This window comes from Roseateles sp. AC306, assembly GCF_979253795.1.
In genome coordinates this window covers 1-56,089 of record NZ_CEEDEB010000007.1, presented here as the reverse complement: position 1 = coordinate 56,089, position 56,089 = coordinate 1, and the positions used below count along the sequence as shown (strand labels likewise).

At 67.7% G+C, this 56,089-nt stretch carries 52 protein-coding genes (1 of these 52 cut by a window edge); 33 read left to right on the top strand and 19 right to left on the bottom strand.

Annotation, left to right across the window (positions count from 1 at the left end; genetic code table 11):
• Nucleotides 1–1,265, top strand: partial view of a phosphoribosylformylglycinamidine synthase gene (purL, locus tag AC0IZJ_RS15360; protein WP_471851300.1) — the end only. 2,689 nt of this gene lie to the left of the window's left edge; the window shows 1,265 of its 3,954 coding nt (coding positions 2,690–3,954); its start codon lies beyond the left edge, outside the window; its stop codon occupies nt 1,263–1,265.
• A gap of 8 nt (nt 1,266–1,273) precedes the next feature.
• Here purL and AC0IZJ_RS15355 read toward each other — a convergent pair whose 3' ends face one another.
• The 3 genes from AC0IZJ_RS15355 to AC0IZJ_RS15345 form a co-directional block, all read right to left on the bottom strand.
• Nucleotides 1,274–2,284: a hypothetical protein gene (locus AC0IZJ_RS15355; protein WP_471851298.1), complete on the bottom strand. Its 1,011-nt coding sequence runs from the start codon at nt 2,282–2,284 to the stop codon at nt 1,274–1,276.
• Nucleotides 2,285–2,436: 152 nt separating this feature from the next.
• On the bottom strand, nt 2,437–3,108 hold the full coding sequence (locus tag AC0IZJ_RS15350) for a glutathione S-transferase family protein (protein WP_471851296.1): 672 nt from the start codon (nt 3,106–3,108) through the stop codon (nt 2,437–2,439).
• Between the two features lie 64 nt (nt 3,109–3,172).
• Nucleotides 3,173–4,495, bottom strand: a complete 1,323-nt coding sequence (locus AC0IZJ_RS15345) for an MFS transporter (protein WP_471851294.1) — start codon at nt 4,493–4,495, stop codon at nt 3,173–3,175.
• Between the two features lie 120 nt (nt 4,496–4,615).
• Between AC0IZJ_RS15345 and cyoA the strand changes: the two genes are divergently transcribed.
• The 8 genes from cyoA (at nt 4,616) to AC0IZJ_RS15305 (ending at nt 13,840) form a co-directional block, all read left to right on the top strand.
• Nucleotides 4,616–5,692: a ubiquinol oxidase subunit II gene (gene cyoA / locus AC0IZJ_RS15340; protein WP_471851292.1), complete on the top strand. Its 1,077-nt coding sequence runs from the start codon at nt 4,616–4,618 to the stop codon at nt 5,690–5,692.
• A 12-nt stretch (nt 5,693–5,704) separates the two neighbouring features.
• Entirely contained in the window at nt 5,705–7,741 is a 2,037-nt protein-coding gene (gene cyoB, locus AC0IZJ_RS15335) for a cytochrome o ubiquinol oxidase subunit I (RefSeq protein WP_471851290.1), read from the top strand.
• 15 nt (nt 7,742–7,756) lie between these two features.
• Complete coding sequence (cyoC, locus tag AC0IZJ_RS15330) at nt 7,757–8,380, top strand: cytochrome o ubiquinol oxidase subunit III (RefSeq protein WP_471851288.1); 624 nt, start codon at nt 7,757–7,759, stop codon at nt 8,378–8,380.
• Nucleotides 8,380–8,775 (top strand): cytochrome o ubiquinol oxidase subunit IV, encoded by a 396-nt coding sequence (gene cyoD, locus AC0IZJ_RS15325; RefSeq protein WP_471851287.1) that lies wholly within the window; start codon nt 8,380–8,382, stop codon nt 8,773–8,775. Before cyoC ends, cyoD begins: the two co-directional genes overlap by 1 nt.
• Nucleotides 8,776–8,781: 6 nt before the next feature.
• Nucleotides 8,782–9,489 (top strand): SURF1 family protein, encoded by a 708-nt coding sequence (locus AC0IZJ_RS15320; protein WP_471851284.1) that lies wholly within the window; start codon nt 8,782–8,784, stop codon nt 9,487–9,489.
• Nucleotides 9,486–10,814, top strand: coding sequence for an ATP-binding protein (locus AC0IZJ_RS15315; RefSeq protein ID WP_471851282.1), 1,329 nt, complete (start codon nt 9,486–9,488; stop codon nt 10,812–10,814). Before AC0IZJ_RS15320 ends, AC0IZJ_RS15315 begins: the two co-directional genes overlap by 4 nt.
• Nucleotides 10,807–11,361, top strand: a complete 555-nt coding sequence (locus tag AC0IZJ_RS15310) for a response regulator transcription factor (RefSeq protein ID WP_471851280.1) — start codon at nt 10,807–10,809, stop codon at nt 11,359–11,361. Before AC0IZJ_RS15315 ends, AC0IZJ_RS15310 begins: the two co-directional genes overlap by 8 nt.
• Nucleotides 11,362–11,653: 292 nt before the next feature.
• Nucleotides 11,654–13,840 (top strand): carboxy terminal-processing peptidase, encoded by a 2,187-nt coding sequence (locus AC0IZJ_RS15305; RefSeq protein WP_471851278.1) that lies wholly within the window; start codon nt 11,654–11,656, stop codon nt 13,838–13,840.
• Between the two features lie 167 nt (nt 13,841–14,007).
• On the opposite strand, the gene AC0IZJ_RS15300 is transcribed toward AC0IZJ_RS15305, so the two are convergent.
• From AC0IZJ_RS15300 to AC0IZJ_RS15285, 4 genes are all read right to left on the bottom strand, one after another.
• Nucleotides 14,008–14,988: an LLM class flavin-dependent oxidoreductase gene (locus tag AC0IZJ_RS15300; RefSeq protein ID WP_471851791.1), complete on the bottom strand. Its 981-nt coding sequence runs from the start codon at nt 14,986–14,988 to the stop codon at nt 14,008–14,010.
• A 41-nt stretch (nt 14,989–15,029) separates the two neighbouring features.
• The gene (locus AC0IZJ_RS15295) at nt 15,030–15,875 is read right to left on the bottom strand and encodes an alpha/beta hydrolase (RefSeq protein WP_471851276.1); all 846 of its coding nucleotides are present in this window, start codon (nt 15,873–15,875) and stop codon (nt 15,030–15,032) included.
• 69 nt (nt 15,876–15,944) lie between these two features.
• Nucleotides 15,945–16,514 (bottom strand): GNAT family N-acetyltransferase, encoded by a 570-nt coding sequence (locus AC0IZJ_RS15290; RefSeq protein ID WP_471851274.1) that lies wholly within the window; start codon nt 16,512–16,514, stop codon nt 15,945–15,947.
• Nucleotides 16,511–16,759 (bottom strand): DUF2917 domain-containing protein, encoded by a 249-nt coding sequence (locus AC0IZJ_RS15285; RefSeq protein WP_471851272.1) that lies wholly within the window; start codon nt 16,757–16,759, stop codon nt 16,511–16,513. Before AC0IZJ_RS15285 ends, AC0IZJ_RS15290 begins: the two co-directional genes overlap by 4 nt.
• A 106-nt stretch (nt 16,760–16,865) precedes the next feature.
• Here AC0IZJ_RS15285 and gcvA point away from each other — a divergent pair, with 106 nt between their 5' ends.
• Nucleotides 16,866–17,789 carry a transcriptional regulator GcvA gene (gene gcvA / locus AC0IZJ_RS15280; RefSeq protein ID WP_471851270.1) on the top strand — a complete coding sequence of 308 codons (924 nt, stop codon included), beginning with the start codon at nt 16,866–16,868 and terminating at the stop codon, nt 17,787–17,789.
• Here the strand turns inward: gcvA and AC0IZJ_RS15275 are convergent.
• The 4 genes from AC0IZJ_RS15275 to AC0IZJ_RS15260 all read right to left on the bottom strand — a co-directional run bounded on the left by AC0IZJ_RS15275 (nt 17,786) and on the right by AC0IZJ_RS15260 (nt 21,431).
• Nucleotides 17,786–18,808 (bottom strand): cupin-like domain-containing protein, encoded by a 1,023-nt coding sequence (locus AC0IZJ_RS15275; protein WP_471851268.1) that lies wholly within the window; start codon nt 18,806–18,808, stop codon nt 17,786–17,788. The two genes, gcvA and AC0IZJ_RS15275, sit on opposite strands and share 4 nt — an antisense overlap.
• Before the next feature lie 45 nt (nt 18,809–18,853).
• Nucleotides 18,854–19,567, bottom strand: coding sequence for a YebC/PmpR family DNA-binding transcriptional regulator (locus AC0IZJ_RS15270; protein ID WP_471851266.1), 714 nt, complete (start codon nt 19,565–19,567; stop codon nt 18,854–18,856).
• Between the two features lie 100 nt (nt 19,568–19,667).
• On the bottom strand, nt 19,668–20,315 hold the full coding sequence (locus tag AC0IZJ_RS15265; RefSeq protein ID WP_471851264.1) for a hypothetical protein: 648 nt from the start codon (nt 20,313–20,315) through the stop codon (nt 19,668–19,670).
• A 36-nt stretch (nt 20,316–20,351) separates the two neighbouring features.
• Nucleotides 20,352–21,431: a S1C family serine protease gene (locus AC0IZJ_RS15260; protein ID WP_471851262.1), complete on the bottom strand. Its 1,080-nt coding sequence runs from the start codon at nt 21,429–21,431 to the stop codon at nt 20,352–20,354.
• A gap of 24 nt (nt 21,432–21,455) precedes the next feature.
• On the opposite strand from AC0IZJ_RS15260, the gene AC0IZJ_RS15255 reads away from it, so the two are divergent.
• The 5 genes from AC0IZJ_RS15255 to upp are packed head-to-tail and all read left to right on the top strand — an operon-like array spanning nt 21,456 to nt 25,046.
• A complete protein-coding gene (locus AC0IZJ_RS15255; protein WP_471851260.1) occupies nt 21,456–22,106 on the top strand; it encodes a hypothetical protein in 651 nt (216 codons plus the stop codon).
• Between the two features lie 4 nt (nt 22,107–22,110).
• The gene (locus tag AC0IZJ_RS15250) at nt 22,111–22,827 is read left to right on the top strand and encodes an acetyltransferase domain-containing protein (protein WP_471851258.1); all 717 of its coding nucleotides are present in this window, start codon (nt 22,111–22,113) and stop codon (nt 22,825–22,827) included.
• A 21-nt stretch (nt 22,828–22,848) separates the two neighbouring features.
• Nucleotides 22,849–23,631: a polysaccharide deacetylase family protein gene (locus AC0IZJ_RS15245; protein WP_471851789.1), complete on the top strand. Its 783-nt coding sequence runs from the start codon at nt 22,849–22,851 to the stop codon at nt 23,629–23,631.
• A gap of 10 nt (nt 23,632–23,641) precedes the next feature.
• Nucleotides 23,642–24,379, top strand: a complete 738-nt coding sequence (gene rlmB / locus AC0IZJ_RS15240; RefSeq protein ID WP_471851256.1) for a 23S rRNA (guanosine(2251)-2'-O)-methyltransferase RlmB — start codon at nt 23,642–23,644, stop codon at nt 24,377–24,379.
• A gap of 34 nt (nt 24,380–24,413) precedes the next feature.
• Nucleotides 24,414–25,046 (top strand): uracil phosphoribosyltransferase, encoded by a 633-nt coding sequence (gene upp, locus AC0IZJ_RS15235; protein WP_471851254.1) that lies wholly within the window; start codon nt 24,414–24,416, stop codon nt 25,044–25,046.
• 4 nt (nt 25,047–25,050) lie between these two features.
• Here the strand turns inward: upp and AC0IZJ_RS15230 are convergent, their stop codons facing one another.
• Entirely contained in the window at nt 25,051–26,244 is a 1,194-nt protein-coding gene (locus AC0IZJ_RS15230) for an aminotransferase class III-fold pyridoxal phosphate-dependent enzyme (protein WP_471851252.1), read from the bottom strand.
• A 93-nt stretch (nt 26,245–26,337) separates the two neighbouring features.
• On the opposite strand from AC0IZJ_RS15230, the gene AC0IZJ_RS15225 reads away from it, so the two are divergent.
• Nucleotides 26,338–27,315, top strand: a complete 978-nt coding sequence (locus tag AC0IZJ_RS15225) for a GlxA family transcriptional regulator (RefSeq protein ID WP_471851250.1) — start codon at nt 26,338–26,340, stop codon at nt 27,313–27,315.
• Between the two features lie 121 nt (nt 27,316–27,436).
• Nucleotides 27,437–27,901 (top strand): hypothetical protein, encoded by a 465-nt coding sequence (locus AC0IZJ_RS15220; RefSeq protein ID WP_471851248.1) that lies wholly within the window; start codon nt 27,437–27,439, stop codon nt 27,899–27,901.
• Here the strand turns inward: AC0IZJ_RS15220 and AC0IZJ_RS15215 are convergent.
• From AC0IZJ_RS15215 to AC0IZJ_RS15205, 3 genes are read right to left on the bottom strand one after another with little or no spacing between them, the layout of a single operon-like run.
• A complete protein-coding gene (locus tag AC0IZJ_RS15215) occupies nt 27,898–28,440 on the bottom strand; it encodes a chromate transporter (protein WP_471851246.1) in 543 nt (180 codons plus the stop codon). The genes AC0IZJ_RS15220 and AC0IZJ_RS15215 overlap by 4 nt on opposite strands.
• Nucleotides 28,437–28,985 carry a chromate transporter gene (locus tag AC0IZJ_RS15210; protein WP_471851244.1) on the bottom strand — a complete coding sequence of 183 codons (549 nt, stop codon included), beginning with the start codon at nt 28,983–28,985 and terminating at the stop codon, nt 28,437–28,439. The genes AC0IZJ_RS15215 and AC0IZJ_RS15210 overlap by 4 nt, the downstream gene beginning before the upstream one ends.
• Nucleotides 28,982–29,989 carry a D-2-hydroxyacid dehydrogenase family protein gene (locus AC0IZJ_RS15205; protein ID WP_471851243.1) on the bottom strand — a complete coding sequence of 336 codons (1,008 nt, stop codon included), beginning with the start codon at nt 29,987–29,989 and terminating at the stop codon, nt 28,982–28,984. Before AC0IZJ_RS15205 ends, AC0IZJ_RS15210 begins: the two co-directional genes overlap by 4 nt.
• 80 nt (nt 29,990–30,069) lie before the next feature.
• Here AC0IZJ_RS15205 and AC0IZJ_RS15200 point away from each other — a divergent pair, with 80 nt between their 5' ends.
• From AC0IZJ_RS15200 to AC0IZJ_RS15175, 6 genes are all read left to right on the top strand, one after another.
• Nucleotides 30,070–30,579, top strand: coding sequence for a DUF1993 domain-containing protein (locus tag AC0IZJ_RS15200; protein WP_471851241.1), 510 nt, complete (start codon nt 30,070–30,072; stop codon nt 30,577–30,579).
• Nucleotides 30,580–30,704: 125 nt separating this feature from the next.
• Nucleotides 30,705–32,555 carry an O-linked N-acetylglucosamine transferase, SPINDLY family protein gene (locus AC0IZJ_RS15195; protein WP_471851239.1) on the top strand — a complete coding sequence of 617 codons (1,851 nt, stop codon included), beginning with the start codon at nt 30,705–30,707 and terminating at the stop codon, nt 32,553–32,555.
• A gap of 14 nt (nt 32,556–32,569) precedes the next feature.
• Nucleotides 32,570–34,951, top strand: coding sequence for a type I secretion system permease/ATPase (locus tag AC0IZJ_RS15190; protein WP_471851237.1), 2,382 nt, complete (start codon nt 32,570–32,572; stop codon nt 34,949–34,951).
• On the top strand, nt 34,948–36,156 hold the full coding sequence (locus AC0IZJ_RS15185) for an HlyD family type I secretion periplasmic adaptor subunit (RefSeq protein WP_471851235.1): 1,209 nt from the start codon (nt 34,948–34,950) through the stop codon (nt 36,154–36,156). Before AC0IZJ_RS15190 ends, AC0IZJ_RS15185 begins: the two co-directional genes overlap by 4 nt.
• 94 nt (nt 36,157–36,250) lie before the next feature.
• On the top strand, nt 36,251–37,669 hold the full coding sequence (locus AC0IZJ_RS15180) for a TolC family protein (RefSeq protein WP_471851233.1): 1,419 nt from the start codon (nt 36,251–36,253) through the stop codon (nt 37,667–37,669).
• A gap of 26 nt (nt 37,670–37,695) precedes the next feature.
• Nucleotides 37,696–38,643 carry a class I SAM-dependent methyltransferase gene (locus AC0IZJ_RS15175; RefSeq protein ID WP_471851230.1) on the top strand — a complete coding sequence of 316 codons (948 nt, stop codon included), beginning with the start codon at nt 37,696–37,698 and terminating at the stop codon, nt 38,641–38,643.
• Nucleotides 38,644–38,794: 151 nt separating this feature from the next.
• On the opposite strand, the gene AC0IZJ_RS15170 is transcribed toward AC0IZJ_RS15175, so the two are convergent.
• A complete protein-coding gene (locus AC0IZJ_RS15170; RefSeq protein WP_471851228.1) occupies nt 38,795–39,433 on the bottom strand; it encodes an acyltransferase in 639 nt (212 codons plus the stop codon).
• Nucleotides 39,434–39,524: 91 nt separating this feature from the next.
• Here AC0IZJ_RS15170 and AC0IZJ_RS15165 point away from each other — a divergent pair, with 91 nt between their 5' ends.
• The 8 genes from AC0IZJ_RS15165 (at nt 39,525) to AC0IZJ_RS15130 (ending at nt 47,004) form a co-directional block, all read left to right on the top strand.
• Nucleotides 39,525–40,709: an SDR family oxidoreductase gene (locus AC0IZJ_RS15165; protein ID WP_471851226.1), complete on the top strand. Its 1,185-nt coding sequence runs from the start codon at nt 39,525–39,527 to the stop codon at nt 40,707–40,709.
• Nucleotides 40,706–42,469 (top strand): HAD-IIIC family phosphatase, encoded by a 1,764-nt coding sequence (locus AC0IZJ_RS15160; protein WP_471851223.1) that lies wholly within the window; start codon nt 40,706–40,708, stop codon nt 42,467–42,469. The genes AC0IZJ_RS15165 and AC0IZJ_RS15160 overlap by 4 nt, the downstream gene beginning before the upstream one ends.
• Before the next feature lie 2 nt (nt 42,470–42,471).
• Nucleotides 42,472–42,717, top strand: coding sequence for an acyl carrier protein (locus AC0IZJ_RS15155; RefSeq protein ID WP_471851221.1), 246 nt, complete (start codon nt 42,472–42,474; stop codon nt 42,715–42,717).
• Between the two features lie 157 nt (nt 42,718–42,874).
• The gene (locus AC0IZJ_RS15150) at nt 42,875–43,810 is read left to right on the top strand and encodes a WxcM-like domain-containing protein (protein ID WP_471851218.1); all 936 of its coding nucleotides are present in this window, start codon (nt 42,875–42,877) and stop codon (nt 43,808–43,810) included.
• 2 nt (nt 43,811–43,812) lie between these two features.
• Entirely contained in the window at nt 43,813–44,910 is a 1,098-nt protein-coding gene (locus tag AC0IZJ_RS15145) for a DegT/DnrJ/EryC1/StrS family aminotransferase (RefSeq protein ID WP_471851787.1), read from the top strand.
• Nucleotides 44,911–44,915: 5 nt separating this feature from the next.
• A complete protein-coding gene (locus AC0IZJ_RS15140) occupies nt 44,916–45,878 on the top strand; it encodes a glycosyltransferase family A protein (protein WP_471851216.1) in 963 nt (320 codons plus the stop codon).
• Nucleotides 45,875–46,333, top strand: a complete 459-nt coding sequence (locus tag AC0IZJ_RS15135; protein ID WP_471851213.1) for an acyltransferase — start codon at nt 45,875–45,877, stop codon at nt 46,331–46,333. The genes AC0IZJ_RS15140 and AC0IZJ_RS15135 overlap by 4 nt, the downstream gene beginning before the upstream one ends.
• Nucleotides 46,330–47,004 carry a hypothetical protein gene (locus AC0IZJ_RS15130; RefSeq protein ID WP_471851211.1) on the top strand — a complete coding sequence of 225 codons (675 nt, stop codon included), beginning with the start codon at nt 46,330–46,332 and terminating at the stop codon, nt 47,002–47,004. The genes AC0IZJ_RS15135 and AC0IZJ_RS15130 overlap by 4 nt, the downstream gene beginning before the upstream one ends.
• A gap of 26 nt (nt 47,005–47,030) precedes the next feature.
• Here the strand turns inward: AC0IZJ_RS15130 and AC0IZJ_RS15125 are convergent, their stop codons facing one another.
• Together AC0IZJ_RS15125 and AC0IZJ_RS15120 are read right to left on the bottom strand one after the other, a co-directional pair.
• Nucleotides 47,031–49,445: a diguanylate cyclase domain-containing protein gene (locus AC0IZJ_RS15125; RefSeq protein WP_471851209.1), complete on the bottom strand. Its 2,415-nt coding sequence runs from the start codon at nt 49,443–49,445 to the stop codon at nt 47,031–47,033.
• A 163-nt stretch (nt 49,446–49,608) separates the two neighbouring features.
• Complete coding sequence (locus AC0IZJ_RS15120; protein WP_471851206.1) at nt 49,609–50,412, bottom strand: glycosyltransferase family 2 protein; 804 nt, start codon at nt 50,410–50,412, stop codon at nt 49,609–49,611.
• Nucleotides 50,413–50,517: 105 nt separating this feature from the next.
• Between AC0IZJ_RS15120 and AC0IZJ_RS15115 the strand changes: the two genes are divergently transcribed.
• Nucleotides 50,518–51,240 (top strand): glycosyltransferase family 32 protein, encoded by a 723-nt coding sequence (locus AC0IZJ_RS15115; RefSeq protein WP_471851204.1) that lies wholly within the window; start codon nt 50,518–50,520, stop codon nt 51,238–51,240.
• The gene (locus tag AC0IZJ_RS15110; protein WP_471851202.1) at nt 51,158–52,021 is read left to right on the top strand and encodes an FkbM family methyltransferase; all 864 of its coding nucleotides are present in this window, start codon (nt 51,158–51,160) and stop codon (nt 52,019–52,021) included. Before AC0IZJ_RS15115 ends, AC0IZJ_RS15110 begins: the two co-directional genes overlap by 83 nt.
• A 165-nt stretch (nt 52,022–52,186) precedes the next feature.
• Here AC0IZJ_RS15110 and AC0IZJ_RS15105 read toward each other — a convergent pair.
• Nucleotides 52,187–56,089: beta strand repeat-containing protein (locus AC0IZJ_RS15105; protein WP_471851200.1), on the bottom strand; the 3,903-nt coding region annotated here is incomplete at its 5' end.

Below are 56,089 nucleotides of genomic sequence, written 5' to 3'. Positions count from 1 at the left end.
GCGAAATGGCCTTTGCCGGCCAGACCGGTCTGAGCCTGAACGTGGACATGCTGGTCACCGAAGGCGACGGCATCAGCGACAGCCGCGCCGATACGGGCGACTCCAAGAATTGGGCTGCGCAGGTGAGCGGCCGGCGCGAGGAACTGACGCTGCGCGCGCTGTTCAACGAAGAGCTGGGTGCGCTGATCCAGGTGCGCGCGGCGGACCGCGATGCCGTCATGCAGGTGCTGCGCGCACATGGCCTGTCCAGGCATTCGCATGTCGTCGCCAAGCCGAACGCGGCGCGGCAGATGGAGGTCTGGCGCGATGCGAGAAAGGTCTTCACTGCCGACCTGACGACGTTGCAGCAGACCTGGGACGAAGTGAGCTGGCGGATCGCGCAGCTGCGCGACAACCCGGCCGGCGCCAACGCGGAGCACGCGGCCGCTGGCAAGGCGGACGACCCCGGCCTGCATGTCCACCTGACGTTCACGCCCGAGGCGCCCTTCATCAGCACGGGTGCTCGCCCCAAGGTCGCCATCCTGCGCGAGCAGGGCGTCAACTCGCACGTCGAGATGGCCTACGCGATGGCGCAGGGCGGCTTCGACAGCTTCGACGTGCACATGAGCGACCTGCAATCCGGCGCGGTCAAGCTGGACGGCTTCGCGGCCTTCGTCGCCTGCGGCGGCTTCAGCTACGGCGACACCCTGGGTGCCGGTGAAGGCTGGGCGCGCAGCATCATGTTCAACCCCGTGCTGGCCGAGCAGTTCCGCGCCTTCTTCGCGCGCCAGGACACGATGGCCCTGGGCGTCTGCAACGGCTGCCAGATGCTGGCCGCGCTTGCGCCCATCATCCCCGGCGCCGACGCCTGGCCGCGCTTCACGCGAAACCAGAGCGAGCAGTTCGAGGCGCGGCTGTCCCTCGTTGAGGTTCTGGAGTCGCCCAGCGTGTTCTTCCAGGGCATGGCCGGCAGCCGCCTGCCCATCGCCGTCGCGCATGGCGAGGGTTTTGCCAACTTCGCGCGCCAGGGCGACGCGGCCAAGGTCATCCAGGCGATGCGCTTTGTCGACAACCACGGCCAGCCGACCGAGGCCTACCCGTTCAACCCGAACGGCAGCCCGGGCGGCCTGACCTCGGTGACGACGCCGGACGGCCGCTTCACGGCGCTGATGCCCCACCCGGAGCGCGTGTTCCGCAATGTGCAGATGAGCTGGACCAGCGGCGACCGCGCGCTGCACAGCCCGTGGCTGCGCATGTTCCAGAACGCGAGAAAGGCGCTGGACTAGGCGCTCGGCTAAGCCACAGGCGGCGCCGGCCTTACCCGGCGCCGCAGCCACGGCAGCGCAGCGAGGCCGCACAGCCAAAGCAGGCCGGTGGCCGGTTCCGGCACCACCTGCACCGGCCAGTCGTGGCCGGAAGCAAAGCCGATCTGCGCGCCGGGCTGGACGAGGATGCGCTCGAGCGTCACCGTGTTGAAGGCATCGGTCTCGGCGCCGTCCACCTGGCCCCAGGTGTTCAGGTTGGCGACGAACGTGAACGGTGGCATGGGCCCGGGGCGCTCGGGATCGATGTCTGGAATGAGCAGGAAGGTGTAGTTGATCGCCAGCGTGACATCGCCGCTGGTGTTGTCTGCGTCATTGCCCAGGACCTGTACCGTCTGCGCGCCGCCGACGTCCTGGCATTCGAGCGCACCGGCGCAGTTCACGTAGGACAGCCCGTTGATCAGGCGCACGTTCTCTGCACCGAAGGATTCAAGGCCGATGGTGAAGGCGAAGCGCCCCCGGTCGTTCCACTTCGCGTGCAGCGAGAACTGCATCGTCACCGGCGTCGGCGTCGTCCCCGTGTAGATCAGGTCCTCCATCCATTCGGCCGTGGCTTCGCCGTAGAAGCTGCGCGTGCCGAGGGGATCGCTGGGCATGCCGTAGTCCTGTGGGCCGTCCGTCCGCCAGCTTCGCGCCTTGAGCACGCCGTAGTCGGCAAAGGCCTGTGCGGCCGCCAGCGTCGGCAGCGTTGCGCGCTTGTACCAGGTGTCGACGACGATGGGCATGCCCGACACGGTGCAGCCCACCCCGCCCGGCGTGGCGGCGATGCAGCCCATGTGGCTGATCGAGGAGCCGTCCGGCAGCTGGGTGACGGTGCCGAACCCTGTGTTGACAAGACCCGTGGGGTCGGTCGGCACGAACGAGCCGGTGCTGTAGGCGACGACACTGTGGCCGGGGTCGGCGGCCGCGCCCAGGCTGGCCAGGCCAAGTGCCGCGATGGCCAGCCGGTGCGCAGCGCCGCGACGGAGTGCAGAAGCGTTCATGACGAGTTCCTCGCGGCAATGTGAATCGCGCGAGTGAGATCTGGTCGGCTGCGCCGCCAAGCCTGCCGTCGCGCGCCACAGGCTCCGATTCATCCTAGGCCACCGGCCGCCCGCCGGCACCCCCTACAAGCGCGTGGCCAGCCGACCCGCGCTCAGGCGAGGAAGCGCGCCGGCAGGGCTTGCCGATGCGGGTAGTACTGGAACCACGGCTGCGCCTGCACGATCGCCTGCCAGACCGACGGCCGGGCCAGCAGGCGCTCGAAGTAGGCGCTCAGCGTGGTGTGACCGGCCGAGAACGGCCGCACGGTCGCCGCGTAGAACAGCGCCGGTGCCGCGGCACAGTCGGCCATGCTGAAGTCGTCGCCCGTCGCCCAGGCGTGGTCGCCCCGGCGGCTTTCGATCATGTCGTAGGCCATGCCGAGGGCGTCGACGGCAGCCGACATCGCCATGGCATCCCGATCCGCTTCGGGGCGGAGCAGCTGGGCGATGTAGCGCTGCATCGGGTCCATGACGTAGCAGTCGAACAGCCGGTCCCACAGTCGCACCTGGAGCTGCGCGTCGAAGTCATCGGGCAGCAGGCGCAGGCGGCCGGGGTGGTGGCGGTCCAGGTATTCGATCTGTACGGCTGTTTCCGGCACGACGCGTTCGCCATCGACAAGCAGCGGGATCTTGCCCGTCGGCCACAGCGCCGCATAAGCCGCGCGCTCGCCCGGGTCGCCCAGGTTGACCAGCTTCTTCTCATAAGGCGTGCCGTTTTCGGCTAGCGCGATCAGCAGCTTCCAGCAGTGGGAAGAGAGCGGGTGGTAGTGCAGCGTCAGTGGCATGGCTCTTTCTCTATGCGACAAAGCAAAAGCGGGCCGAAGCCCGCTCTCTGCCTCAGGGCACTCTTCAGTCCTGCACCACCGCAGCTGCCCGCAACCGCTTGTTCACCCGCAGCGCCACCAGCGTGCAGACGACGCCGGACAGCAGGTAGACGCTGAGAGACATCAAGCCGAAGCGCGAGGACAGGTAGAGCGCGATGACGGGCGCGAAGGCCGCGCCCAGCAGCCAGGCCATGTCCGCCGTCAGCGCCGCGCCGGTGTAGCGGAAGTGGGGCAGGAAGTTGGACGTCACCGAGCCAGCCGACTGGCCGTAGGACAGGCCCAGCAGCACGAAGCCGATCAGGATGAACGCGGCCTGGCCGGGCTTGCCGCCGCCCAGCATCAGCGGCGCGAACAGCGCGAACACGCCGATGGCGATGGCGAGCGTGCCCAGGAAGTTGCGCCGGCCGACCTTGTCGGCAATCAAGCCGGACATCGGCATGGCGGCGGCCGCAAAGGCGGCGCCCAGCAACTCCATCTTCATGAAACCATCGATGCCCTGCTCGTCTGACAAGGCGACCCAGGAGAGCGGAAACACCGTCACCAGGTGGAAGAGGGCATAGCTGGCCAGGGCCACGAAGGCGCCTATGACGATGTGGTGGCCCTGCGCGGGCAGCAGCTCGTGCAGATAGGCGGGATCCAGCTCATGCTCTTCCATGCGCTTCTCGTACTCGTGCGTGACCACGAGACGCAGGCGGGCGAACAGCGCGACAACGTTGATCGCGAAGGCCGTGAAGAAGGGGAAGCGCCAGCCCCACGACAGGAAGTCCTTGCTGTCGAGGCTGCTGAACACGTAGAGGAACACGCCCGAGGCGATGAAGAAGCCCAGCGGTGCGCCGAGCTGCCCCAGCATGGCGTACCAGCCGCGGCGGTCCGGCGGTGCGTTCAGCGCCAGCAGCGAGGGCAGGCCGTCCCAGGAACCGCCCAGTGCCAGGCCTTGGCCGACACGACACAGCGCCAGCAGCACGATGGCCGTGCTGCCAGCCTCGGCAAAGCCGGGCAGCAGGCCCATGGCGACGGTGGAGCAGCCGAGCAGGAAAAGTGCGGTGGTCAGCTTGGCGGAGCGGCCGAAGCGGCGCTGGATCTCCATGCCGATCAGCGTGCCGACCGGGCGGACGACGAACGCCAGCGCGAAGACGAGGAACGCGTAGAGCGTGCCGGTCAGGCGGTCCGCGAACGGGAAGAACACCTGTGGGAAGACCAGCACCGAGGCGATGCCGAAAACGAAGAAATCGAAGTATTCCGATGCTCGCCCAATGATCACGCCGACCGCGATGTCGCCGGGTGCGAGGTCCTCGTCCGTGCGCGTGGTCAGCGGGCCGGATTGGGGGGTGGTGAAGGTACTGCTCATTGCCATTTCGGGCCTGTCTCCGCTTTTGCCTAGGACAAAATGTCCACTCGTTGATTTGCCTCAATCAACTTACATTCCTTCGCAGCGTGCAAGATCGTTAACCCTTGCGCGTCACCCAGGATGTACCCCATCAAGTCTGCCTTTTCCCGCGCCCTGGTCTTGTCAGCCAGCTTCGCTTTGTCTGGCTGTGACTGGATCGTGATGAAGCCGCACGGCGACATTGCGAACCAGCAGGCCCAGCTCATTGTCACGTCGACGCTGCTGATGCTGCTGATCATCGTGCCGGTGATCGCCCTGACGCTGCTGTTTGCATACCGTTACCGCCAGTCCAACACCGAGGCGACGTATGCGCCGGACTGGGACCATTCCACTCGCCTGGAACTGGTGATCTGGGGTGCGCCGCTGCTGATCATCATCGCGCTGGGCGCGATCACCTGGATCAGCACCCACAAGCTCGATCCTTTCCGCCCGCTGGACCGCATTTCGGAAGACAAGCCGCTGGTGGCCGACGTGAAACCCATGGAGGTCTACGCCGTGTCCATGGACTGGAAGTGGCTGTTCATCTACCCCGAGCAGGGCATCGCCACCATCAACGAGCTGGCCGCGCCGGTGGACAGGCCGATCCACTTCCGCTTCACTTCGACGACGGTGATGAACACCTTCTACGTGCCGGCGCTCGCCGGCATGATCTACACGATGCCGGGCATGGAGACGCAGCTGCACGCGGTCATCAACAAGGCCGGCGTGTACGACGGCCTCTCGGCCCACTACAGCGGCGCCGGCTTCTCGGACATGCGCTTCAAGTTCCACGGCCTCAGCAACGAAGACTTCGCGCGCTGGGTCGAGGGCAACAAGGCCGGTGGCAACACGCTGACGCGCGCCGGCTACCTGAAGCTCGAGCAACCCAGCGCCAAAGAGCCGATTCAGCGTTTCGCCAGCGTCGAGCCCGGCCTGTGGAGCGCCATCGTCGACCGCTGCGTCGACGGCAAGAAGATGTGCGCCAGCCAGATGATGGCCATCGACGCCGCCGGCGGCGCCGGGAAGGGTGGCGTGGCCAGCACCATGCGCAGCAGCTGGCGCGATGCCGAGGGCAACCAGCGTGAGCGCTTCGTCGTCGCCGCGCTGTGCACGCCGACCAATCCGCTGGGCCTGCCCATCGAGATCGAAGCCAGCGCTGGCAGCGCCATCAAGAACTAAGAGCAGCAGACCATGTCCAACGCCGTTGTCGCCCAGCACCAGGCTGCTGACCAGCTCCACCCCATCCTCGGCCGCCTGGGCTGGGACTCGCTGCCCCTGCACGAGCCCATCCTCATCGCCACCTTCATCGCCGTGGTGCTCGGCGGCGCGCTGGTGTTTGCGCTGGTCACCAAGTTCAAGCTCTGGGGCCATCTGTGGCGTGACTGGATCACCAGCATCGACCACAAGAAGATCGGGATCATGTACATGATCCTGGGCATCGTCATGCTGCTGCGCGGCTTCGCCGATGCGCTGATGATGCGCGCCCACCAGGCCATGGCCTTCAGCGAGAACGCCGGCTTCCTGCCGCCGCACCACTACGACCAGGTCTTCACGGCGCACGGCGTCATCATGATCTTCTTCGTCGCGATGCCCTTCGTGACCGGGTTCATGAACTACGTCGTGCCGTTGCAGATCGGCGCGCGCGACGTGGCCTTCCCCTTCTTGAACAACTTCAGCTTCTGGATGACCGCTGGTGGCGCCGTGCTGGTCATGATCTCGCTGTTCGTCGGCGAGTTCGCCAAGACCGGCTGGCTGGCCTACCCGCCGCTGTCGGGCATCCTGGCAAGCCCGGATGTCGGGGTGGACTACTACCTCTGGTCATTGCAGATCGCGGGGGTGGGCACGACGCTGTCGGGCATCAACCTGATCGCCACCATCATCAAGATGCGCGCGCCGGGCATGACGATGATGAAGATGCCCGTCTTCACGTGGACGTCGCTGTGCACCAACGTGCTGATCGTCGCCACCTTCCCCGTGCTGGCCGCCACGCTGGCGCTACTGACGGCCGACCGCTACCTCGGCACCAACTTCTTCACCAACGACCTCGGCGGCAACGCCATGCTCTACGTGAACCTGATCTGGATCTGGGGCCACCCCGAGGTCTACATCCTGGTGCTGCCCGTGTTCGGCATCTTCTCGGAAGTGGTGTCCACCTTCAGCCGCAAGAAGCTGTTCGGCTACGCCTCCATGGTCTATGCCACGGTGGTCATCACCATCCTGTCCTACCTCGTCTGGCTGCACCACTTCTTCACGATGGGGTCGGGGGCGAGCGTGAACAGCTTCTTCGGCATCACGACGATGATCATCTCGATCCCGACGGGCGCCAAGATCTTCAACTGGCTGTTCACGATGTACCGCGGCCGCATCAAGTTCGAGGTGCCGATGCTGTGGACGGTGGGCTTCATGATCACCTTCACCATCGGCGGCATGACCGGTGTGCTGCTGGCGGTGCCGGCGGCGGACTTCGTGCTGCACAACAGCCTTTTCCTGATCGCCCACTTCCACAACGTCATCATCGGGGGCGTCGTGTTCGGCGCCTTCGCCGGCATCAATTACTGGTTCCCCAAGGCCTTCGGCTTCCGCCTCGACGCGTTCTGGGGCAAGGTCTCGTTCTGGTGCTGGTTCATCGGCTTCTGGGTCGCGTTCGCGCCGCTGTATGTGCTGGGCCTGATGGGCGTCACGCGCCGCGTCAGCCACTTCGATGATCCGTCGCTGCAGATCTGGTTCGTCGTTGCAGCGGTCGGTGCGGGCATCGTGGCGCTGGGCATCGCGGCTTTCCTGATCCAGATCGGCGTCAGCATCCTGCGCCGCAAGGAACTGCGCGACACGACCGGCGACATCTGGGGCGGCCGCACGCTGGAGTGGTCCACCGCCTCGCCGCCGCCGGACTACAACTTCGCCTTCACGCCGGTCGCCCACGAGATGGATGCCTGGTACGACATGAAGCACCGCGGCGCCGAGCGTCCGGTCAAGGGCTTCGTCGCCATCCACATGCCGAAGAACACCGGCGCCGGCTTCGTCATCGCCATGCTGGCCACCGTGATGGGCTTTGCGCTGATCTGGCATATGTACTGGATTGCCGCGCTTGGCCTGGTGGCCACTGTCGTCGCGGCCATCGTGCACACCTTCAACTACGACCGTGACTTCCACATCCCGGCCGACGTCGTGGCCCGCAGCGAGGACGAGCGCACCCGCGCGCTGGCCGCTGCCGCCACCTCCGCCGCCTGATCGGGAAACGCTGAAATGTCTGCAACCATTGCCACCCACGTGAACGGCGCGCCGGTCTACTACGACCACAGCGGCGAGCACCATCCGCCGAACAGCACCATGCTGGGCTTCTGGCTCTACCTGATGAGCGACTGCCTCATCTTCGCGGTGCTGTTCGCTGTCTACGCCGTGCTGGGCCGCTCGTATGCGGCCGGCCCGTCGGGCGCCGACCTGTTCGACCTGCCGCTGGTGGCCGCCAACACGGCGCTGCTGCTGTTCTCGTCCATCACCTACGGCTTCGCGATGATCGCGATGCAGGCGCGCAACAAGCGCCATGTGCTCGCCTGGCTGGCGGTCACGGGCCTGCTCGGCCTGGGCTTCCTGGGCATCGAGCTCTACGAGTTCCACCACCTCATCCACGAGGGTGCCGGCCCGGGCCGCAGCGCCTTCCTGTCCAGCTTCTTCACGCTGGTGGGCACGCACGGCCTGCACGTCACCTTCGGCTGCATCTGGCTCGTCACGCTGATGTTCCAGGTCAACAAGCTGGGCCTCACGCCGCCCAACCGCCGCCGCCTGATGTGCCTGTCGATGTTCTGGCACTTCCTGGACGTCGTCTGGATCGGCGTCTTCACCTTCGTCTATCTGATGGGAGTGCTGTGATGGCGGCCGACCACGCTCACGATTCACACGGTCATGACGACCACCTCGACGGCGAGGCCGACTTCCACGTCAGCTACAAGGGCTACGCCACCGGCTTCATCCTGTCCGTCATCCTCACGGCCATCCCGTTCTGGCTCGTCATGGCCAAGGTGCTGCCCAGCCCGAAGATGACCGGCTTCGTCATCCTCGGCTTCGCCGCCGTGCAGATGGTGGTGCACATGATCTATTTCCTGCACATGAACGCCAAGGTCGAGCAGGGCTGGTCGCTGCTGGCCCTGATCTTCACGGCGGCGCTGGTCGTCATCATGCTGGCCGGCTCGGTCTGGGTCATGTTCCACATGAACGCCAACATGATGCCGACGCCCGACCCCGCCGCGATGCGCAACATGCCCTGACTGGGTATGGGCCGCGCCGCACGGATCGCCCTGATCGTCGCTGCGGCGCTGGCGAGCGTTGCTTTCCTCGCGCTGGCTGCCTGGCAGGTGCAGCGGCTGGGCTGGAAGCAGGACCTGATCGCCCGTGTCGAGCGGCAGGTCCACGCGGAACCGGTCGCGCCGCCGCCGGCTTCTGCCGTGGTCTCGAAAGCCGACGAATACCGCCGTGTCCGCCTGCACGGCCGGTTCGAGCCACGCCAAGTGCTCGTGCAGGCCGTGACCGAACTGGGCGGCGGCCACTGGGTGCTGGCGCCGCTGCGGCTGGACGATGGCAGCGTCATCCTCGTCAACCGCGGCTTCGTGCCGCCCGAGCAGCGCGCGCCCGAGCTGCATGCCGCGCCGAACGGTCCGGTCGCGCTGACAGGCCTGCTGCGCCTGACCGAAACCGGCGGCGGCCCGCTGCGCAGCAACGTGCCGGCCGAGGGCCGTTGGTACTCACGTGACGTGGCCGGCATCGCCGCGCAACTGGGGGTGGCCGACAAGGCCGCGGCGTACTTCGTCGACGAGTCGGCCGACCCCGCCCAGCCACAGCGTTATCCGCGCCCCGGCTTGACGGTCATCCGTTTCGCCAACAATCACGCCGTCTACGCCGCCACCTGGCTGGCGCTCGCGGCCATGGCCGCCGCCGCGGCCGGCTATCTGGTGCGCGAGGAGCGCCGGCGACTTCAGCCTTGAGCACCCAGCCACTGACCGCCGCCGAACCCGTTGCCGTAGCGCCCGAGCGCCGCGCCGGCCGCGCCAACCTGCGCCAGCTCATCGAGCTGCGCTGGCTGGCCGTTGGCGGCCAGCTCGCCACGGTGCTCGTCGTGCATGCCGGTCTCGGCATTGCGCTGCCCTGGGCCGAGATGCTCACGCTGCTGGGCGTGCTCGTCGCGTTCAACCTGTTCAGCCTCTGGCGCAACCGGCTCGCGCAGCCGGTGTCGCAGATCGAGCTCTGCATCGCCTTGCTCGTCGATGTGAGCGTGCTGACCGGCCAGCTCTACCTCGCCGGCGGCAGCGACAACCCCTTCATCTACCTCTACCTGCTGCAGGTCGCCGTGGCCTCGGTGCTGTTGCGGCCGGCCTACCTCGGCGCCATCGTGCTGAGCACGCTGACCGGCTTCGTCGCACTGACGCAGTGGCACCGCCCGCTGCTGCTGGACGCCACGTCGCCGACGACGCTGTCGCCCAGCTACCTGGGCGGCCTGCTGCTGTGCTTCCTGCTCAACGTCGGGCTGCTGAGCGTCTTCATCGTTCGCATCAACCGCAACCTGCGCCAGCGCGACGCCGAGCTGGCCGAGCTGCAGCAGCGCGCCGCCGAAGAGGTGCACATCGTGCGCATGGGCCTGCTCGCCAGCGGTGCCGCGCACGAACTGGGCACGCCGCTGGCCACGCTCAGCGTCATCCTCGGCGACTGGGCCCACATGGCGCCCTTCGCCGGCGAGCCCGAGCTGCGCGAGGAGATCGAGGAGATGCAGCGCCAGGTGTTGCGCTGCAAGGCCATCGTCACCGGCATCCTGATGTCGGCCGGCGAGATGCGCGGCGAGGCGCCCCAGCTGACGCCGCTGCAGGCCTTCATCGACGGCCTGGCCAGCCAGTGGCGCTCCGCCCACCCCCACGCCGGACTGGCGTTGCAGAGCCAGGACCTGCCGGACATCGACATCATTTCGGACAGCGCGTTGCAGCAGGTCGTGGCCAACCTGCTGGACAACGCCGCCGAGGCCGCGCCGGGCAGGCCGCTGACGCTGGTGGCGGCCTGTACCGGTGAGGGCATGCTCTCCTTGAGCGTGCTCGACGAAGGCCCCGGCTTCGATGCCGAGCGCCTCAAGCATTTCGGCGAGCCCTACCAGAGCAGCAAGGGCCAGCCCGGCCGCGGCATGGGCCTGTTCCTGTCGGTCAACGTGGCGCGCACGCTCGGCGGCCGGCTCGAGGCGCGCAACCGTGACGAGGGCGGGGCGGCCGTCACGCTGACGCTGCCGCTCGCCTCGCTGCTCCCCCGACAATTGCGCAGCCATGCCTGAAGACGACCGCCTGCTGCTCATCGTCGAAGACGACGACAGCTTTGCCCGCACGCTGACCCGCTCCTTCGAGCGCCGGGGCTGGCGCGTGCTGCGCGCCACGGGCCTTGACGACATGAAGGCGCTGCTCGACGGCCTGCCTGAGGACGAGGAACTGGGCCATGCCGTTGTCGACCTCAAACTCGCCGGCGGGGCCTCGGGCCTGACCTGCGTGCAGGTGCTGCACGGCTGGGACCCGGAAGTACTGATCGTCGTGCTGACGGGCTACGCGAGCATCGCCACGGCGGTGGAGGCCATCAAGCTAGGCGCCTGCCACTACCTCGCCAAGCCGGCCAACACCGATGACATCGAGGCTGCCTTCGCGCGCAGGCAGGGCGATGCCGACGTGGAGGTGACCGAGCGCCAGACGGCGTCCATCAAGACGCTGGAATGGGAGCGCATCCACGAGGTGCTGGCCGAGACCGACTTCAACATCAGCGAGACCGCGCGCCGCCTGGGCATGCACCGGCGCACGCTGGCGCGCAAGCTGGAGAAGCAGCGCATCAAGTGAGCGGTGGCGTCAGCCGGGCAGCCGCCTTGAAGGCTCTGGTCGCTCTGATGTATCTGCGACCGTCCTGGTATTGCCTGTTCGCCGGCATGGGCCGCTTCCCGGCGGAGCTGTGCTCAGCGCCGCAGGCCGTCACGGCCGCCCGGGCGCGGCTGAACCAGCGGGCCCCGGGCCCTGATCGCCCATCGCCATCACTTGACCGCCGCGTGAGGTCACGCCGGACCTGCCCCAGGCATTCACACCAGACATGGCACCATCCAGACGTGTAGATGGGCGTGCAGAACCGCATGAAGGAATGAGAGTGAGACACAAGATGTTGGGGTTGGTGCTGGCCGTTGCGGCCGCAATGCCGCTTGCGACCGCTGATACGGAGCTGGCTTATCCGCCGCTGCTCGAGCCCGGCGCGCAGGACGCCAAGGCGGCCCGCCTGTCGGCGGACCTGCTGTCGCGCTACCACTACAAGGCCCTGCCGCTGGACGACGCCCTGTCGAGCCAGGTGTTCGACCAGTACCTGAAGCTCCTCGATCCCGAGAAGCTGTACTTCCTGCGGTCCGACGTCGACCGCCTGGCGGCCGACCGCACCCGGCTCGACGATGCCATCCTGAAGGAAGACCTGCGCACCCCGTTCGCGATCTTCAACCTCTACGAACGCCGCGCTGCCGAGCGCATGGCTTTCGCGCGCAGCCTGCTGGCCAGGGGCTTCGACTTCGAGCGCAACGAGACGCTGATGATTGACCGCACGGACCAGCCCTGGCCGGCGACCGAGGCCGAGGGGCTGGAGCTCTGGCGCAAGCGCGTCAAGAACGACTGGCTGCGCCTCAGGCTCGCCGGCCGGGACGACGCGGCTATCCGCAAGCTGCTGGACAAGCGCTACGACAACAACGCCAAACGGCTGGCCAAGATCAACAGCGCGGATGCCTTCCAGGCCTTCATGAACGCCTACACCACGGCGATCGAGCCGCACACCAGCTACCTGGGGCCGCGCGCCGCCGAGAACTTCGACATCGCGATGCGCCTGTCGCTGGTGGGCATCGGCGCCGTCCTGACCGAGAACGACGGTCACATCGCCGTCCGCGAACTGGTGGCAGGCGGGCCGGCCATGGTGTCGGGCCAGCTCCAGGTGGGCGATCGCATCGTCGGCGTCGGCCAGGGGCCGTCAAGCCCGATGGAGGATGTGGTCGGCTGGCGCCTGGACGACGTGGTGGCCCTGATCCGCGGCAAGGCGGCGTCGACGGTGCGGCTTGACATCCTGCCGGCGGACGGCGGCCCCGACGCGCCGGTCAAGACCATCGCCCTGGTCCGCGACACCATCAAGATGCAGGACAGCGCGGCCAAGGCCAAGGTGTACTCGGTGACGACCGGCGACGGCAAGCGCCGGGTCGGCGTGATCACGCTGCCCTCGTTCTACGAGGACGTCGCGGCCATGCAGAACGGCACCAAGGACTACCGCAGCGCCGCGCGCGACGTGGCCCGGCTGTTGCAGGACCTGAAGGCCCAGCAGGTCGAAGGCGTGCTGATGGACCTGCGCAACAACGGCGGCGGCTCGCTGCGCGAGGCGGTTGAGCTGACGGGCCTGTTCCTCGGCAAGGTGCCCGTGGTGCAGACCCGCAATGCCAAGGGCGAGGTCTCCGTGGCCACCAGCTCAGACACTGCGGTGGCCTGGAAGGAGCCGCTGGCGGTGCTGATCAACCGGGGCTCGGCATCGGCATCGGAGATCTTCGCGGCCGCGGTCCAGGACTACGGCCGCGGCCTGGTCATCGGCGAGCCCAGCTTCGGCAAAGGCACGGTCCAGACTGTCGCCCGGCTCGACCAGATCGCCAGGAATCCCAAGCCGACGTTCGGCGACCTGAAGCTGACCATTGCGCAGTTCTTCCGCGTGAACGGCGGGACGACGCAACTGCATGGCGTGATGCCGGACATCCGCGTCCCCGCGGTGGGCGACGACAGCCCGTTCGGCGAATCGAGCTTCGGCAACGCACTGCCCTGGACGCGCATCCCGGCGGTCGACCACCAACCCGTCGGCGACCTGAAACCCCATCTGCCCCGCCTGAAGGCCTGGCACGAGAGCCGGGTGCAGCAAGACCGCGACTACCAGGACCTGGTGGAGGACCTGGCCAAGGCACGGGCGCAGCGCAAGAACAATGTGATCTCGCTCAACGAAGGCGTGCGGCGCAAGGAGCGCGCCGCGCAGGAGAAGCGCCTAGTCGCCCTGCTGGGCGGCGCCGCCGCCAGCGCCGCGTCGGGCGCGGGCGGCACCCTGGCGGACGACGGCCTGCAATTCAACGAGCGCCAGCTCGCCCGGGACCTCGCCGCCCAAAAGGCCCGCGACGCCGCCAACGACGTCCTCCTCAACGAGGCCGTCAACATCGTGTCCGACAGTGTGGCGTTGAAGGCCGGCAAGTCGCAGGTCGCGGCGAGCGCTTCGTCGCCCCGCCCCATGGAGATCAAGGCCCTGCTACTCCAAGGTTCATCGGAGCAATAGCGACCTCGCACCCAGCTGCGCCGTCCTGCTTTTCGCAGATCGAGGCGGCAGCCACGAGGAAGCCATGGCGATAAAGACCATTCGCCTCGGCGGTCGCCCAGCAGGCCTGCCCCGAACGTCGGCGATCAGCCTGGAACGGACCCACGTCGGGCGGCGCAAACGCCGGCTCAAAGCCCGGCAAGCAGCTCGTACGACCGCCGCCGCAGCGCGTGGTCGTGCACCGCGCAGGCGACGATGAACTCATCCGCCTGCGTGCGCTCCCGCGTCTTGGCCAGGCCCGCGCGCACCGTCTCCGGCGAGCCGACGATGGACTCGCTCAGCATGCGCTCCACCTGCATGCGCTCGGCCGGCGACCACAGCGCGTCCATGCTCGCCACCGGCGGCGGCAGCTTGCCGCGCCGGCCGCGCACCATGCCGAGAAAGCGCTGCTGGGCTGAGGTGAACAGGAACTGCGCTTCTTCGTCCGTCGGCGCGACGATGACGTTCAGGCCCACCATGGCATGCGGCTTGGCGTGGCGCACGCTGGGTTTGTAGGTCGCACGGTAGATCTGCAGTGCCTGCATCAGCATCTCCGGCGCGAAGTGCGACGCGAACGCGAACGGCAGGCCGAGGTAGGCCGAGAGCTGGGCGCTGTAGAGGCTGGAGCCCAGCAGCCAGATCGGCACCTCGGTGCCCTGGCCGGGCACGGCGCGCACTTGCGCTTCGTCGCTCACCGGCGCGAGGTAGCTCTGCAGCTCGAGCACGTCGTTGGGGAAACCGTCCTCGCCGGTCGACTCCAGGCTGCGGCGCAACGCGCGCATCGTCGGGCGGTCGGTGCCGGGCGCGCGGCCTAACCCCAAGTCGATGCGGCCCGGGAACAGCTCGGCCAGCGTGCCGAACTGCTCGGCAATGGTCAGCGGCGCATGGTTGGGCAGCATGATGCCGCCGGCGCCGACGCGGATGCGCTCGGACGCGCCGGCGAGCTGGCCGATCAGCACGGCCGTGGCTGAACTCGCCACGCCTTCCATGTTGTGGTGCTCGGCCACCCAGTAGCGCGTGTAGCCCAGCTCGTCGGCGAGCTTGACGAGGTCCAGGCTGTTCAGCAGCGCTTCGCGGGTGGTGGCGCCTTCGACGACGGGTGCCAGATCAAGGATGGAGAGTGGGGGCAGGGCGGTCATTCAGGCATCTTGCCGGCTGCGGCTTCGCCCTGTCAGCCTTGGGGTTTGCGCAGATGGTGTTGGAGCCAGGGCAGCAGCCGGGCCTCGTAGGCGGCCCGGTCGAAGTCGTGCAGGTCCACATGCGCAGCGCCCTGCACCGGCCACAGCGTCCTGGGTTCGCGCGCGGCGGCGAACAGCGTTTCGGTCTCGGGCCAGCGCGTGTGCAGGTCCTGGGTGCCCGAAGCAACGAGCAGCGGTGCGCGCACGCTGGCGATGGCGTCGACAGGGCGCAATTGGCCGGTGCCAAAGCCCAGCCGCAGCGGGATCTGCACCAGCAGCAGCGGCGCCAGCGCCTGGCTGGCCACGGGGCCCAGGCGCATGGCGAGGCGGTCCTGCACCGCATCGACGATGGTCGGGTAGACCGACTCAAGCACCAGCGCATCCAGCTCGGGCTGGCGCTGTGCGAACAGCAGGGACGCGCCACCCAGTGACACGCCGATGGCGCCCAGCTTCTCGCCCGGCAGCCGCGCGCGCAGCCAGGCCAGCGCGGCATCGGCCGCCCTGGATTCGTGCCGGCCAAAGCTGATGCGCTCACCACTGCTCTCGCCGTGCGCCGGCAGGTCGACGATGAGGCTGGCGACGCCCTCGCGCTGCAGCCAGCGGGCACGCGCCAGCATCTGCAGGCGGTTGCCGCGCACGCCGTGCAGCATCAGCACGGCGCCTTCGTTCGCGCGGCCGGGAAGGAACCAGCCGGCGATGCGCTGGCCTTCGCCGTACGGAATTTCGATCGTTTCAGCGATGACGCTGGCGGGCGGCAACCCGACGATTGCGCGGACCGGCCGCGTCAGCCATTCGCCGGCTGCCAGGCTCGCTGCGGCAAGGGCGACTGTGAGAGTCAACAAGGTCAGCAGGAGTGGCTTGGTCCAGGATCTGCAACGCTTGTGGGTCGGCATGGGCCGGCATTGTGATCAATCCTCCTTCGCGTCCAGGGTCAGCACCCCGCGCACAAGCTGGGCGCCATCCGGATGCGCCTCAAGGCGAGCGCCAAATTCACGCATCAGCGCCAGCATGCGGCGGTTGCCGGCCAGCACGTCGCCAAAGAGGCGCCGCACGCCCTGGCGGCCTGCGTCGGCCAGGAGGTGAGCCAGCAGCCGCCGGCCCAGGCCGCGGCCTTGCCAGTCGTCGGCCACGGCGAGGGCGAACTCGGCAATCGCCGGTCGCTCGGGGTCGCAGACGTAGCGGGCATCGGCAACCACCGGCCGGCCAGGCGCCTCGGTCTCGCCAATCTCGACCACCCAGGCGCGGTGGAGGCGCTGGTCCACCTCGGTCAGCAGTTTCAGCAGGGCCGGGCTCAACTCGCGCAGGCCGAAGTGGAAGCGCTGGTGGCGCGACTCCAGCGACAGGCCGTTGAAAAAGCGTTGCTCGGCGCAGACGTCTCCGGGCCGCAGCGGCCGCAGCCACGCCGCGCGGCCGCCCGGCAAGGCCCAGCGTTGCGCCCCGTGGGCAACAACGGGCGTGAGCGCCGGCGCGGCAATCACGGCCGCGCCTGGGCGGGGTGCAGGTCCAGCACGGCGTTGGCGCTGAGCGCGCTGATGGTCACGCCCTTGTCGTCGGGCACGACGAAGCACTGGCCCGGCTCCAGCACGATGTCGCGCGCGTCGTGGTCCAGCGTGATCCACAGCGTGCCTTCGGCGCTGCACAGGTGGGCGGCGCGCGCCTGGGGCAGGCGCGAGGTCTGGCCACGTTGCAGCAACAGGCGGGTGTGGGGGATGTCGATCAGCATGTCAGGCTCCTTGCATGCCATGCAGGCATGCACATGGCCTGAATGGTGATTGCCAGCGCCATCGCCGACAAACGATGATTCGGAAGGCTTCGCATTCCTTCAGATCATGTCAACCAAACCCATCGACCGTCTGCCGCCGCTGCAACTGCTGGCCTCCTTCGAGGCCGCCGCGCGGCACCTGAGCTTCACGCAGGCAGCCGAGGAGCGCTTCGTCACCCAGTCCGCCATGAGCCGTCAGATGCGCGGGTTGGAAGACGAGCTGGGCGTGGCCCTCTTCGAGCGCCGCCACCGCGCGCTGGCGTTGACGGAGGACGGCCAGCGCCTCTACGCCGCCTGCGCCATCGCGCTGAACACGCTGCGCGTGGCGGTGCGCACCGTTCGCGAGCCGCACCAGCGCCAGCTGCTCGCACTGACGACGACGCCCGGCTTTGCCTCGCTGTGGCTCATCCCGCGCCTGACCGCCTTCACCCGCGCCCACCCGGGCATCGACGTGCGCCTGGACGCCGGCCTGGGCAACCGCAACCTGGCCAGCGAAGGCTTCGATCTCGCCATCCGCTACAGCCCCATTGGCGCCGCCCAAGGCAGGCAGCTGTTTGCCGAGTCCATGCTGCCCGTCTGCAGCCCGCGGCTGGTGGGCGAACTGGGCCTGCCGCTGCGTGAGCCGCCCGACCTGGCCCGCCACACGCTGCTGCACCTGGCGATGGACGGCGACAGCGCCGGCATGCCTGCCGAATGGGAGCCCTGGCTCAGCGCCTGGGGCCTGAGCGACCTGCGGCCGGCGGCGCGTCTGAGCTTTTCGAGCTACTCCGAGGCGATTGCGGCGGCGATGGCGGGGCAGGGCGTGGCGCTGGGCCGGCGGCCGCTGGTGGACGCGCTGCTGGCCACCGGCCAGCTCGTCACGCCGTTCGACGCAGGCATCTCGTCCGCTCGCGCCTATCGCCTCATCGTCGACCCGGCGGCCAGGTCGCGCCCAGCGGTGAAGGCGTTCGAGGCCTGGCTGCTGGAGGAAGCTGCCGGTCTGCCGACCTAGGGCTTCTTCAAGGCCTCGGCGAGGATGGCCTTGATGGTCGCCGCACGCTCCGGCGATGCCGGGCCCATCTGGCCACGGTGCTCGGGTGCGAGGTGGCCCAGCGCCTTGCCACCGGTCTCGAAGACGAAATACTCGAACATGCCTTGCCAGAACGTCCTCTGCTCGGCCGGCAGGTCGCGAAACGCCAGCACCGCGTGCAGCAGCGCGTCGTAGAGCGGTGTTGCCGGCTGCGTGTCGGTCCACCAGTAGTTGACCAGCACGTTGAAGCCCGACAGGGATTGGACGTTGTGCCACCAGGCGTAAGGCATGTACAGCGCGTCGCCCGCCTCCAGTTCCGCCACCTCCGCCACCGCCAGCGCCTGCCGGAACTTCGGGAACTTTTCAAATTCCGGGTCGTCCAGCGGCACCATGCTGACCGGTGTGCCGCCCGGGGCAAAGTCGATCGGGCCCGGGTAGAGGTTGGGCAGTTGATCGGGCGGGAACAGCGTGAAGCGGCGCCTGCCCGCGACGACGCAGGCGATATTGCTCTTCAGGTCGAAGTGGGTCTGGACCTTGACCGCATTGCCGATCCAGATGTTCGGGACGACATTCGCGTCCAGCATCGGGAGGGTGTGCGCCTCGGTGAAGCCGGGCAGGCAGTCGGGCAGCGGCTGCGCGTCGATGTAGATGGCCGGCGCCTGCGCGTTGTCCACCTGGCTGAGCAGCAGGCGCAGGCAGTCCAGCAGCGATTCGGGGCGGCGCACGAAGTTGAGCCGCTCCATGTCCGGCCGATAGAAGAGGTGGCGCTGGCTTGCAGGGTCGCCGAGCACCAGCGGCATGGGCTTGCCGCCGTAGAACTGCAACAGGTACTCGCAGGTCGCCAGCGGCGATGCCTGGCCATGCCGCACGACGGGCCAGTCCTCGATCAGCCCGCGCAGGATGACGGGCCGGTTGGCGGGGACGATTTCTTCCTTGAACATCGCCGCTGTGACGCCGCGCCGCTCGATGGTTCTGGCGAAGGGATGGTCGGACAGGGTCATGGCGTCGGGTGAGGTCGAGGGCGATTCGGGTGTCGTGCAGCGGCCTCAGCCCGCCAGCCCGGCGTACACATGCTGCACGTCGTCGTTGTCATCCAGCGCAGCCAGAAAGCTCTCCACCTCTTCCAACTGCTCGGCGTTCAGGCTGGCCGGGTCGACCGGGTTCTTGGGCCGGTAGCCCAGCCTGGCGCTCAGCACCGTGAAACCCTGCGCCGGCAGCGCCCGGCTGACGAGGTCGAGGTCGGTCGGGTCGGTCAGGAAGACGGTGACGCCGTCCTCGTCCGCCGGCAGCAGGTCCTGCGCACCGGCTTCGATGGCGGCGGTGTCGGCATCGGCGCCCGGCGTGGCGGCCTCGGCTTCGATCATGCCGAGGTGGTCGTAGTCCCAGCTCACCGAGCCCGGCGTGCCTTGCTGCCCCTTGCGGAACAGCACGCGCATGTCCGACGCCGCGCGGTTCACGTTGTCGGTCAGCACCTCCACCATCACCGGCACGCGATGCGGCGCAAAGCCTTCGTAGATGACCTGCTCGAAGTGGACGACTTCCCCGGTCAGCCCGGCGCCCTTCTTGATGGCGCGGTCCAGCGTCTCCTTGGGCATGGACACCTTGCGCGCCTGCTCCACCACCAGCCGCAGCCGCGCGTTGTCCTTGGGGTCAGCGCCGTGGCGCGCGGCAATCATGATGTCCTTGGACAGCTTGCCGAACAGCCGGCCCTTGGCATTGGCGGCGATGTCTTTGTGTTTGGCTTTCCATTGCGCGCCCATGGGGTGTCCTGTGTCTGTCGAGTGAGCCCAGCGCGATGCTTCGGGCGGGGCGCTACTTTACGGGCACCCCTCGCGAAGGCATCTGTGCACGCGTGTTGGGTCACTGTCCGCAGTCGACATCGCACCGCAGCCTGATGGGCACGTGGCCAACCGCGCGCGCCGCGTCCAGGAGATCGCACTCGCAGGCCCCCACCGGCTGAAAGCGTCGCACCCTCAACTCACCTTGCGGAAGCAGTTTCAGGCAGTGGTAGTCGGGCCCGTCGTCACCGGAATCGACCGCCCACTCCGCAACGTTGCCCCAGGGAACGAACAGTTGCCCGGATTGCTGCATCACCCAGGATGTGGCGAGCGGCTGTCCGGTGCCGTGCATCGAGAGAACGGTGTGGCCGGAAACAGCCAAGCCGTCTGAACGCAGTTCCAGCCAGTTCTTCGTGTTGGTGAATCGCATGGGCGAGGTCACCTCGGGCCCGCCACCGGCCGGAACAACCCGACCCAGTCGCCACTCATTCAACACGTCGGGCGGCACGCGGCGCAGGTTGCGCCAGCGCCGGATGACCAAGCCGGCAAGCGCCACTGCTGGCACCATTGCGATGAACAAGCCGATCAGCAGCCCCGGCTCGGCGACCTTGCCGTGAATCGCAAATCCGAGAAAAGGGCTGGCGAACAACAGCATGAGCCAAAGCGCCAGCCAACCCAACGGCGTACGTGCTTCTTCGGGTAGCGGCGTGCGGCGATAGTTCGCAGACATGGTCTTCGGCGGATTCGGGTGCGCGCCGTGTCCGTGCTAGTCCGAACTTCCCAGCGTCGCCGCCACCTTCCGCGTCTGCCCCGTCCGCCAGACGGTCAATGTCACCTTCTCCCCGATCTGCCGCGTCTCCAGCAGCGACAGCATGTCGTCCAGGTCCGCCACCGGCTGGCCGTCGACGGCGGTGATGACGTCACCCTGCACGATGCGCCCGCTGCGGTCGCGGCCGAACGGCTTGAGCCCAGCCGCCGCCGCCGGGCTGCCGTCCGCCACGTTGACGAGCAGCACGCCCTTGGGCGCACCCAGCGCCTGCGCCAGGTTGAGCGGCCCTGCGGTCACGCCCAGCGCCGGTCGGATGAAGCGCCCGTCGCGGATCAAGCGCGGCACGATGCGGTTCACTTCGTCGACCGGAATGGCGAAGCCGATGCCAGCACTCGCCCCGCTCGGGCTGTAAATCGCTGTGTTGACGCCGATCAGCCGCCCTGCCGAGTCCAGCAGCGGGCCTCCCGAGTTGCCTGGGTTGATGGCCGCATCGGTCTGTATGGCGCCGCGGATGGTGCGGCGGGTGACCGACTCGATCTCACGGTTCAGCGCGGAGACGATGCCCGTCGTCAGCGTCTGGTCCAGCCCGAAGGGGTTGCCGATGGCGTAGACCTTCTGACCCACCTGCAGGTCGCGGCTGGCGCCCACGGCAATAGCCGGCAGCTTGTCGCGCGGCGCCTCGATGCGCAGCACGGCGATGTCGCGGTCGGGGAAGGCGCCGACGAGCTTGGCGGGGAAGCTGCTCTGGTCGGCCAGCGTCACGGTGGCGCGGTCACCGCCCTGGATGACGTGGAAGTTGGTGACGATGTGGCCGGCGTCGTCCCAGACGAAGCCGGTCCCCGTGCCGCTGGGCTGTTCGCTGGTGCGCAGCGAGAAGAAGTCTCTTTGCACGGACAGCGTCGTGATGTGCACCACCGACGGGCTGACACGTTTGAAGACACCGATGTTGTTCAGTTCCTCGGCATCGAGCGCGCCGCGGGCACTGACGGCGCGCGGTTGGGCGGCCTTGTTCTGGGCTTCGGCGGGGCCGGTGGCTAGCCCTACGATGAGGGCCAGGGCGAGCAGACGCTTGGACATGAAGCGAGCGAAGGAGCGGTTGCGATGGGGCACATTTTGGTCGGAGACAGCGGCGTCCTGCTGAAGCGAATGGGTGTGGGCCTGGGGCTGTGCATGGCTTTGTCCAGTGCCTGGGCGCAGCAGGTCTGGAAGTGCGAGGTGGGCGGCAAGGTCGTCTTCAGCGACAAGCCCTGCCCGCAGACCGGCCAGCCGGTGCCCGGGCGCAGCCTGCAGCCCAATGTGGTGGACGCCATGAAGCCCGAGGTGGTCGACGCCGCGATGGGCCGGCCGCCGGCTCCCGCGCCGCTGGCGCCATTGGCCCCCGCAGGCAATGCCTGCCCGGGCGAAGGCGAACTGCGCGGCATGCAGACGCGCGGCAACTCCACGACGCTGGGCGACGCCGAGCGGCAGTTCATGCTGGACGAGGTGCGCCGCGCCCGCCAGTGCCGCAACGGCCAGGGCCGCTACACCGACGCCGACTGGGACATCAGCCGCGAGGCGCAAGCCGCACAGACCCAGCTGAGCGACCGCGTGCGCCTGGATGCCCGGCAGCGCGCCGAGGCGATGCACAGCGCGGCCGACCCGGAAGAGGGCGACCGCATCGCCCGCCGCCGCATTGCCGAGGAGCGGCTGGCGCGGCGCCAACAGCAGCAGTCGCAAGGCGGTCAGAATCCCGCCGCCCCATCGCCCCGCTGACTCCATGCCACCGGCTCCTGCCGCTTCATTGCCCACTCGCTGCGACCGCCTCGACGCGCTGCGCGGCCTGGCCATCGTCTGGATGGCCGCCTTCCATTTCGGCTTCGACCTGAACCACTTCGGCTGGGTCCGGCAGGACTTCTACCGCGACCCGGTCTGGACCTGGCAGCGCAGCTGCATCGTCAGCCTTTTCCTGTTCTGCGCCGGCGGTGGCCAGGCGCTGGCCATGCTGAACGGGCAGGGCGCCGGCCGGTTCTGGAAGCGCTGGAGCCAGGTCGTCGGCTGTGCACTGCTCGTCACGCTCGGCTCGTGGTTCATGTTCCCGAACAGCTGGATCAGCTTCGGCGTGCTGCATGGCATCGCGACCATGCTGCTGCTGCTGCGCCTGGGCCTGGCGAGGCTGCCCGACGCGGCGTTGCTGGCGCTGGCCGTTGCCGCCATTGCGTTGCCGCATTTCGTTCAACACCCGGTGTTCGACACGCGCTGGATGAACTGGACCGGGCTCGTCACGCACAAGCCGATCACCGAGGACTACGTGCCCGTGCTGCCCTGGCTGGGCGCCATGCTGCTGGGCTTTGTCGTCACGCGCATGCGGCCGCAGATCTGGCACGGTGGGGCGCCCAGGCCGCTGGCCGTGCTGGGGCGCTGGTCGCTGAGTTTCTACATGGTCCATCAGCCGGTGCTCATCGGCGCGTTGATGGCCGTCCAATCCCTTCGTTGAGGAGACATTGACGTGAAAAAGATGATGCTGGCCGCGCTCGGCCTGTTCGCTGCGCTGGCCACCACGGCGGCGCCTTTCAGCTGGCCGGGCGGCGCGCAGGCCGCCGTCACGCTGGGCTATGACGACGCGCTGGACAGCCAGCTCGACCACGTCATCCCCGCGCTCAACAAGCGCGGCCTGCGGGGCAGCTTCTACATCCCCATCAACGGCCCGACCCTCCCCGCGCGCCAGAACGAATGGAAGGCTGCCGCCGCAGCGGGCCATGAGCTGGGCAACCACAGCCTCTTCCACAGCTGCTCGGCCAAGGGGCCGGGCCGCGAATGGGTGCTGCCACACCGCGACCTGGACAAGCAGACGCCGGCCCAGGTGCAGGAGCACATCCTCGCGGCCAACACCTGGCTGCAATCTCTGGACGGCAGGACCAAGCGCACCTTCACGCCGCCCTGCCTGGACCTGAAGGCGGGCGGGCAGGACTTCGTGAAGGCACTGCAGCCTCACTTCGTCGCCTACCGTGCGGCCAACCCGGCCATGGTGACCGACGTGACGGCGTTCGACCCCTATGCCGTGCCGGTGTACTTCGTCGAAGGCTGGACCGCCGAGCAGTTGATCGCCCTGGTCGAGAAGGCGGCCGCTCAAAACGCGATGGTCCACCTGCTGTTCCACGGCGTCGGCGCCGAGCACCTGAGCGTGACGCGCGAGGCGCATGACCAATTGCTGGACCATCTGGCCAAGAACAAGGCACGCTTGTGGACCGACACGATGGTCAACGTCATGGAGAACGCCCGCAAGCAAGCGGGGCGCTGACAATGGCGACATGAGCACGCCCAAGTCCGTCCTGTTCGGCTTCCACGCCGTCACCGTCCGCCTCAAGACCCACCCGGCCTCGGTCGCCGAGGTCCATTTCGACCCGTCACGGCGCGACCAGCGCATGCGCACTTTTGTCGAGCGCGCCAAGGAGGCCGGCGCCAAGCTCGTGGAGAGCAACGACGAGCGCCTGAGCCAGATCGCCGGCAGCCCGCGCCACCAGGGCGTCGTCGCCCGCGTGCAGGCCCTGGCCCAGCCGCATTCGTTGGACGACGTGCTCGACGCCGTGGAAGGCCCGCCGCTGGTGCTGGTGCTGGACGGTGTGACCGACCCGCACAACCTGGGTGCCTGCCTGCGCGTGGCCGATGGCGCCGGCGTGCATGCCGTGGTCGCTCCCAAGGACCGCGCCGTGGGCCTGAACGCCACGGTGGCCAAGGTCGCCAGCGGCGCGGCCGAGACCGTGCCCTACCTGATGGTCACCAACCTGGCACGGACCTTGAATGAGCTGAAGGAGCGCGACATCTGGGTGGTCGGCCTGTCGGACCAGGCCGAGCGCTCCATCTACGACGTCGACTTCAAGCGCCCCATCGCCTTCGTCATGGGCGCCGAAGGGGAGGGCATGCGGCAGCTGACGGCCAAGACCTGCGACGAACTCGTGCGCATCCCGATGGCCGGCGCGGTCGAGAGCCTGAACGTGTCGGTAGCGTCCGGTGTCTGCCTGTATGAGGCGCTGCGCCAGCGCAGATAATTCTGACTGTTTAGAAAAACTGGGAGTTCCCGTCATGGCCGTCATCGAAGTCAAGCACCCGCTGGTCAAGCACAAGATCGGCCTGATGCGCGAGGCGGACATCTCGACCAAGAAGTTCCGCGAGCTGACCGGCGAGGTGGCGCGGCTGCTCTGCTACGAGGCGACGGCCGACTTCCCGCTGGAGAAGACGACGATCAACTGCTGGAGCGGCCCCGCAGAGATCGACCAGATCGCCGGCCGCAAGGTCACGGTCGTGCCCATCCTGCGTGCGGGCCTGGGCATGCTGGACGGCGTGCTGGACATCCTGCCCAACGCCAAGGTGTCGGTTGTCGGCCTGGCCCGCGACCACGAGACGCTCAAGCCGGTCAACTACTTCGACAAGTTCGTCGGCAACCTGGACTCGCGCACGGCGCTCATCATCGACCCGATGCTGGCCACGGCCGGCAGCATGATCGCCACCGTCGACCTGCTGAAGGCGCGGGGCTGCAAGGACGTGCGTGCGCTGGTGCTGGTGGCGGCGCCCGAGGGGGTGAAAGCGCTGGAAGAGGCCCACCCGGACGTGCGCTGCTGGACGGCCGCCATCGACAGCCACCTGAACGAGGTCGGCTACATCATTCCCGGGCTCGGTGACGCCGGCGACAAGATCTTTGGGACCACGCAGGGCTAGCCCTTCAGTTCAGCACCTCTCGCAGCGCCCGGCGCAGCAGCGCCAGACCCTCGTCCACCTCGGCTGTGCTGATGTTCAGCGCCGGCATCAGGCGGATGAGGTGAGGGCGCGGCGCATTGAGCAGCAGGCCCACCGGCGCCAGCGCCTGGGCGGCCGCCACCACCTCGCCCGCGCTGTCTGACGGCAGCACCAGGGCCCGCAGCAGCCCGAGGCCGCGTTCGCCCACCAGGCCGTGGTCATGCGCGATGGCCAGCAGCCCGGCGGACAGTTGCGCGGCGCGCTCCTGCACATCGGCCAGGAACTCCTCGCGGCAGACCTCGTTCACCACCGCCAGCCCCACCGCCGCCATTAGCGGGTTGCCGCAAAAGGTGCCGCCCTGGTCGCCCGGCAGGAAGCAGTTGAATTCCTCCTTGCACAGCAGTGCAGCCAGCGGCACGCCGCCGCCCAGGCCCTTGGCCAGTGTCATCACGTCGGGCTCAATGCCGAAGTGCTCATAGGCGAAGGCAAGGCCGCAGCGGCCGATGCCGGTCTGCACCTCGTCGGCGATCAGCAGCACGCCGCGTTCGACGGTCAGCGCGCGCAGTTCGCGCGCGAAGCCCGGGTCGGCCACGACGACGCCCGCCTCACCCTGCACGAACTCGATCATCACGGCCGCCGTGCGCGGCGTCATCGCGCGCTCCACCGAGGCGATGTCGTTGAGCCGCGCCTTCACGAAGCCGCCGGGCATGGGCGGGTACAGGTCGCTCCAACCCGGCTTGCCCGAGGCACTCATCATCGCCAGCGTGCGGCCGTGGAACGACTGCTCGAATCCGATGATCTCGTGCGCGCCGCCGCGCATGCGGCTGCCCCAGCGCCGCGCCAGCTTGACGGCGCCCTCGTTCGCCTCGGCGCCCGAACTGGCCAGGAAGACGCGGTCGAAGCAGCTCAAGTCCACCAGCCGCGCGGCCAGGTCCAGCAGCGGCCGGTTGTAGTAGGCGGGGCTCGGGTTCACCAGCCGCTGTGACTGCGCCAGCAAGGCCTGCGTGATGAGGGCCGGGCTGTGGCCCAGGCTGTTGACGGCCCAGCCCTGAACGAGGTCGAGATGACGCTTGCCGCTCTCGTCGACCAGCCACGCGCCCTGGCCCGAGACGAAGACCGTGTCGGGGCGGTGGGTGATGGTGATGAGGTCTTTACCGAGGTCTTGGCCGAGTTCGTTCATGGTGAGTGCTTCCTGGTCCATGGCCGGCAGTTTGTGTTGATTGGCCTATGGCCGCCATGACGCAGTTCCCACCTTTTCTGCCAAGATGGCCGGATGACCTGCCACATTGCCTTCGTGCTCTTCCCCGGCTTCCAGCAGCTGGACCTGGCAGGCCCGATGGCCGTGTTCGAGCTGGCCCGGCTGGCGCGGCCCGGCAGCTACGACTGGCGCCTGGTGGCGAGCAATGCGCCTGCGGTGCGCAGCTCTGCCGGCGTGGCGTGGCCGGTGCAGGGGCTGCCGCGCCAGCTGGGTGATCTTGATCTCGTCATGGTGATTGGCGGCGATGGCGTTGACGCCGCCCGCCGGGACAGCCGCCTGGTGGCTTGGCTGCGCAGGGCCAGCCGCTCGGGCGCCCGCATTGCCAGCATCTGCAGCGGCAGCCTGGTGCTGGCCGCCGCCGGCTTGCTGGATGAGCGAACGGCCACGACGCACTGGTCCCGCAGCCGGCAGTTCGCCAGCGACTTTCCCGCGGTACGCCTGCAGCCCGACCGCATCTACGTTCGCGAGCCCGCCGTTCGCCAGCAGGGCCTGCCGGAACTCTGGACGAGTGCCGGCATGACCGCCGGCATCGACCTCTGCCTGGCGCTGCTGGCTCACGACCATGGCGAAGACGTCGCGCGCGAGGCCGCGCGCCATCTCGTCGTGGAGCGGCGGCGGCCCGGCGGGCAGTCGCAGTTCTCGCCGCTGCTGGACCTGCAGCGCCCCGATGGCCGTTTCGGCGCGCTACTGGACGAGGTGCGGCGTGACCTGCGGCGCGAGCTTCGCGTGGAGGACCTGGCCGCCCGGGCCTGCATGAGCCCGCGCCACTTTGCGCGCTGCTTTCACGCCGAGACGGGCGCCACGCCGGCGCAGGCGGTTGAGCGGCTGCGCGTGGAAGCGGCGCGCGCGGCGTTGGAGGGCGGGTCGGCATCGGTGCTGCGGGTGTCGGTGGACTGCGGCTTCGGCAGCACCGAGCGCATGCGGCGCGCGTTCCTGCGGCTGCTGGGCCGACCGCCGGCGGCATTTCGGCCCGGCGGTGTCGGCGCAGGGTGAACTTTCACCCCCGATGCGCTGATCCCTGCGGGCGCGCCCTTGCGTCAGTACAGGCAGGCAAGCCAATCCTTGGCGAGCCACCACCTGGTTCAACTGACTTGACTGACTGAAGGAGCTCAACATGGCCACCATTTCCACACCCACCGTGACCCTCGGCGCCACCAACGGGTCCAAGCGCGACGTGACCGTCGCCGGCACGATGACCTTCGCCGCCAACGATGTCGGCCGCACCTACCAACTGGAGATCGGCCTCTACGGCGAGGATCTGGCCGGTGACTCGCTGCCCGCCGATGACAGCGGCGCCGACGACCTGATCAGCACCTACATGTGGCCCGCCGGCACTCTGTTCCTGCGGCCCTACAAGGTCGTCACCGTCGCGGCTGCCGGCACGGTCAGCTACTCGGAGAAGCGCGCCATCGAGACGTCCAAGCTCGACGAGGACGCCGGCAAGGTGGTGGTCGGCATGGCCGACATCAACACGCCCATCTTCATGCCGCGCGCAGACGAGGTCTACGCCCGCGTGACACTGGGTGCGGCGCCGGTGACGAAGCGCTCGTCCACCGTGCAGGCCGGCATCGGCGTCTAAACGAAGCCGAGTGCGCCCAGCACGCCGCCACCCAGCACCATCCAGACGAGGCCCAGCCTCGTCTTCAAGGTCAGCAGCACGGTGGCGGCGATCAGCGCCAGCGTGCCCCAGCGATGGTCGTCGGCGCGCAGGAAGGGCAGGGCCAGCAGCCAGCCGGTGGCGACGATGAGCCCCAGCGTCAGCGGCATCATGCCGACCGCGAAGGCACGCACGGCGATGTGCTCGCGGTTGGCGCGTGCCCAGCGCGTCGCGGTCAGCGTCAGCAGCGACGACGGCAGCATGATGCCGGCCATCGCCGTTGCAGCACCGGCCAGGCCGGCGACGTTCCAGCCGAGCACGGCGACGAACAGGATATTGGGCCCGGGGGCGGCCTGGGCCAGCGCGATGGACGTGGTGAATTCGGTCTCGCTCAGCCAGCCGTTCTGAGCGACGAGGAAACGGTGCATTTCGGGCACCGTCGTGATTGCGCCGCCGATGGACATCGGCGACAGCACCAGGAAGTGCAGGAACAGGCTGCCGAAGTCGACGGGCAGGCTCATCGGAGCTTTCGCCAGGCCAGGGCCATGCCGCCGCCGCCCACCACGGCCAGCACCGTGACCAGCGGCCAGCGCAGCAGGCCGATGAGCAAGAAGGCCGCCAGCGCCAGCCCCAGCGCCGTCCACCGGCCCATGGGGTTGTGCTTGAGTGCCGGCAGCAGCTTGATGCCGGTGGCCAGCACCAGGCCGGCCGACACGGCGCCCATGCCGCGCAGCGCGTTGACGGCGATCGGGTGCTTGGACAACTCGCCGTAGGCGGCGGCAAGACCCAGCACGATGACGGCCGGCACCGCCAGCATGCCCGCGAGCGCCACCGCCGCGCCGCGGGTGCCGAAGAAGCGGTCCCCGACCATCAGAGACAGGTTGACCACGTTGGGGCCCGGCAGCACCTGGGCGATGGCCAGCATCTCGACGAACTCTTCCTTGGTGAGCCAGTTGAGCCGTTCGACCAGCTCTCGCTGCGCCACCGCCAGCACACCCCCGAAACCTTGCAGCGCCAGCCGCGTGAAGGCGACGAAGAGCGCGCTCAAGGATTCGGGGCGGTTCACCGGTGAACCTTAAGCGCCTCGGGGTTGACGAGGTGGGTCGGCTGCGCCTTGATGAAGTTCAGCACGTTGTCGAAGGCGGCGTCGAAATAGAGCTCGTAGCTGTCCTGTTCCACATAGCCGATGTGGGGCGTGCAGACGGCGTTCTCCAGCCGCAGCAGCGGGTGGCCCTGCAGGATGGGCTCGCTCTCGAACACGTCGATGGCGGCCATGCCGGGCCGGCCGCGGTTGAGGGCCGACACCAGCGCGCCTTCCACCACCAGCTCGGCCCGCGAGGTGTTCACGAACAGGGCCGTCGGCTTCATGCGCGCCAGGTCCTCGGGCGTGACGATGCCGCGCGTGCCGTCGCACAGGCGCAGATGCACCGAGAGCACATCCGACTCGGCAAAGAACGCCTCGCGGCTGGGCGCGGCCTGGTAGCCGTCGGCCTCGGCCTTCAGGCGCGAGCCCTCGCTGCCCCAGACCATGACCTGCATGCCGAACGCGCGGCCGTACCCGGCCACGAGCTGGCCGATCTTGCCGTAGCCCCAGATGCCCAGCGTCTTGCCGCGCAGCACCATGCCGACGCCGAAATTCGCCGGCATGGACGCCGCCTTCAGCCCGGCCTGTTGCCAGGCGCCGTGCTTGAGGTTGCCGATGTACTGCGGCAGCCGGCGCATGGACGCCATGATCAGCGCCCAGGTCAGCTCGGCCGGCGCGACCGGGTTGCCCACGCCTTCAGCGACGGCGATGCCCAGCCGGGTGCAGGCCTCCACGTCGATGTGGCTGCCGACGCGGCCGGTCTGCGAGATCAGCTTGAGCTTGGGCAGCTTTTCGAGCAGTTGCCGCGGGAAGGCGGTGCGCTCGCGCACGAGCACCAGCACCTCGGCGTCGCGCAGCCGCACGGACAGCTGGCCGATGCCCTTGACCGTGTTGGTGAACACCTTGGCATTCAGGGGTTCCAACTTGGCCGCGCAGCGCAGCTTGCGCACGGCGTCCTGGTAGTCGTCGAGGATGATGACATTCATAGCTTGCTTCATTGTGCCGCGTGCATCGCGGGGCTTTGAGCTGCATGGCTACCATCGGTTTCCCTCAAGGAGACAACCCGATGACGACGATTTCCATGCACGCCGCGAGCGTGCCCGCCTTTGCCAAGTTGCTGGGCAATATGCTGACCTGGCTGGAGGCCGCCAAGGCCCATGCCGAGGCGAAGAAGTTCTCCACCGACGTCTACCTGACGCTGCGCCTGGCGCCCGACATGCTGCCCTTCGCTCGGCAGATCCAGATCGCCAGCGACGCGGCCAAGGGCTGCGTGGCGCGGCTGGCCGGCCAGGAGAACCCGAAGTTTGAGGACAACGAGGCCACGCTGGACGAACTGGCCGAGCGCATCCGCAAGACGCGCGACTTCGTGCTTTCCGCGCCGGCCGGCGCCTTCGAAGGCAGCGAGGACCGCGAGATCGTCATCCCGCGCCGCACGGGCGATCCGCACAAGTTCGACGGCCTGACCTATCTGAGACATTTCGCACTGCCCAACTTCTACTTCCATGCCACCACGACCTACGCGCTGCTGCGCCATGCCGGCGTGCCGCTGGGCAAGAACGACTTCCTTGGGGGCTGATTCCCCAGTTTGAGGTGGCCCGGCCGGGAATTGCTGCGCATTCCGCAGCCTATTCCCCGCGCCTTCCGGGCCGTTGCGGCTTGAAAATCGGCAGACGATCCGCTCTCGCCGCCCGCCGCATGGACATGTCCACACCTCCCACCGCCCAGCCTGAAGGCCTTGCGCTCGTCGAGCAATGGCTGGAGCTGGCGCGCAGCGGGCAGTGGCCGCTGCCGCAGGTCATGGACGCAGCATCGCGCCTGCAGCAGGCGGGCGCCGCCGACGCGGCCTGCGTGCTTTACCAAAGCTGGGTCGCTGCCACGCCCTCGCCGCTGCGCTATGTGGCCTGTTTCAACTGGGGCGCCATCCTGGGCGACCAGCGCCGGCATGCCGAAGCCGAGAGCGTCTACCGCATGGCGTTGAGCGTCGCGCCGCATTTCGCGCAGGCCCGCCTCAACCTGGGCCACCAGCTGGAGCACCAGGGCCGCGAGGAAGAGGCCCTGGCCGAATGGCGCACCGTCTATGAGAACGAAGCGCCCGAAAGCCTGGGCGCCGAGCCGCTGAGCCTGCGCCTGCACGGTTTCAACAATGCCGCCCGCTTGCTGGAGCAGCTCAAGCGCTATGACGAGTCCGAGGCCTTGATGGTGCGCTCGCTGGAGCTCGACCCGCGCCAGAGCGACGTGGCCCAGCATTACGTGCACATCCGCCAGAAGCAATGCGCCTGGCCGGTCTACAAGACCGTGGGCGATGTCACCCACAACCAGTTGCTGATGAGCACCTCGCTGCTCGGCATGCTGGACGAAAGCGACGATCCGGCCCTGCAACTGCTGACGGCCCAGCGCTTCGTCTACGAGAAGGTCGCCAAGGTCACCGACGCGCCGCTGCACAAGGGCAGAAAGCGCGAGGGCAAGATCAAGGTCGGCTACCTGTCCGGCGACCTGCACATGCATGCCGTCGGACTGCTGTCGGCCGAGCTCTACGAGCTGCACGACAGAGCCAAATTCGAGGTCCACGCCTTCAGCTGGAGCCGTGAAGACGGCACGCCGCTGCGCGCCCGCCTCAAGGCCGCGATGGACAGCTACACGCCGCTGCACGGCGTCACCGACCGCCGCGCCGCCGAGCTGATCGCCGAAGCCGGCATCGACGTGCTGGTGGACCTTCAGGGCCTGACCAGCGGCGCCCGCCCGGGCATCCTGGCCCACCGCGGCGCGCCCATCCAGGTGAGCTACCTGGGCTTGCCCGCCACGTCGGCGCTGCCCGGCGTGGACTGGATCCTGGCCGACCGCTTCGTGATGCCGCCGGAGTCGCTGCCGTACTACACCGAAAAGCCGATCTATCTGCCCAACAGCTACCAGGTCAGCGACCGCAAGCGCGTCGCCAGCATGCCGCCGACCCGCGCCCAGGCCGGGTTGCCGCAGGACGCCTTCGTCTTCTGCGCCTTCAACAACAACCACAAGATGAGCGAGCAGGTCTGGCGCTGCTGGATGCGTGTGTTGCGCCAGGTGCCGGGCAGCGTGCTGTGGCTGCTGGCAGACAACCCGTTCGCCCAGGCCAACCTCAACCGCGTGGCGGCTGAGGAGGGTGTGGCCCCGGAGCGCCTCGTCTTCGCGCCACGCGCCCAGCCTACCGATTACCTGGCCCGCTTCACGGTGGCCGATCTGTTCCTGGACACCTTCCCCTACAACGCCGGCACGACGGCCAGCGACTGCCTGTGGATGGGCACCCCGATCCTGACCCGCTCGGGCAAGACCTACATCTCGCGCATGGCCGGCAGCCTGCTGACGGCGGTGGGCCTGCCGGACCTGATCACGACGACGATCGAGGAGTACGAGCAGCGCGCGGTGCAGATCGGCAACCAGCCGGCGCGCGCCGCTTCCTACAAGCGTTACCTCGCCGAGCACGGCCACAGCTCGCCGCTGTTTGACATCCCGGCCACGGTGCGCGATATAGAGCGCGAGTTCGAGCGCCTGGCGCTCGACGCCCGCAGCAAGCCCTGATCCCGCAAGTCCTGATGACGCGCCAGCACGATCCCTTCTTTGACGGCCAGCCGCAGGCGCCGGGCCTGCGCCTGGCCGCCAATGGTGAGCCGCCGCCGCCGCCGGACCCGCTGCAGGGCCTCGCCGACCAGCCCGCTGGCGACCCGTTGCTGCAGGCCCTGGCCTGGCTGACGCGCCACCACGGCAAGCCGCGCTCGCCGGAGTCGCTGCGCGCCGGGGCGCCCGTGGACGGCGTGCTGACGCCCGACGGCGCCATCCGCGTCATGCGCGAGGCGGGCTACAACGCCGGCCTGCTGCGCAAACGCATCGACGAGATCAACGCGCTGCTGCTGCCGGCCGTGCTGCTGCTGGGTGGAGGGGACGCCTGCGTGCTGGTGCGGCGCCTGGATGACCCGGCCGCGGTGGGCGCAGGTGCCTGCCGCTACGAGGTGGTCTTCCCCGGCCCCGAGGCGGCCGCGGTGCCGGCCACGACGGCCGAGCTGGAGCCCGAATACAGCGGCTTCATGCTTGCGGTGTCGCCGCTGGAGTCGGCGCACTCGGCGCGCGTCGAGTCGCCCATGCTCAAGCTGGGCGACCGCGGCCTGGGTGCGCACTGGCTGTGGGGCACGCTGAAACGTTTCGTGCCCTATTACCGCGCCTCGATGCTGGCGGCCCTGCTGTCCAACGTGCTGATGCTGGTGTCGGGCCTGGTCACGTCGGTCATCTATGACAAGGTCATTCCTCACCAGGCGATGGTCACGCTGTGGACGCTGGCCGTGGGCGCCGCCGTTGCGCTGCTGTTCGACCTGTTCGCCCGCCAGTTGCGCTCCCACCTCATCGACCTGGCCGGCCGCAAGGCCGACCTGATCATCGGCGCCAAGCTCTACCGCCAGACGCTGGGCGTGCGCATGGAGCACAAGCCCGCCTCGGCCGGCTCCTATGCCCACTACCTGGGCCAGGTGGAGATGGTGCGCGAGTTCTTCACCGGTGCCACGCTGTCGGCGCTGTCGGACCTGCCCTTCCTTTTCATCTTCATCGCCATGACCTTCGTCATCGGCGGGCCGCTGGGCTGGGTGCTGGTGCTGGCGGTGCCGATCATCATGGGCGTGTCCTGGGCCATGCAGGGCGCCATGCGCCGCGCCATGCGCACCAACATGCAGGAGACGGCGGACATGCACGGCATGCTGGTCGAATCCCTCGAAGGCCTGGAAGACCTGAAGACCTCGGGCGCGGAAGGCCGCTTCCTGCGCCGCTACGAGCACGCCACGGCGGTGGTGGCCGAAACGGCGCTCACGTCGCGCGCGCTGTCCAGCTGGAGCATGAACCTCTCCAGCACGCTGCAGCAGGCGGTCAACCTCGTCCTGCTGGTCTGGGGCGTCTACCTCATCCACGACGGCCAGATCAGCTCGGGTGCGCTGATCGGTTCGGTGATGTTTGCCAGCCGCGCCGTCGCGCCGCTGGGCAGCCTGGTGAGCCTGGCCACCCGCTACCAGGGCGCCCGCGCGGCCATGCTGTCGCTGAACCAGATGATGGATGCGCCGGTCGAGCGCGACAGCACGCGCAACTACGTGCCGCTGGGCACGGTGACGGGCAAGGTCGGCCTTCATGACGTGGGCTTCTCCTACCCGGTGGCGCCCACGGGGCACGGCCCGGCACCAGCCGCGTCGGCCGAAGGCACCGCGCCCAAGGTGCTGCGCAACGCCACCATGCGCATGGAAGCCGGCGAGCGGGTCGCCATCCTGGGCCGCATCGGCAGCGGCAAGTCCACCATCCTGCGCATGCTGGGCGGGCTTTACCAGCCCACCGAGGGCATGGTCGAGGTTGACGGCATCGACCTGCGCCAGGTCGACCCGGCCGAGTACCGCGCCCGCGTCGGCTTTGTCAGCCAGGAGCCGCGCCTCTTCCTGGGCACGCTGCGCGACAACGTGCTGATGGGCCGCGCCCACCTGGACGCCAGTCGCCTCGTCGAGGTGGCCAAGCTGACCGGCCTGGACCGTGTCGTCGCCGCCCATCCGATGGGCTGGGACCTGCCGGTCGGCGAAATGGGCCAGTTGCTGTCCGGCGGCCAGCGCCAGCTCGTGGCGCTTGCCCGGGCCCTGGTCACCAAGCCGCAGATCCTGCTCATGGATGAACCCACCAGCTCGATGGACGCGCAGAGCGAGATGGCCTTTCTGCGCCAGCTGCGTGATGCAGCGGGCACCGCGACGCTGGTTGTCGTGACCCACCGCCCGGCCGTGCTGGAGCTGGTGCAGCGCATCGCCGTCGTCGACGGCGGCCGCATCGTCATGGACGGCCCGCGCGACCAGGTGCTGGCAGCCTTGTCCGGCGTGCGCCCGGCTTCGTCGGCTTCCGCCAGCGCCGAAGGTGTGCACATGCATCCATCGGCGCAGCCCGTGCAACGTTCCGCGAGCGTATGACCGCAAAGGCCCTGACAAAAGAGGAAGGCCTGTTCGTCAGCGCCATCCACGCTGCCCAGATCGACGAACCGTTGCCGCGCACGACGTGGGCGCTGTACCTGCTGTGCGTGGTGGTGACGGTCGGCATCACCTGGTCGGCGCTGGCCCACGTTGACGAGATCACGCGCAGCGATGGCCGCATCGTGCCGGATGGGCGCGAGCAGGTCATCGCCAGCCTGGACGCCGGCATCCTGCGCGAGCTGAAGGTGCGCGAAGGCCAGGAGGTGCAGGCCGGGGAGGACCTGGTCTACCTGGACCCGACCCGCGTTGAAGCCCAGCAGGCCGAAGGCCAGGTCAAGGTGCTGGCGCTGAAGGCCGCGGCCGCCCGGCTGACCGCCGAGGCCAATGGCAGCGGTGCCATCCGCTGGCCGGCCGACGTGGACACCAAGGCCCGCTATGCCCAGGCCGAGGTCGATTCCTTCGAGGCGCGCAAGCGCCTGCTGGACGAGGCCGTCTCCGCCATCAACCGCAGCCTCGGGCTGATTTCCAAGGAGCTCAAGCTCGCCCAGGACATGTCCAGGAGCGGCCTGATGAGCGACGTGGAAGTGATGCGCCTGAACCGCCAGGTCAACGAAATTCAGCAGCAGCGCACCGAGCGCATGTCGCGCTACCGCCAGGAGGCCAGCCAGGATCTCGTGCGTGTGCAGAGCGAGCTGGCACAGCTGGACGAGCAGATGGTGGTGCGCCAGGACGCCATGACGCGCACGGTACTGAAGTCGCCTGTGCACGGCGTCGTCAAGTCCGTCAAGATCAGCACCATCGGCGGCGTCATCGCCAGCGGTGCGCCCATTGTGGAGATCGCGCCCATAGGTCCGCAGGTGCTGGTGCAGGCCCGCATCAAGCCGAAGGACATCGGCTTCATCCGCCTGGGCCAGACGGCCGAGGTCAAGCTGGCCGGCTATGACTTCAACACCTACGGCGGCCTGGAAGGCAAGGTCACCTACATCAGCCCGGACGCCGTCACCGCCGAGAACGACAAGACCGGTGAAGGCAACTACCGCGTCATCGTCACCGCGGACCGCAACAACCTCAAGTACAAGGGCGGCAAGCTGCCTGTCATCCCGGGCATGACGGCGCAGGTCGAGATCAAGACCGGCGAACGCTCGGTGCTGAGCTATCTGCTGCGGCCCATGATGAAGTCGCAGGAAGCGCTTCGCGAGCGTTGATCGTCAAGCGCTGAGATAACGCGCTGACAAGGCCCCGCGCGGGGCCTTTTTCCGGGCTTTGGGTGGGAGCCACCGATGGTCTAGTGACGGGGCCATGCTGTATCCCCTTCGTCATCTTCTCGTCCTCGGCCTCGCCGCCCTCGGCCCCCTGGCGCTCGCGCAGACGCGCCCGTCCAAGCCCGCCGCACCGCCGCCTGCCCCCGTGGCCGAGGCGCCGGCCGGCCAGGGTCGCTGCAACGAGGAAGACGCCGGCCTGTCCCGCCTGGGCCGCGACATGAACGCGCTCGAGACCAGCACTGGCGACCCGAGAGCCGCGTTGCAATCCCTCATCGACACCACCCTGCAGCGCAGCAAGTCGCTCGGGGCTGTGCGCCTGCTCGCAGAGGCGGCCCGGTCGGACGTGGAGGAGACACGCGCCCTTGGCCTGCCGACAGCCACGCTGAGCATCAGCGGCAACGCCTTCCACCAGGGCGGCAACGGGGTCAACTCCCCACGCCATGGCCAGTTCGGCGCCACGCTCAGCGCCGGCATGCCGCTGTGGGACTTCGGCCGCGTCGAAAAGTTGACCGCCTGGCGCAAGGAGCTGGCGGAGGTCGCAGCCCAAGGCCAGCGCAGCGCCGAGGAGCAGTTGTCGCTCAATGTCGTCAGCCTGGCGCTGGACCGCAGCCGCTATGTGTTGCAAGGCCAGGTCTACACGCAGTACGTGCGCAAGATGGCCTGCCTGGTCGATGCGCTGGAGATCATCACCAAGGCCGACCGTGGCCGCGCCAGCGAGTGGGTGCAGGCGCAGAAGAGCCTGCAACAGGCTGACCTGTCGCTGGAGCAGACCATGTCGGCACTGCGCCAGACCGAGGTGCGCATGAAGCGCCTCGTTGGCGAGCCCTTGCCCGCGAGCGTGGGCATGATGGCCACGCTGTCGGTGGTGCCGGACCTGCAGCAGATGCAGTCCGACATCCTGCTCGGGCCTGACGTGGCACAGGCCGAGGCGCAGGCACGCTCGCAGCGCAACTTTGCCGAATCGGTGTTGGCGGGCCAGAAGCCCAGCGTCAACGTGACCGGCAGTGCCAGCGCGCTGCTGCGCGCCGGTGGCCCGTCGCCCAGCGACCGTTCCACTGACATCGGCGCGGGCGTGTCAGTCACCATTCCCATCCTGCAGCCCGGCGCGCAGGCCCAGGCCAATGCCGCCGTGCAGCGCTACCGCGCGACCGTGCTGCAGCGCGACGAGGCCATCGAAGCCAAGCGCTACCGGCTTCTGGAGATGCATGAGGTCGGCACATCCGCTCTGGACCGCGCCCGCCGCATCGTCGAGATCCTGCGCAACAGCGACCGCGTGCGCGCCTCGACGCTGCAGCAGTGGCAGCAGCTCGGCCGGCGCTCGCTGTTCGACGTGATGGCCGCCGAGGGCGACTACTACTCCATGCGCGTCGCGCACGTCAACGCGATGTTCGACGCCCAGCAGATCGTGTCGCTGATCTGGAGCATGGGCCGCGGCGTGTCGACGCCGCTGCGTTAAAACACCATCTCACCGAGGGGACACCCATGATTTCCGAAGAAGCGCTTGCGTCCGTGCTGAACGACTGGTGGTACTACAGCGTGGAGCTGGCGCCGGGCGTCGTCACCCAGGGCGCCGACACGCCGCGCACGCCCATGCTGCCGCGCATGATGATGCGCCGTTGCGATCTGGCCGGCATGGACTGCCTGGACATCGGCAGCATGGAGGGCCTGATTCCCGCGCTGATGAAGCGCAAGGGCGCCCGCAAGGTGCTGGCAACCGACGCCGTGCCGCACTGCCTGAAGAAGATGAACGTTCTCAAGCAGGCCTACGACGTCGATTTCGACTTCCAGCAGATCGGCCTGATCTATGAGCTGAGCCAGAAGCTTGCCGGCCATGGCGGCTTCGACTTCATCAACCTCTCGGGCGTGCTGTACCACGTGTTCTCGCCGCTGCACGTGCTGGCGGGCGTGCGGCCGCTGCTGAAGAAGAACGGCCTGATGGTGGTCTCCACCAACGTCATCAAGCGCGGCGACCACACGCTCACCTACAACCACCAGGGCGGGTTGCAGCGCGAACTGAATACCTTCTGGTACCACTCGGTGCCGATGCTGGAGCACCTGCTGCGCACCTTCAAGCTCGTGCCCATCGACTTCCTGTTCTGCCCGCACACGGACGTGAACATGAACAACTATGTGCCGGGCCTGGCCAGCGGCTACATGTCCGTCGTCTGCCGTGCCGTCGATGACACGGACGGCCAGGAATCGGACCTGTGGACCTCCAAGATGCGCCAGGCATCGTGGGAGTACATCGGCCTGTGCAACTCGGCCATGCTCGAAGCCCAGCCCGTCTCGCAGATCCGCTACACACACCCCGCGCCGATGGACTCGCGCGGCCTGACCCTGATGGCGCACATCGACGAGCCGCAGCGCATCGTGGCGACCGTGGACGACCCGATCGACTCGCAGACGCTGCGGTTGGCTGACATGTCCTGAGGGCCTTGGTATTGCGGGCCGAGCGCCGGGCCGCTCCCAAGCCGGCCCGCCCTTGGCGATGAGCGTGTGGCTCAATGCCGCACGCATCGCCGTCCCCTCGAGGGACCGACCAGATTCGCTCGCGTTCAGCGACGCGAGGCTGGGCGAGGGGCTATGTGACTCTGCCCATCACCCGTGCCGGATTGCCCGCCACGATGGACATCGGCGGCACCACCAGACCGAGCACCACAGAGCCGGTCGAAATCACGCTGCCGTCGCCAATCTGGCTGCCTTTGCAGATGGTGACGCGCGCACCGATGAAGACGTCATCGCCAATCACCACCTGCTTGGTGCTGCCGTCGGCCAGATGCCGCTTGCCCATCTCCATCTCATGGAAATTGCTGTCCATGATGAAAGCCTCGCCACCGATCTGGCAACGCGCCCCGATGCGAATGCCGGCGCCCTCGGCAATCAAGGTCGAGCCGTTGTTGAGGATGGTGTGTTCGCCCAGTTCGATCACCGCTTCAGGCGTGCGCGCATCGATCGTCGTGCAACCGTAACTGCCGGGCGACGCGGTCCAGCCAAACAGCGTGGTCGAGGCCAGCTTGATGCGCCCCTGGCCTTTGAACAGCGTCGGTGTCTGGAGATTGACTGTCTTTTTTTCGCTTGGCGCCGACGTGCTGACGTCTACGATATGTTTGTCGGAAAGATGGAAAAAATAATGAATCAAGAGCCCGCGCACCAAGCCGTCGAGAATTCTTGGTTCGGTGCCGCTGATCAGCGCCTTGTAGCGGTCTATTTTGAGTGCCATACCGTCTCTTGCTAGCTGAGCCTAGATTATGCAATCATACGCCGGGCAGGGTTTCGGTCAACGCGAATCAACCTGAAAGTGCGCCGCAGTCATGAGTAAATATGCGTCCATCGCTGTAGGCGATAAGGCCGAACTCTCGCATTCGATCACGCAGCAGGATATCGATCACTTCGTGCAATTGACGGGTGACGACAATCGTCTGCACATCGATGCCGGCTTCGCCGAAACGACGGTGTTCAAGAAGCCGGTGGCTCACGGCATGCTCGGCGCCTCTTTTATCTCGACTGTGATCGGCACCAAATTGCCCGGCGATGGGGCCTTGTGGTTTTCGCAAAGCCTCGAATTTATTCTGCCGGTCCGCATCGGTGACACGATATTCGTTCGTGCCGAGGTGGTAAAGAAGCATGACCGCGAAAATATCATCGAACTGAAGACCGAGATATTCAACCAGCACAAGCAGGTGGTCACCACCGGTTTGGCCAAGGTGAAGATCATCGAGCCACAGGTTTTAGAGCTTGCTGCGATACCTCCGGTTCGGCGCAAGATCGCCTTGGTCGTCGGGGCAAGCGGCGGCATTGGGCGGGCGGTATGCCGGCAGCTGGCTGAGGATGGCTTTGATATTGCGATTCACTATCATCGCAACCAAGAGGCCGCACAAAAGCTTCAGTCCAGCCTGACGGAGTCGGGTGTTCAATGCATCAAATGCAGCGCCGATATCGTCGACCCGGCGCAGACTGCCGAATTGGTAGCACAGGTCACGAGAAAACTGGGCCCGTTGACCGTGGTGGTCAACTGCGTCACGCCAAAGATACCGCTCATCAGTGTGGCGGCGCTGGAGTGGAGTGATATGCAAGCGCATCTGGATACCGATATCCGCGGCCTGCTGAATATTGTAAAGGCGGTGCTGCCCTCGTTCGAGACGGCCAAGTACGGCAAGATCATCAACTTCGTCTCGCAGGCGGTTGAAACGCCGTCTGCAGGGTGGCTGCATTACATCACCGCGAAATCGGCCGTGCTGGGCTTTTCCAAGGCGCTGGCGGTGGAATTGGCCCCCAAGGGCATCACCGTCAATATGGTGTCGCCCGGCATGACGGATACCGAGCTGATCGCCGAACTGCCCGAAAAGGCGCGCCTCCTGGTGGCGGCGAAAACTCCGTTGCGCCGGCTTGCCAAGCCGGAAGATATAGCGGGCGCCGTCAGCTTTCTGGCGTCGACGAAGGCGGACTATCTGACGGGCGAGACGATCCGGGTCAACGGCGGGCAGGTGATGCTATGAGCGCGGCTCAGGAGCTCAGCCTGTCTGAGATGCTGGCGAGTATCAAGGCCTTGAAGGATACGGCAAGCCTTTCAATCAACATCAATTTCCTGAGAAATCTCACGATTGAAGGCATTGAGCCCTATGTGAGCTATCACGGCTTGCAAGCGGGCATCGCACCAGCCGTCAGGTTTGGCGAATATGACAGCGTTCAGCAAGAGATCCTGAACAAAGACTCTCATCTGTATCGCAGCGCGCCGGAATTGATTGTCCTCGCTTTGCACCTCGACACGTATCTGCCGGACGGGTGGAGCAACCCATGGTCGGCCGCCGAGGTGATGGCTGGCTTGGCAGCGTTGTACGAGGGCGCCTCAGCCGATACTTCGGCACTCATTCTGGTCAATACCTTTGTCCCTCCCACCGAGCCGGATTTCGGCATCAGCGCGGCGCGCGGCCTGTTCAGTCATCATGACGAAGTGTTGCGCCTGAACCAACTGATACGCGACTATGTGGCAAGCAAGCCGGCGCGATTGCTTCTGAGCGATTGGGAACGTTATTTGCGGCAACTAGGTGCCGCCGAATCGTTGGACTACCGGTTCTGGTATATGTCCAAAGCGCCTTTCAAGAAGGCGTTTCTCAATCTCTATGCGCTCGACATCATCAAGATCGCAAAAGCGCTGAAGGGCCGGGCAAAAAAATGCCTGGTGCTGGATTGCGACAATACGCTATGGGGTGGCGTGATCGGTGAAGACGGGCTGGGCGGGATCAAGCTTGACAGGCACAACTATCCGGGCAACGTGTTTTACGAGTTCCAGAAGAGCGTTCTTAGCCTGCATCGGCGTGGCGTACTGATTTGTCTTGCCAGCAAGAACAATGAGCAGGATGTCTGGGATGTGTTGGACAAGCACCCGGATTGCCTGCTCAACCGCGAGCATTTGTCGGCCTGGCGCGTGAACTGGGATGACAAGGCAAGCAGCCTTGCCGGATTGGCGGCCGACCTGAATATCGGCATCGACAGTTTTGTTTTTGTCGATGACAACCCGATGGAGTGCGGGCTGATCCGCGAAGCGCATCCCGCGGTGACGGTGTTGCAGGTGCCGGAGAAGCTCTATTTGCTGCCGCAGTTGCTGCGAGCGAACAGCCTGTTCGATAGCTTGGCTGTCAGCGGTGAAGATCTGCGGCGCTCGCAGATGTACCGTGACGAGGCCAGCCGCAAGCAGAGCCAGGCCAAGTTTGAAAACATGGAGCAGTATCTGGCTTCATTGGCGATTGTCATCTCGGTCCATCCGGCAACGCCTGGCGAAGTGCCGCGCATTGCGCAGCTGACGCAAAAAACCAACCAGTTCAATCTGACGACGCGGCGTTATTCAGAAAGCCAGATCGAGGCGATGTGCAACAGTGCCGATTTTGCGGTGGTGAGCCTGTCCGTGCGCGACCGGTTTGGCGACTCCGGATTGACCGGTTTGTTGATCGCTCGAAGGGATGGGGCGGTAGGCGTCATTGATTCGCTGATGCTCAGTTGCCGCATTCTCGGCCGCCATATCGAACGCGTATTTGTGGCTCGCGCCTTGGAATTGCTGACGCCAGCGCTTGGAGTGTCGAGCTGGCAGGCCGAATATATTGCGACGCCAAAGAACGAGCAGGTCGCTGGTTTTTGGCCTTCGCTTGGTTTTGCGACGGTGGAAAATGCTGGAGCCGCTGGGGTCCGATACGAATTGTCGCAGTCGCCGCAATCAGCGCTTGCACTGGCGCCGCTGTCTTACATCAAAGTGACGGAGTGAACATGAGTTTGTCAGACCAGAAATTGAAAGAAGTCCTGGCCCGCGTGCTGGACGTCGACGTGGCTGAAATTACCGAAGCTGCTTCTAAGGACACGCTCGAGCGCTGGGATTCGCTGCGGCATATGAATCTGATCATGGCCATCGAGGAAGAATTCGGCGTCGAGTTGTCCGGCGATGAGGTGGCCGATTCGGTCAACTACCAGTTGATCCGGATCGCGCTGAAGGAGCACGGCGTCAGCTTCGCCTGAACTGGGCCTTGATTCAGCAGCTGACTGCTCGCTCGCGCCCTGCAATCGGCGAGATCATCGGCAGCTTCGGCGGAAGGGTTCGACCCATGAAAGGTCTTGAAGGATGACTGTGCAAGATGGAACTGGCGCTCGAGCGGTGCCGCCGGCAGACTGTTTCGTGCATTCGCATGCGCTGGTCGAGACGCCGCACATCGGCGCGGGCAGCCGCATCTGGGCGTTTGCGCATGTGCTGCCGGGCGCGCGCATCGGCGCACAGGCCAACATCTGCGACCACGTCTTCATCGAGAACGACGTGGTCCTGGGTGACCGCGTCACGGTCAAGTGCGGCGTGCAGCTGTGGGACGGCGTGCACATCGAAGACGATGTCTACATCGGCCCGAACGCCAGCTTCACGAACGACCTCACGCCGCGCAGCCAGCGCCACCAGGCCGAACCGCTGCGCACCCGCATCCGCACCGGCGCCAGCATCGGCTCCAACGCCACCGTCCGTGCAGGTGTCACCGTGGGGCAGGGCGCCTTGGTCAGCGACGGTGCCGTCGTCACGCGCGACGTGCCGCCGCGCGCCATCGTTTCGGGCAACCCGGCGCACATCACCGGCTATCTGGATACGCCGTCCGTGCCGCTGGCCGGGCAGGGCCTGTCCGCCCAGGCCATGGCGCAATCCGAGCTGCCGGCGCTCAGCGCGCGCGGCGCCGGCCTGCACCGCCTGCCCAAGATCGTCGACCTGCGCGGGGCGCTCAGCTTCGGCGAGATCGGCGCGCACCTGCCGTTCACGCCGCAGCGCTTCTTCGTCGTCTACGACGTGCCCAGCGAGGAAGTGCGCGGCGAGCATGCCCACCGCGAATGCCACCAGTTCCTCGTCTGCCTGAAGGGCGCGGTGTCCATCGTGCTGGACGACGGCGAGCGGCGCGACGAGGTGCGGCTGGACACGCCGCAGGTCGGCCTGCACATTCCACCGATGGTGTGGGGCATCCAGTACCGTTTCTCCGCTGACGCGACCATGCTGGTACTGGCATCGCACACCTACGAGGCGGCCGACTACATCCGCAGCTACGACGACTTCATGGCCGAGCTGAGCGGAGGCGCGCAATGAGCGTGGCCGTGCCCTTCCTGGACCTCAAGCCGGCCTACTCGGCCAGCCAGCCCGCCATCGACGCCGCGCTGGCCCGCGTGGCCGCCAGTGGCTGGTACCTGCTCGGGCAGGAGCTGCTGGCCTTCGAGGCCGCCTATGCCGCTTACTGCGGCACCGCGCACACCGTGGGACTGGCCAACGGGCTGGACGCGCTGCACCTGGGCCTGCGCGCCCTGGGCGTGGGCGAGGGCGACGAAGTCATCGTGCCGTCCAACACCTACATCGCCACCTGGCTGGCCGTCAGCCAGTGCGGCGCCACGCCCGTGCCGGTGGAATGCGACCCGGCCACGTTCAACCTCGACCCGACCCTCATCGAGGCGGCCATCACGCCGCGCACCAAGGTGCTGCTCCCTGTGCACCTCTACGGCCAGCCGGCCGACATGGACGCCATCAACGCGATTGCCGCGCGCCACGGGTTGAAGGTGCTGGACGACTGCGCCCAGGCCCACGCCGCCGTCTACAAGGGCCGCAAGGTGGGCAGCCTGGCCGACGTGTCGGCCTGGAGCTTCTACCCCGGCAAGAACCTCGGCGCCTTTGGCGACGCCGGCGGTGCGACCACGGCCCATGCGGCGCTGGCCGAGCAACTGCGCGTGCTGCGCAACTACGGCTCGCGGGTCAAGTACCACAACGAGGTCAAGGGCTACAACTCGCGGCTGGACGACATCCAGGCCGCTGTGCTGCATGCCAAGCTGGCCCAGCTGCAGGCCGCCACCGACGAGCGCCGCGCCATTGCCGCGCGCTATCTTCAGGAGCTTGCCGGCCTGCCGCTCGTGCTGCCCGCCGTGGCACCGGGCACCGAGCCCGCATGGCACCTCTTCGTCGTGCGCCATGAAGCGCGGGACCGGCTGCAGAAGGCGCTGGCCGAGCAGGGCATCGCCACGATGATCCATTACCCCGTGCCGCCGCACCTGCAGCCGGCCTATGCCGAGCTGGGAATGGGCCCGGGCGATCTGCCGATCTCCGAGGCCATCCACGCCGAAGTGCTGAGCCTGCCACTGTGGCCGGGCATGCAGGCCGCGCAGGTCGACGCCGTCATCCGTGCCGTGAAGGCCAGCGCATGAGGAGCATGGACGTCACCGTCCTCGTGCCCGCGTACAAGTCGCAGTACCTGGGCGAGCTGCTGCAGGCGCTGCAGAGCCAGACCTTAGCGCCCGCGCGAGTGGTGTTGTCCGACGACAGCCCTGACCAAGCCTTCCTGCGCGCGCTGGAGACGCCCGAGGCCCGCGCCGCCTACCCCGCACTGCGCATCGAGGTCATCCCCGGCCCGCGCGCCGGCGCCTGGGCCAACTTCCGCAACCTGCTGCAGCACTACCAGGGCGAGACCGAGTTCTTCCACCTGCAGCTGGACGACGACATCCCCTACCCGCAGTTCTACGAGCGCCATGCCCAGGCCCATGCCCTGGCACGCGCGCACTGCGCAGTCAGCCGGCGCTGGACGGCCATCGAGTCCGGCCAGCCCATCTCCAGCCTGCCCGTGCCCGAGGCCGTGAACAACCATCCGCAGCGGCTGTTCGCGCTCGGGCCCGACGTGCTGTTCCCCCACACGGTGGCCGGCACGAACAACTGGCTCGGCGAGTTCTCCAACGCCACCTTCCGCGCGCCAATGCGTGAGGAACTGCTGAAGACGCGCCTGGCCGGCGTCAGCTTCACGGGGCTGGAGGACATCGGCGCCTTCCTCGTGGCCAGCCAGCAGGCGCCGCTGGCGTTCATCAACGAGCACCTCGGCTACTTCCGCACCAGCCCCGGTCAGAACACCGCGCAGACGACAGGCCGCATCTTCAAGCTCGGCCTGCTGGCCTGGGTGGCGCTGGCGTTGGCCTCGCACCGGCTCGGCCACCTGACCGCACAGCAACTGGCTGCAGTGGCGCAGCGAATGGGCAGCACCGTGCTGCAACATTACAAGGCCGTGGACGCGCCGATGTGCCATGTCGCGCAGCTGGGCCTCGCGCTTGGCAGCGGCGACGAGCGCGCCGAAGCCGACTACATCACCGCTTGGCACGCCTACTGCGGCGCCGAGGAGACCGCATGATCCACCCACTCGCCGACGTCCAGACGGCAGACATCGGCGCCGGCACGCGCGTCTGGCAGTTCTGCGTGATCCTGGCCGGTGCCCGCATCGGCGCCGACTGCAACATCTGCGCGCAGGTGCTGATCGAAGGCGACGTCTTCGTCGGTGACCGCGTCACCGTGAAGAGCGGCGTGCAGCTCTGGGACGGCCTGCGCGTGGAGGACGACGTGTTCATCGGCCCCAACGCCACCTTCGCCAACGACGCCTTCCCGCGCTCGCGGCAGCGGCCTGAGCAGTTCGCGCGCACCGTGCTGAAAGCCGGCGCCAGCATCGGCGCCAACGCCACCATCCTGCCGGGCATCACCATCGGCGCCGGCGCCATGGTGGGCGCGGGCGCGGTCGTCACGCGCGACGTACCTGCAGGCGCCGTCGTCGCGGGCAACCCGGCGCGCGTGCTGCGGCAGCTCGCGACATGATCGACCTCGTCTGCGCCACCCGCCTCACGTCCGACGAGTTCTGGGGCCGCTCGGCGCTGGGCTTGTCACTGCGCCGCATGTCTCACGACGACCGGCTGAAAGCCCGCGTCTTCTTCGAGAACCGCCGTGGCCTGCCGTCGCTCTACAACGAGCGCATCGCGGCGGAGGACGCCGCGCCCGTCATCGCCTTCATCCACGACGATGTCTGGCTGGATGACTACTTCTTTTTCGAGCACGTGGTCACCGGCGTGCAGGCCTTCGACGTCATCGGCGTGGCCGGCAACCGGCGCCGCGCGCCGCTGCAGCCGTCATGGGCCTTCCCGTCCATCGAGTTCAAGTGGGACGACCGCGCCAACCTCAGCGGCGTCGTCTCGCACGGGCCGTCGCCGTTCGCCACGATCTCGGCCTTCGGCCCGGTGCCAGCCGCCTGCGAACTGCTGGACGGCGTGCTGCTGGCCGCGCAGCGCGACGTCTTGCGGGCCAGGCAGGTGGGCTTCGACGAGCGCTTCGAGTTCCACTTCTACGACATGGACTTCTGCCGCTCGGCCCGCGCCGCCGGCCTGCGGCTGGGGACGTGGCCGATTGCGATCACGCACCAGAGCGAGGGCGGCTTCGGTTCCAACGCCTGGCTGGAGAACTACAAGAAGTACATCGGCAAGTGGGGCGACTGAACGCGAGGGCCGGTTATTGACAGGCCTTAGGCCAGCTCGGCCGCCGCGCTGACCCGGAAGGCGTTCTTGCCTGCCCGCTTGGCCTCGTACATGGCCGTATCGGCGCGGTTGAGCAGCACGGTCGTGGTCTGCTGCGCTTCGCCTTCGAGGTGGATGGCGGCGCCAATGCTGACCGTCACCAGCCGTGACTGGCCCTGGACGATGAAGGGCGCGCGCATCGCCTCGATGATCTTCTCGGCGACGCCTTGCACATCGGCCAGCGGTTGGCTCAGCCGCTCCAGCACGATGGTGAACTCGTCGCCGCCCAGGCGGGCCACGGTGTCGGACTTGCGCACGGCCTGGTTCAGGCGCCGGGCGGCCTCGACGAGGACGGCGTCGCCCTCGCGGTGGCCGAAGTCGTCGTTGATGGCCTTGAAGCCGTCCAGGTCCAGGAAGAGCACGGCCAGCGCGCGCCGCGCCCGGCCGGCGCGCAGCGAGGCGGTGGCCAGGCGGTCCATGAAGAGGCTGCGGTTGGGCAGGCCGGTCAGGGCGTCGTACTGGGCCAGGTGGGAGAGCTTGTCTTCCAGCTCCTTGCGCAGGCTGATGTCGCGCAGCGTCACGACCGACAGCGGGGTGCCCTGCAGCGGCACCGGGCTGCACGTCCATTCCAGCGCAAAACGCGAGCCGTTCTGCCTGAGACCTTCGAGTTCGGCGCCGGCCTGCGGTTGGCCCGGGCCCGGCGTGCCCGGCGGCAACAGGGCGGCCATCGGCCGTCCGACCAGGTCGGCCGGCCCATAGCCGAACAGGCGGCCGGCGGCCAGGTTGGCGGACATGATGCGGTTCTCGCCGTCCAGCGTCAGGATGCCGTCGCCCGCGCTGTCGACGATGGTCTGCATCTTGGCCGCTGCGTCCGCCGCCACGGCCTCTGCGCCGCGCATGCGCGCCACCAGGGGCCCGAGCTGCCAGATCATCAGTGCCGCGCCGACGGCGGACAGCAGCAACAGCAGCGGCGCGCCTATCGCCAGGGCCTGGCGGATGGGCGCGTAGATCTCGACGGCATCCTGCTTGGCGACGAAACCCAGGCCCGGCGCCAATTGGCCATAGGCCGCGATGACCGTTTGCTGCCGGTAGTCGCGCGCTTCCTTGACGCCGCTCTTGCCGGCCAGGGCCAGCTGCATGGGCAGCGGGTCGGAGCCGGGCGGCCGCGAGGGCAGAAGGAAGGGCTGCGGCCGCAGGCTCGTGGGCAGGCACAGCATGCCTTGGTCGCTCGCCATGCAGGCGACCACCTCGCCGGTTTTACCCAGGCTGGACGCCGAGAACACGACGGCGGCCAGCTCCGCCGCCGGCCTCTCCATCACCAGCTCCATTGCGCCGTCGTCACTGGCCAGCGGCTGTCGCACGCGCAGCAGCAACTGGCCGTCCCACAGCAGCGACACGCGGCCCAGCGGGTCCAGCGGCGCAGTGAACTCGGGCAGCGGCCGCGTCGCCCCCAACACCGCAATGCTGCTGCCACCGGGCGCCACCAGCGCCACATGCTGCCAGCCCTGCCGGGCGAAGCTGTCGGCCAGGCGCTTGATCTCCCGGGCGCTGGCGGGCGAGTCCGCACGCAGCCTTTCGGGGTTGGTATCCAGGCCGGCCAGCCCGGCCGCATGCTCCGCATGGCGGGAGATCTCCTGTGCCATCAGCCGCAGCCAGGGGCCGCGCGCCTGCACGATGGTCGCCAGGCGGGCCTCCATCGTCGACTTGGCGGTGGTTTGCTGGAAGACGAAGCCCGTCAGCGCCGTCGTCGTGGCGACCAGCACGAGGATGGACGCCGCCAGCAGGCGCACCTTCACGTCTTCGCGGAAATAGGCCTCGCCGGTGTACCAGTCGCTGCGCGACCAGGACAGCCACAGCGCCACCGACATGAGGATCATGCCGGTGGCGGTGTGCAGCGCCATGCGGGCGGACTTGGCCCAGTTGAACAGCAGCTCGGGCGCGAGCAGGTAGCCCACCAGGCCGGTCAGGCCGATGGCCATCAGCAGGAAGGTCAGCACCAGCTCGGCGGCGGCCAGGCTGCGACGGGTGACACGGTCGCCGACCAGCAGCGCGCAGCCGGCCACGATGAAGCCCACCGCCGTGTTGGGCGCCATGCGGCCCGGCCGCGTGTTGCCGTAGTCGTACCAGGCATGCAGGCCGGCCAGGTCGATGCCGAACAGGCTGCGATCCAGCACCTGTTCCGCCAGGGTCAGCCCGCACAGGGCGATTAGCACGGCGGCTATCAGGCTGCGCAGCATGACCAGCCGCGGGCCTGGCAGCAGCCATAGCGGCAGTGCCAGCGCCGTGCCACACAGCAGGAAGCACAGCCCCGTGTTGAACACCATGGGCAGCAGCCCCTGGCGAAGCTGGACCAGGGCTGGCACCTGAAGCAGCCAGCCGGAGGTCGTGGCGAGGCCGAGGCAGGCCACCAGCAGGCCCAACATGGGACCAGCCAACGCGTTATTTATTCTTTTCGAGGTCACGACGGGAGCAGAAATGATCTGTCGAGAGCTTAATCCAGCCGGCCGAGCCATCGAGGCCTGCCCTTCCCGGGCGGGCATGCCAAGTTTCAAGAAATTCTGCCTGCTGCCGCAGTGCTGACAGGCCCTAGAACCACTCCACCGGCAGCGCCAGCCCCACACCCTGCAACAGCCCCGCCCGCGCGGCCTTGAGCTCTGGCGTCGGCGCCGGCCAGCGTCGGTAGACGTGCAGAAAGTCCAGCACGACGGTCGTGTTGTTCGACGCCTCCTGCTGGCCGCGCCGCGCGCCGGGGTTCACGAAGTCCTTGTGCATGACGGCACCGCCACCCGCCACGTAGGCCGGTGTCGCGCGTGAACAGACGCCCAGCAACCAGTCCCAGTCCTCCTGCGAGGCCAGGTGAGCGTCGAAGCTGAGGCCCTGCAGCAGGCTGCGCCGATAGGCCAGGCAGTGCAGCGGGATGAAGTTCTTGACCCACAGCATGCCGGTGTCGGCAGCGGCCAGCGGTGTCAACTGACGGCTCAGTTCGGGGATGCCCGGCTGCTGGCGGTCTTCCGTGACGATGGTGATGTCGGTGTACAGCACCTGGGCGTCGGCGCGCTCGCAGTGCGGCTTCAACGTCGCGAGGTGGTGGGGCTCGAAGGTGTCGTCGTCGTCCAGGAAGACGACCCATTCGCCGCGTGCCCGGGCCAGGCCCTGGTTGCGGCTCTCGGCAGGGCCGCTGGCGCCGGTGCGCTTGAGGAAACTGTCGGCCGGGCCGACGTCGCGAGCGACGACGGCGGCGGTCTCGGCATCCAGCGCGTCGGCTACCAGCAGCAGTTCGAAGCCGGCGAAGGTCTGCGCACGGAGCGACCGGATGGCCCTTGCAAGGGTGGCCGGCCGCAGGTGGGTGGCCATGACGATCGAAAAGAAGGGCGCGGGCGAATCGGTCATACCGCGATGCTAGACGCGCGGCCCTGCGGCCGGCGCGACAACAGTGGCCAGGGCAGGGCGCATATCGGCGTTTGGGCTGGGCTGGGGCGGCACTTACGATGCGGCATGCAGGCCGTAGACGACTTGAGAGCATTCGATGCCTTGCGCAACGGCGTGGTCTTCTGCGCGTGGACTGGCCTCAACGCGATGTCCGCCCAGCGCGTGCAGGCGCTGCTCTCGGTCCAGGTGCAGACCGGCTGCGCCGTGCAACTGCTGACGGCCGCCAACATCCCCCACTGGCAGCACCCCGAGCATCCCTTTCACGCGGCCTTCCCCCTCCTGAGTGCGGTGCACCAGGCCGACTATCTGCGTGTGTACCTGATGCACCACTACGGCGGCGGTTACACCGACATCAAGCACACGTCGCGCCCCTGGGCGCCGTTCTTCATGCGGCTGCGCGGCTCACCGGGGCACGATGTGCTGGGCTACACCGAGATCGGCCCGCACGGCGTGGCACCCGTGCCACCCCCGCTGGGCGACCTGCTGCGCGCGAACTATCAGCACCTCATCGGCCTATGCGCGTTCGTGTGTCGGCGCTATTCCCCGTTCACGACGGCATGGCTGGCGAATACCCATGCCTTGCTGGATGCGAAGCTGGACGCGTTGCGCCAGCATCCCGCCCGTCACCCTCAGGACCAGACCGGCTTGCAGCTACCCGATGGCAGCGTCAGCGGCTATCCGCTGGCCTGGACGGAGTTGCTGGGCAATGTCTTCCACCCGCTGGTGCTGGCGCTACGTGACCGCGTGCTGCATGACCAGATCGCGCCCAGCTTTGCCAACTACCGCTAACCCGCTGAGAAGAGCCATGCGCGCACTACCCGACGTCGAGCTGATTCAAACCCCCGAAGGCCTGCGTTATCTGCTGCTGCGCGGACCGGACACGCACGGCGTGTCGCAGAGCCTGCGTCACCACGGCAAGTACGAGGGCAATCTGCAGATGCTGGCGGTCGCGTTGCTCAATGCGAACCCCGGCTCCGGGGTGGTGCTGGACATCGGCGCCAACCTTGGCAGCTTCACGGTGCCCATGGCCAAGGCGTTCGCAGCGCATGCGTTCCACAGCTTCGAGGTGCAGCCGACCATCTACTACCAACTGTGCGCAAACCTGCTGCTGAACGGAGTCGGCAACGTCACCGCCCATCCCTTCGGGCTGGCGCAGTCGGCGAGCGAGATCGAGGTCGCGCTGCCGGATTATTCGGACGAGATCAATATCGGTTCCTTCAGCCTGGATCCCGAAATGCGCCGCAGGGTGCGCGGCGGCGAGTTTCGCGGCGAGACGGTGAAGGTCAAGGTGGTCAACCTCGACAGCCTGTTCTTTGAGCAGGTCCGGCTCGTCAAGATCGACGTCGAGGGCCTGGAGCTGGACGTGCTGCGCGGCGCCGCCGGCACGCTGCTGCGCAGCGGGTTTCCGCCGATCATCTACGAAGCCTGGGCCTTCGATTGGTATGCGGCCAAGAAGGCTGCACTGGAGTCCTTCCTGCGCGGCCTCGGCTACGGCATCCTGAACTTCGACGGCAGCGAAAACTTTGTGGCCCAGCATCCGGGCTTCGGCACGGTGCTGGGCCTGCGTTGATCTCCTGGCCGGCGACTGTTCAAGTTAAACGGCCCCGCGGGGCCGTTTTTTCATGTGTGCGTCCTGCGCACCGCGCATGCACAAAGAAGCAGGCCCGGCGGATCGCTCCGTCGGGCCTGGGGCCGGGCTCTGTCGAGCCGGGCATAGGAGATCAGCGGGGCGTCGTCAGATCCAGTTGCCGCCGTTGTTGCGCCTGAACTCGTCTTCCTCGGCCAGCTTGCGGTCGATGGCGGCGAGGTGGGCATCAGGCGAGGGCAGGGCGGCGCGGGCCAGGTCGACCGGCGCGGCGCCGAGCAGCGCCTCGCTCGGCGGGGCCAGCACGTCGGTCAGGCTGACCGTCGCGGCGTGGCCGTCGTCGGCCTTCTGCGGCTGCACGTCCTTGGCGAACCAGACGTCGGCCATGTCGTGCTTGGCGCCGTCGGTCGTCGTGTAGCTGGACACCAGCCCCACCAGGTTGCCGTTGTCCATGCCGCTGCCCTTGACCGCGTTCAGGTCGAGCGAGGCGACGCCCAGCTCGTCCAGCGACTTCAGCTCGCCGCCGTCGGTCTTGCCGTCGTGGTTGGCGTCGACCCAGACCTTGAGTTCCTTCCAGTTGGCGTCCTTCACGTCCAGCTTGCCGTCGTGGTTGCTGTCCTGCTCGGCCATGGCGACATAGCCGTCCTTGGCATGCTTGCCGTTGGCGAGGATGGTGCCCATGCCGAACAGTTCGCTGCCGTTGTTGATGACGCCGTCATGGTTGCGGTCCATCACCAGCAGGCCGTCGTTGCCGGCCACCCAGCCGACCTTGTTCACCTGGCCGGTGCCCAGCAGGTCGAAGTTGACGCCCTGGGCGGCAGCGAGCGTGTTCACGCCGTGGCCGTCCAGGTCGAGCGCGATCGGCGTGACCGCGAAGTAGGCGTTCAGCTGGGCGCCGTTCATCTCGCCGACCGCGGCAGCGCTCAACGCGTCGAGCTGTGCCATGCTCATCGCCGCGATGTCGGCAGTCTCAAGGCCGTGGATCTGCTCGGTCGTCAGCGCGTGGACCTGGTCGGTTGTCAGGGACGCGGCCTGGACCGTGGTCAGCGCGGTGATCTGCGTCACCTTCAGGTCTTCGAACTGTGCCGTCGTCAGCGCCGCGATCTGGGCAGTGCCAAGGGCCGCGAAGTTGGCCGTGCTCAGCGCGCGCAGGTCGTCGCTCTCCAGCTTGGCCATCTGGGCCGTCGAGAAGGACTGGACCTGTGCCGAGGTCATCACCCCGAACTGCGAGGCCGTGAAGGCGTTCAGGTCGTCCGTTGACAGGTGGTTGATCTGCGTCGTCGTCATGACCGACACGCGGCCGGCAAGGCCAGTCAGCTGATCGGTCGTCAGCGCGCCGAGCTGGGCGTCCGTCAGCGCGCGGATGGCGCCGGTGGACAGCCGGAGCAGGTCATCGGGTTCGATGGCCATGATCTGCGTCGTCGACAGCGAGGCGACCTGTTCGGTCGTCAGCACTGCGGTCTGCGTCGAGGTCAGGGCCGTCATGTCGGCGGCCGACAGGCCCTTGAGCTGCAGGGTGCTGAGGGACATCAGCTGGCTGGTGGCCAGCGAGGCGATGTGCTCCGTCGCGAACGCAGCGACTTGGTCGGAACTCAGGCTGGCCAGCGCCGCTGTCGTCACCGCGCGCAGGTCCGCCGTTTCAAGCGCATGGAGCTGGCCGGTGGTCAGTGCGCCCAACTGGCTGGAAGTCAGCGTGGCGAACTGGCTGGTGCCCAGCGCGTTCAGGTTGTCGGTGCCGAGGTTGCCGAGCTGGGTGCTCGTCAGCGCCTGGACCTGGGCCGTGGACAGGTTGACGAACTGGCTGCTGGTGAGGCTGTTCAGGTCGGCCGTGCCGAGCGTGTTGACCTGTTCTGTCGTCAGCGCCGTGATCTGCGTGCTGCTCAGGGCGCGCAGCTGGTCGCTGGTGAGGGCGTCTAGCTGTTCGGACGACAGGTTGCGCAGGGCGGCGGTCGAGATCGACTTGATGTCGCCGGTGCTGATGGCGCCGAGCTGGGCGGTGGACAGCACGTCGGCTTGCGCGGAGGTCAAGGCGCCGATCTGGCTGGAGCTGAGCGCGGCCATGTCGGCCGTGCTCAGGCCCAGAATCTGCGTCGTGCCGAGCGCAGCGATCTGAGTCGTCGTCAACGCGGCGACGCCATCACTGCTCAGGGCGGCGACCTGAACCGAACTCAGCGCGTTCAGTGCCGCTGTCGATACGGCGCGGAGGTCGGCCGTTTCCAGCTTGCCGAGCTGGGCGGTGGTCAGCGCACCGAACTGGCTGGAGGTCAGCGCAGCGAATTGGCTGGTGCCCAGCGCATTCAGGTTGTCGGTGGCGAGGTTGCCCAACTGCGTGCTGGTCAGCGCCTGGACCTGGCCGGATGACAGGTTGGCGAACTGAGCGCTGGAGAGGCTGTTCAGGTCGGCCGTGCCCAGGGTGTTGACCTGGCCGGTCGTCAGCGCGTTGACCTGCGTGCTGCTCAGGGCGCGCAGCTGGTCGCTGGTAAATGCGTCTAGCTGTTCGGAGGACAGGTTGCGCAGTGCTGCCGTCGAGATGGACTTGATGTCCTCGGTCTCGATGGCGGCGAGCTGGGCGGTGGAGAGCGCGGCGGCCTGAGCGGAGTTCAGAGCGGCGACCTGGCTGGACGTCAAGGCGTCCATGTCACCAGCGGTCAGGCCCTTGACCTGGAGCGTGCTGAGCGAGGCGATCTGTGCCGTGGACATGGCGCCGACGGCGTCGCTGGCCAAGGCACCAACCTGGTCGGAAGACAAGCCGCCGAGGGCCGCAGTGGTCACGGCACGCAGGTCGGCCGTTTCCAGCTTGGCCAGCTGTGTGGTCGTCAGTGAACCGAACTGGCCGGAGGTCAGCGCGGCGAACTGGGCGGTGCCCAGTGCGTTGAGGTTCTCGGTGGTCAGGTTGCCCAGCTGCGTGCTGGTCAGCGACTGCACCTGGCCAGAGGCCAGTGTGCCGAACTGGCCGCTGCTCAGGCTGTTCAGGTCGGCGGTGCCGAGCGTGTTGACCTGGCTGCTCGTCAGTGCGTTGAGCTGCGTGCTGCTGAGCGCGCGCAGTTGGTCGCTGGTGAGACCGTCAAGCTGAGTGGAAGACAGGTTGCGCAGTGCTGCCGTCGAGATGGACTTGATGTCCTCGGTCTCGATGGCGGCGAGCTGAGCGGTGGAGAGCGCGGCGGCTTGGGCCGAGTTCAGCGCAGCGACCTGGCTGGACGTCAAGGCGTCCATGTCGCCGGCCGTCAGGCCCTTGACCTGGAGGGTGCTAAGCGACGCGATCTGTGCCGTGGACATGGCGCCGACGGCGTCGCTGGCCAGTGCACCGACCTGGTCGGAAGACAAGCCGGCAAGCGCGGCGGTGGTGACGGCACGCAGGTCGGCCGTTTCCAGCTTGGCGAGTTGGGTGGTCGTCAGGCTGCCGAACTGGCCGGAGGTCAGCGCGGCGAACTGGGCCGTGCCCAGTGCGTTGAGGTTCTCGGTGGTCAGGTTGCCCAGCTGGGTGGACGTGAGCGCCTGAACCTGGCCGGAGGCCAGCGTGCCGAACTGGCCGCTGCTCAGGCTGTTCAGGTCGGCCGTGCCCAGCGTGTTGACCTGGCTGCTCGTCAGTGCGTTGAGCTGAGTGCTGCTTAGCGCGCGCAGCTGGTCGCTGGTGAGGCCGTCAAGCTGAGTGGACGAGAGGTTGCGCAGGGCGGCGGTCGAGATGGACTTGATGTCCTCGGTCTCGATGGCGGCGAGCTGAGCGGTGGAGAGCGCGGCGGCCTGAGCGGAGTTCAGAGCCGCGACCTGGCTGGACGTCAGCGCATCCATGTCACCGGCGGTCAGGCCCTTGACCTGGAGCGTGCTGAGCGACGCGATCTGTGCCGTGGACATGGCGCCGACGGCGTCACTGGCCAGTGCACCGACCTGGTCGGACGAGAGGCCGGCAAGCGCGGCGGTGGTGACGGCACGCAGGTCGGCCGTTTCGAGCTTGGCCAGCTGGGTGGTCGTCAGGCTGCCGAACTGGCCAGAGGTCAGTGCGGCGAACTGGGCCGTGCCCAGCGCGTTCAGGTTCTCCGTGGTCAGATTGCCCAG

Coding starts and splice junctions, on each gene's coding strand:
- AC0IZJ_RS15355 (WP_471851298.1), bottom strand. CDS start 2,284: ATGAACGCTTCTGCACTCCGTCGCGGCGCTGCGCACCGGCTGGCCATC.
- AC0IZJ_RS15350 (WP_471851296.1), bottom strand. CDS start 3,108: ATGCCACTGACGCTGCACTACCACCCGCTCTCTTCCCACTGCTGGAAG.
- AC0IZJ_RS15345 (WP_471851294.1), bottom strand. CDS start 4,495: ATGAGCAGTACCTTCACCACCCCCCAATCCGGCCCGCTGACCACGCGC.
- cyoA (WP_471851292.1), top strand. CDS start 4,616: ATGTACCCCATCAAGTCTGCCTTTTCCCGCGCCCTGGTCTTGTCAGCC.
- cyoB (WP_471851290.1), top strand. CDS start 5,705: ATGTCCAACGCCGTTGTCGCCCAGCACCAGGCTGCTGACCAGCTCCAC.
- cyoC (WP_471851288.1), top strand. CDS start 7,757: ATGTCTGCAACCATTGCCACCCACGTGAACGGCGCGCCGGTCTACTAC.
- cyoD (WP_471851287.1), top strand. CDS start 8,380: ATGGCGGCCGACCACGCTCACGATTCACACGGTCATGACGACCACCTC.
- AC0IZJ_RS15320 (WP_471851284.1), top strand. CDS start 8,782: ATGGGCCGCGCCGCACGGATCGCCCTGATCGTCGCTGCGGCGCTGGCG.
- AC0IZJ_RS15310 (WP_471851280.1), top strand. CDS start 10,807: ATGCCTGAAGACGACCGCCTGCTGCTCATCGTCGAAGACGACGACAGC.
- AC0IZJ_RS15305 (WP_471851278.1), top strand. CDS start 11,654: ATGAGAGTGAGACACAAGATGTTGGGGTTGGTGCTGGCCGTTGCGGCC.
- AC0IZJ_RS15285 (WP_471851272.1), bottom strand. CDS start 16,759: ATGCTGATCGACATCCCCCACACCCGCCTGTTGCTGCAACGTGGCCAG.
- gcvA (WP_471851270.1), top strand. CDS start 16,866: ATGTCAACCAAACCCATCGACCGTCTGCCGCCGCTGCAACTGCTGGCC.
- AC0IZJ_RS15275 (WP_471851268.1), bottom strand. CDS start 18,808: ATGACCCTGTCCGACCATCCCTTCGCCAGAACCATCGAGCGGCGCGGC.
- AC0IZJ_RS15270 (WP_471851266.1), bottom strand. CDS start 19,567: ATGGGCGCGCAATGGAAAGCCAAACACAAAGACATCGCCGCCAATGCC.
- AC0IZJ_RS15265 (WP_471851264.1), bottom strand. CDS start 20,315: ATGTCTGCGAACTATCGCCGCACGCCGCTACCCGAAGAAGCACGTACG.
- AC0IZJ_RS15260 (WP_471851262.1), bottom strand. CDS start 21,431: ATGTCCAAGCGTCTGCTCGCCCTGGCCCTCATCGTAGGGCTAGCCACC.
- AC0IZJ_RS15255 (WP_471851260.1), top strand. CDS start 21,456: ATGGGGCACATTTTGGTCGGAGACAGCGGCGTCCTGCTGAAGCGAATG.
- AC0IZJ_RS15250 (WP_471851258.1), top strand. CDS start 22,111: ATGCCACCGGCTCCTGCCGCTTCATTGCCCACTCGCTGCGACCGCCTC.
- AC0IZJ_RS15245 (WP_471851789.1), top strand. CDS start 22,849: ATGATGCTGGCCGCGCTCGGCCTGTTCGCTGCGCTGGCCACCACGGCG.
- rlmB (WP_471851256.1), top strand. CDS start 23,642: ATGAGCACGCCCAAGTCCGTCCTGTTCGGCTTCCACGCCGTCACCGTC.
- upp (WP_471851254.1), top strand. CDS start 24,414: ATGGCCGTCATCGAAGTCAAGCACCCGCTGGTCAAGCACAAGATCGGC.
- AC0IZJ_RS15230 (WP_471851252.1), bottom strand. CDS start 26,244: ATGAACGAACTCGGCCAAGACCTCGGTAAAGACCTCATCACCATCACC.
- AC0IZJ_RS15225 (WP_471851250.1), top strand. CDS start 26,338: ATGACCTGCCACATTGCCTTCGTGCTCTTCCCCGGCTTCCAGCAGCTG.
- AC0IZJ_RS15220 (WP_471851248.1), top strand. CDS start 27,437: ATGGCCACCATTTCCACACCCACCGTGACCCTCGGCGCCACCAACGGG.
- AC0IZJ_RS15215 (WP_471851246.1), bottom strand. CDS start 28,440: ATGAGCCTGCCCGTCGACTTCGGCAGCCTGTTCCTGCACTTCCTGGTG.
- AC0IZJ_RS15205 (WP_471851243.1), bottom strand. CDS start 29,989: ATGAATGTCATCATCCTCGACGACTACCAGGACGCCGTGCGCAAGCTG.
- AC0IZJ_RS15200 (WP_471851241.1), top strand. CDS start 30,070: ATGACGACGATTTCCATGCACGCCGCGAGCGTGCCCGCCTTTGCCAAG.
- AC0IZJ_RS15195 (WP_471851239.1), top strand. CDS start 30,705: ATGTCCACACCTCCCACCGCCCAGCCTGAAGGCCTTGCGCTCGTCGAG.
- AC0IZJ_RS15190 (WP_471851237.1), top strand. CDS start 32,570: ATGACGCGCCAGCACGATCCCTTCTTTGACGGCCAGCCGCAGGCGCCG.
- AC0IZJ_RS15185 (WP_471851235.1), top strand. CDS start 34,948: ATGACCGCAAAGGCCCTGACAAAAGAGGAAGGCCTGTTCGTCAGCGCC.
- AC0IZJ_RS15180 (WP_471851233.1), top strand. CDS start 36,251: ATGCTGTATCCCCTTCGTCATCTTCTCGTCCTCGGCCTCGCCGCCCTC.
- AC0IZJ_RS15175 (WP_471851230.1), top strand. CDS start 37,696: ATGATTTCCGAAGAAGCGCTTGCGTCCGTGCTGAACGACTGGTGGTAC.
- AC0IZJ_RS15170 (WP_471851228.1), bottom strand. CDS start 39,433: ATGGCACTCAAAATAGACCGCTACAAGGCGCTGATCAGCGGCACCGAA.
- AC0IZJ_RS15165 (WP_471851226.1), top strand. CDS start 39,525: ATGAGTAAATATGCGTCCATCGCTGTAGGCGATAAGGCCGAACTCTCG.
- AC0IZJ_RS15160 (WP_471851223.1), top strand. CDS start 40,706: ATGAGCGCGGCTCAGGAGCTCAGCCTGTCTGAGATGCTGGCGAGTATC.
- AC0IZJ_RS15155 (WP_471851221.1), top strand. CDS start 42,472: ATGAGTTTGTCAGACCAGAAATTGAAAGAAGTCCTGGCCCGCGTGCTG.
- AC0IZJ_RS15140 (WP_471851216.1), top strand. CDS start 44,916: ATGGACGTCACCGTCCTCGTGCCCGCGTACAAGTCGCAGTACCTGGGC.
- AC0IZJ_RS15135 (WP_471851213.1), top strand. CDS start 45,875: ATGATCCACCCACTCGCCGACGTCCAGACGGCAGACATCGGCGCCGGC.
- AC0IZJ_RS15130 (WP_471851211.1), top strand. CDS start 46,330: ATGATCGACCTCGTCTGCGCCACCCGCCTCACGTCCGACGAGTTCTGG.
- AC0IZJ_RS15125 (WP_471851209.1), bottom strand. CDS start 49,445: ATGTTGGGCCTGCTGGTGGCCTGCCTCGGCCTCGCCACGACCTCCGGC.
- AC0IZJ_RS15120 (WP_471851206.1), bottom strand. CDS start 50,412: ATGACCGATTCGCCCGCGCCCTTCTTTTCGATCGTCATGGCCACCCAC.
- AC0IZJ_RS15115 (WP_471851204.1), top strand. CDS start 50,518: ATGCAGGCCGTAGACGACTTGAGAGCATTCGATGCCTTGCGCAACGGC.
- AC0IZJ_RS15110 (WP_471851202.1), top strand. CDS start 51,158: ATGTCTTCCACCCGCTGGTGCTGGCGCTACGTGACCGCGTGCTGCATG.